52 protein-coding genes (1 of these 52 only partly in view) are annotated in these 57,671 nt (G+C 44.4%); 8 read left to right on the top strand and 44 right to left on the bottom strand.

What is annotated here, in order from left to right; all coding sequences use genetic code 11:
* Positions 1-580 precede the first annotated feature (580 nt).
* The 12 genes from BN3261_RS05160 to BN3261_RS05105 all read right to left on the bottom strand — a co-directional run bounded on the left by BN3261_RS05160 (position 581) and on the right by BN3261_RS05105 (position 15,292).
* Positions 581-1,858, bottom strand: coding sequence for an ATP-grasp domain-containing protein (locus BN3261_RS05160; RefSeq protein WP_059085630.1), 1,278 nt, complete (start codon positions 1,856-1,858; stop codon positions 581-583).
* Positions 1,842-2,798, bottom strand: coding sequence for a hypothetical protein (locus BN3261_RS05155; protein WP_059085629.1), 957 nt, complete (start codon positions 2,796-2,798; stop codon positions 1,842-1,844). Before BN3261_RS05155 ends, BN3261_RS05160 begins: the two co-directional genes overlap by 17 nt.
* A 15-nt stretch (positions 2,799-2,813) precedes the next feature.
* A complete protein-coding gene (locus BN3261_RS05150) occupies positions 2,814-4,007 on the bottom strand; it encodes an ATP-binding protein (RefSeq protein WP_059085628.1) in 1,194 nt (397 codons plus the stop codon).
* Positions 4,008-4,012: 5 nt separating this feature from the next.
* A complete protein-coding gene (locus tag BN3261_RS05145) occupies positions 4,013-5,116 on the bottom strand; it encodes a DegT/DnrJ/EryC1/StrS family aminotransferase (RefSeq protein WP_059085627.1) in 1,104 nt (367 codons plus the stop codon).
* A 45-nt stretch (positions 5,117-5,161) separates the two neighbouring features.
* Positions 5,162-6,601: a lipopolysaccharide biosynthesis protein gene (locus tag BN3261_RS05140; protein WP_059085626.1), complete on the bottom strand. Its 1,440-nt coding sequence runs from the start codon at positions 6,599-6,601 to the stop codon at positions 5,162-5,164.
* 144 nt (positions 6,602-6,745) lie between these two features.
* The gene (locus BN3261_RS05135; protein WP_059085625.1) at positions 6,746-7,690 is read right to left on the bottom strand and encodes a glycosyltransferase; all 945 of its coding nucleotides are present in this window, start codon (positions 7,688-7,690) and stop codon (positions 6,746-6,748) included.
* Positions 7,691-7,913: 223 nt separating this feature from the next.
* Positions 7,914-9,101 carry an EpsG family protein gene (locus BN3261_RS05130; RefSeq protein WP_059085624.1) on the bottom strand — a complete coding sequence of 396 codons (1,188 nt, stop codon included), beginning with the start codon at positions 9,099-9,101 and terminating at the stop codon, positions 7,914-7,916.
* A gap of 29 nt (positions 9,102-9,130) precedes the next feature.
* Complete coding sequence (locus BN3261_RS05125; RefSeq protein WP_059085623.1) at positions 9,131-10,036, bottom strand: glycosyltransferase; 906 nt, start codon at positions 10,034-10,036, stop codon at positions 9,131-9,133.
* 56 nt (positions 10,037-10,092) lie between these two features.
* Positions 10,093-11,052 carry a glycosyltransferase gene (locus BN3261_RS05120; protein WP_059085622.1) on the bottom strand — a complete coding sequence of 320 codons (960 nt, stop codon included), beginning with the start codon at positions 11,050-11,052 and terminating at the stop codon, positions 10,093-10,095.
* On the bottom strand, positions 11,052-12,134 hold the full coding sequence (locus BN3261_RS05115) for a glycosyltransferase (RefSeq protein WP_059085621.1): 1,083 nt from the start codon (positions 12,132-12,134) through the stop codon (positions 11,052-11,054). Before BN3261_RS05115 ends, BN3261_RS05120 begins: the two co-directional genes overlap by 1 nt.
* Positions 12,135-12,136: 2 nt before the next feature.
* Complete coding sequence (gene glf, locus BN3261_RS05110; protein WP_059085620.1) at positions 12,137-13,258, bottom strand: UDP-galactopyranose mutase; 1,122 nt, start codon at positions 13,256-13,258, stop codon at positions 12,137-12,139.
* A gap of 852 nt (positions 13,259-14,110) precedes the next feature.
* The gene (locus tag BN3261_RS05105; RefSeq protein ID WP_059085619.1) at positions 14,111-15,292 is read right to left on the bottom strand and encodes a zinc ribbon domain-containing protein; all 1,182 of its coding nucleotides are present in this window, start codon (positions 15,290-15,292) and stop codon (positions 14,111-14,113) included.
* Between the two features lie 562 nt (positions 15,293-15,854).
* Between BN3261_RS05105 and BN3261_RS05100 the strand changes: the two genes are divergently transcribed.
* A complete protein-coding gene (locus BN3261_RS05100; RefSeq protein WP_059085618.1) occupies positions 15,855-16,751 on the top strand; it encodes an RluA family pseudouridine synthase in 897 nt (298 codons plus the stop codon).
* A gap of 54 nt (positions 16,752-16,805) precedes the next feature.
* Here the strand turns inward: BN3261_RS05100 and BN3261_RS05095 are convergent, their stop codons facing one another.
* The 4 genes from BN3261_RS05095 to BN3261_RS05080 form a co-directional block, all read right to left on the bottom strand.
* Positions 16,806-17,570 carry a type III pantothenate kinase gene (locus BN3261_RS05095; protein ID WP_021651710.1) on the bottom strand — a complete coding sequence of 255 codons (765 nt, stop codon included), beginning with the start codon at positions 17,568-17,570 and terminating at the stop codon, positions 16,806-16,808.
* A 19-nt stretch (positions 17,571-17,589) separates the two neighbouring features.
* A complete protein-coding gene (locus BN3261_RS05090) occupies positions 17,590-18,228 on the bottom strand; it encodes an ECF transporter S component (RefSeq protein ID WP_059085617.1) in 639 nt (212 codons plus the stop codon).
* Positions 18,229-18,382: 154 nt separating this feature from the next.
* Positions 18,383-19,588 carry a bifunctional phosphopantothenoylcysteine decarboxylase/phosphopantothenate--cysteine ligase CoaBC gene (gene coaBC / locus BN3261_RS05085; protein ID WP_021651707.1) on the bottom strand — a complete coding sequence of 402 codons (1,206 nt, stop codon included), beginning with the start codon at positions 19,586-19,588 and terminating at the stop codon, positions 18,383-18,385.
* A 14-nt stretch (positions 19,589-19,602) separates the two neighbouring features.
* Positions 19,603-20,490 (bottom strand): peptidylprolyl isomerase, encoded by an 888-nt coding sequence (locus BN3261_RS05080; protein ID WP_059085616.1) that lies wholly within the window; start codon positions 20,488-20,490, stop codon positions 19,603-19,605.
* Positions 20,491-20,729: 239 nt separating this feature from the next.
* Here BN3261_RS05080 and BN3261_RS05075 point away from each other — a divergent pair, with 239 nt between their 5' ends.
* Positions 20,730-21,209, top strand: coding sequence for an S-ribosylhomocysteine lyase (locus BN3261_RS05075; RefSeq protein ID WP_015524777.1), 480 nt, complete (start codon positions 20,730-20,732; stop codon positions 21,207-21,209).
* Between the two features lie 196 nt (positions 21,210-21,405).
* On the opposite strand, the gene BN3261_RS05070 is transcribed toward BN3261_RS05075, so the two are convergent.
* From BN3261_RS05070 to BN3261_RS05060, 3 genes are all read right to left on the bottom strand, one after another.
* Positions 21,406-21,945, bottom strand: a complete 540-nt coding sequence (locus BN3261_RS05070) for an SH3 domain-containing protein (RefSeq protein ID WP_059085615.1) — start codon at positions 21,943-21,945, stop codon at positions 21,406-21,408.
* Positions 21,946-22,035: 90 nt separating this feature from the next.
* The gene (locus BN3261_RS05065; protein WP_059085614.1) at positions 22,036-23,040 is read right to left on the bottom strand and encodes an XdhC family protein; all 1,005 of its coding nucleotides are present in this window, start codon (positions 23,038-23,040) and stop codon (positions 22,036-22,038) included.
* 32 nt (positions 23,041-23,072) lie between these two features.
* Complete coding sequence (locus tag BN3261_RS05060; RefSeq protein WP_059085613.1) at positions 23,073-24,218, bottom strand: aminotransferase class V-fold PLP-dependent enzyme; 1,146 nt, start codon at positions 24,216-24,218, stop codon at positions 23,073-23,075.
* Between the two features lie 80 nt (positions 24,219-24,298).
* Between BN3261_RS05060 and BN3261_RS05055 the strand changes: the two genes are divergently transcribed.
* The 3 genes from BN3261_RS05055 (at position 24,299) to BN3261_RS05045 (ending at position 27,331) form a co-directional block, all read left to right on the top strand.
* The gene (locus BN3261_RS05055; RefSeq protein WP_059085612.1) at positions 24,299-25,513 is read left to right on the top strand and encodes a dicarboxylate/amino acid:cation symporter; all 1,215 of its coding nucleotides are present in this window, start codon (positions 24,299-24,301) and stop codon (positions 25,511-25,513) included.
* 68 nt (positions 25,514-25,581) lie between these two features.
* Positions 25,582-26,238 carry an IS607 family transposase gene (locus BN3261_RS05050; protein WP_173741318.1) on the top strand — a complete coding sequence of 219 codons (657 nt, stop codon included), beginning with the start codon at positions 25,582-25,584 and terminating at the stop codon, positions 26,236-26,238.
* Positions 26,168-27,331, top strand: coding sequence for an RNA-guided endonuclease InsQ/TnpB family protein (locus tag BN3261_RS05045; RefSeq protein ID WP_059085610.1), 1,164 nt, complete (start codon positions 26,168-26,170; stop codon positions 27,329-27,331). Before BN3261_RS05050 ends, BN3261_RS05045 begins: the two co-directional genes overlap by 71 nt.
* Positions 27,332-27,737: 406 nt before the next feature.
* Here the strand turns inward: BN3261_RS05045 and yedF are convergent, their stop codons facing one another.
* From yedF to BN3261_RS05020, 5 genes are all read right to left on the bottom strand, one after another.
* Positions 27,738-28,349, bottom strand: a complete 612-nt coding sequence (yedF, locus tag BN3261_RS05040; RefSeq protein ID WP_015524772.1) for a sulfurtransferase-like selenium metabolism protein YedF — start codon at positions 28,347-28,349, stop codon at positions 27,738-27,740.
* An 84-nt stretch (positions 28,350-28,433) separates the two neighbouring features.
* Positions 28,434-28,625 carry a hypothetical protein gene (locus BN3261_RS05035; RefSeq protein ID WP_015524771.1) on the bottom strand — a complete coding sequence of 64 codons (192 nt, stop codon included), beginning with the start codon at positions 28,623-28,625 and terminating at the stop codon, positions 28,434-28,436.
* A 2-nt stretch (positions 28,626-28,627) separates the two neighbouring features.
* Positions 28,628-29,272: a GTP pyrophosphokinase gene (locus BN3261_RS05030; protein WP_015524770.1), complete on the bottom strand. Its 645-nt coding sequence runs from the start codon at positions 29,270-29,272 to the stop codon at positions 28,628-28,630.
* Between the two features lie 124 nt (positions 29,273-29,396).
* Positions 29,397-30,644 carry a DUF1015 domain-containing protein gene (locus BN3261_RS05025; protein ID WP_059085609.1) on the bottom strand — a complete coding sequence of 416 codons (1,248 nt, stop codon included), beginning with the start codon at positions 30,642-30,644 and terminating at the stop codon, positions 29,397-29,399.
* Between the two features lie 130 nt (positions 30,645-30,774).
* Entirely contained in the window at positions 30,775-32,136 is a 1,362-nt protein-coding gene (locus tag BN3261_RS05020) for an MATE family efflux transporter (RefSeq protein WP_059085608.1), read from the bottom strand.
* 386 nt (positions 32,137-32,522) lie between these two features.
* Here BN3261_RS05020 and BN3261_RS05015 point away from each other — a divergent pair, with 386 nt between their 5' ends.
* Both BN3261_RS05015 and BN3261_RS05010 read left to right on the top strand, forming a co-directional pair.
* Positions 32,523-32,822, top strand: coding sequence for a BMC domain-containing protein (locus BN3261_RS05015; RefSeq protein ID WP_015524766.1), 300 nt, complete (start codon positions 32,523-32,525; stop codon positions 32,820-32,822).
* 16 nt (positions 32,823-32,838) lie between these two features.
* Positions 32,839-33,129 carry a BMC domain-containing protein gene (locus BN3261_RS05010; RefSeq protein ID WP_059085607.1) on the top strand — a complete coding sequence of 97 codons (291 nt, stop codon included), beginning with the start codon at positions 32,839-32,841 and terminating at the stop codon, positions 33,127-33,129.
* A gap of 736 nt (positions 33,130-33,865) precedes the next feature.
* Here the strand turns inward: BN3261_RS05010 and BN3261_RS05005 are convergent.
* From BN3261_RS05005 to BN3261_RS04940, 14 genes are all read right to left on the bottom strand, one after another.
* Complete coding sequence (locus tag BN3261_RS05005; protein ID WP_195635112.1) at positions 33,866-34,558, bottom strand: nucleotidyltransferase family protein; 693 nt, start codon at positions 34,556-34,558, stop codon at positions 33,866-33,868.
* Positions 34,559-34,636: 78 nt separating this feature from the next.
* Positions 34,637-35,329 (bottom strand): selenium cofactor biosynthesis protein YqeC, encoded by a 693-nt coding sequence (gene yqeC, locus BN3261_RS05000; RefSeq protein ID WP_059085605.1) that lies wholly within the window; start codon positions 35,327-35,329, stop codon positions 34,637-34,639.
* 54 nt (positions 35,330-35,383) lie between these two features.
* Positions 35,384-36,247 (bottom strand): selenium-dependent molybdenum cofactor biosynthesis protein YqeB, encoded by an 864-nt coding sequence (gene yqeB, locus BN3261_RS04995; protein ID WP_330383240.1) that lies wholly within the window; start codon positions 36,245-36,247, stop codon positions 35,384-35,386.
* On the bottom strand, positions 36,219-37,034 hold the full coding sequence (locus BN3261_RS04990; protein WP_110925751.1) for a DUF975 family protein: 816 nt from the start codon (positions 37,032-37,034) through the stop codon (positions 36,219-36,221). The genes yqeB and BN3261_RS04990 overlap by 29 nt, the downstream gene beginning before the upstream one ends.
* A 3-nt stretch (positions 37,035-37,037) precedes the next feature.
* The gene (locus BN3261_RS04985; protein ID WP_059085603.1) at positions 37,038-37,637 is read right to left on the bottom strand and encodes a histidine phosphatase family protein; all 600 of its coding nucleotides are present in this window, start codon (positions 37,635-37,637) and stop codon (positions 37,038-37,040) included.
* Complete coding sequence (locus BN3261_RS04980; RefSeq protein WP_059085602.1) at positions 37,630-38,010, bottom strand: bifunctional adenosylcobinamide kinase/adenosylcobinamide-phosphate guanylyltransferase; 381 nt, start codon at positions 38,008-38,010, stop codon at positions 37,630-37,632. Before BN3261_RS04980 ends, BN3261_RS04985 begins: the two co-directional genes overlap by 8 nt.
* Before the next feature lie 27 nt (positions 38,011-38,037).
* Complete coding sequence (locus tag BN3261_RS04975) at positions 38,038-38,814, bottom strand: adenosylcobinamide-GDP ribazoletransferase (protein WP_059085601.1); 777 nt, start codon at positions 38,812-38,814, stop codon at positions 38,038-38,040.
* Positions 38,811-39,338: a bifunctional adenosylcobinamide kinase/adenosylcobinamide-phosphate guanylyltransferase gene (locus BN3261_RS04970; protein WP_021650417.1), complete on the bottom strand. Its 528-nt coding sequence runs from the start codon at positions 39,336-39,338 to the stop codon at positions 38,811-38,813. Before BN3261_RS04970 ends, BN3261_RS04975 begins: the two co-directional genes overlap by 4 nt.
* A 1-nt stretch (position 39,339) precedes the next feature.
* Entirely contained in the window at positions 39,340-40,392 is a 1,053-nt protein-coding gene (gene cobT, locus BN3261_RS04965) for a nicotinate-nucleotide--dimethylbenzimidazole phosphoribosyltransferase (RefSeq protein WP_015524753.1), read from the bottom strand.
* The gene (locus tag BN3261_RS04960; RefSeq protein WP_015524752.1) at positions 40,392-40,820 is read right to left on the bottom strand and encodes a GtrA family protein; all 429 of its coding nucleotides are present in this window, start codon (positions 40,818-40,820) and stop codon (positions 40,392-40,394) included. Before BN3261_RS04960 ends, cobT begins: the two co-directional genes overlap by 1 nt.
* A complete protein-coding gene (locus BN3261_RS04955) occupies positions 40,801-41,748 on the bottom strand; it encodes a glycosyltransferase family 2 protein (protein WP_015524751.1) in 948 nt (315 codons plus the stop codon). Before BN3261_RS04955 ends, BN3261_RS04960 begins: the two co-directional genes overlap by 20 nt.
* On the bottom strand, positions 41,745-44,519 hold the full coding sequence (locus tag BN3261_RS04950; RefSeq protein WP_059085600.1) for a YfhO family protein: 2,775 nt from the start codon (positions 44,517-44,519) through the stop codon (positions 41,745-41,747). The genes BN3261_RS04955 and BN3261_RS04950 overlap by 4 nt, the downstream gene beginning before the upstream one ends.
* A 113-nt stretch (positions 44,520-44,632) precedes the next feature.
* A complete protein-coding gene (gene nifJ / locus BN3261_RS04945; RefSeq protein ID WP_059085599.1) occupies positions 44,633-48,178 on the bottom strand; it encodes a pyruvate:ferredoxin (flavodoxin) oxidoreductase in 3,546 nt (1,181 codons plus the stop codon).
* 244 nt (positions 48,179-48,422) lie between these two features.
* The gene (locus BN3261_RS04940; RefSeq protein ID WP_015524747.1) at positions 48,423-48,836 is read right to left on the bottom strand and encodes an RrF2 family transcriptional regulator; all 414 of its coding nucleotides are present in this window, start codon (positions 48,834-48,836) and stop codon (positions 48,423-48,425) included.
* A 341-nt stretch (positions 48,837-49,177) separates the two neighbouring features.
* Between BN3261_RS04940 and BN3261_RS04935 the strand changes: the two genes are divergently transcribed.
* Entirely contained in the window at positions 49,178-50,818 is a 1,641-nt protein-coding gene (locus BN3261_RS04935; RefSeq protein WP_015524746.1) for an ABC-F family ATP-binding cassette domain-containing protein, read from the top strand.
* An 85-nt stretch (positions 50,819-50,903) separates the two neighbouring features.
* Here BN3261_RS04935 and ybaK read toward each other — a convergent pair whose 3' ends face one another.
* From ybaK to BN3261_RS17650, 6 genes are all read right to left on the bottom strand, one after another.
* Positions 50,904-51,383: a Cys-tRNA(Pro) deacylase gene (gene ybaK / locus BN3261_RS04930; protein WP_022426473.1), complete on the bottom strand. Its 480-nt coding sequence runs from the start codon at positions 51,381-51,383 to the stop codon at positions 50,904-50,906.
* Between the two features lie 23 nt (positions 51,384-51,406).
* A complete protein-coding gene (locus BN3261_RS04925; protein WP_059085598.1) occupies positions 51,407-52,666 on the bottom strand; it encodes a DUF4203 domain-containing protein in 1,260 nt (419 codons plus the stop codon).
* A 49-nt stretch (positions 52,667-52,715) separates the two neighbouring features.
* The gene (locus tag BN3261_RS04920; protein ID WP_021650408.1) at positions 52,716-53,924 is read right to left on the bottom strand and encodes a transglutaminase domain-containing protein; all 1,209 of its coding nucleotides are present in this window, start codon (positions 53,922-53,924) and stop codon (positions 52,716-52,718) included.
* A gap of 85 nt (positions 53,925-54,009) precedes the next feature.
* Positions 54,010-56,022, bottom strand: a complete 2,013-nt coding sequence (locus tag BN3261_RS04915; protein WP_059085597.1) for a C40 family peptidase — start codon at positions 56,020-56,022, stop codon at positions 54,010-54,012.
* Between the two features lie 263 nt (positions 56,023-56,285).
* Entirely contained in the window at positions 56,286-56,882 is a 597-nt protein-coding gene (locus tag BN3261_RS04910; RefSeq protein WP_022426477.1) for a zinc dependent phospholipase C family protein, read from the bottom strand.
* 194 nt (positions 56,883-57,076) lie between these two features.
* Positions 57,077-57,671, bottom strand: the 3' portion of a protein-coding gene (locus BN3261_RS17650) for a hypothetical protein (RefSeq protein WP_173740492.1). The gene runs 26 nt beyond the window's last position; 595 of the gene's 621 nt are visible here — the last part of the coding sequence; its start codon lies off the right edge, out of view; it ends in the stop codon at positions 57,077-57,079.

Genomic DNA, 57,671 nt, shown 5'->3' with positions numbered 1-57,671 from the left:
CTATATAGTGGTTTTTAAAATATACCGTGTGTGCTTTAGTTCTGAAGGAGCATGTGTTTCACACACGGTAATTTTACAAGAAATACAGATTATTCTCAATTTTTATTTTGTAAGTGCCTGAACCCCCTGGGGGCACTAATCCTTCGTCCTCTGGATTCCCTGGTCGCATTTGCTTTTTTATAGTCGCTGATTGTCAAGGTAGTTGTCAGTAAAAATATATTTTTTTATTCGTGCAGGTCATCAGATATTGCTCTGTACCTGATCACCATCATTTTGAATGAATAGATTTTTATGAAACAGCCATCTGTTCATCAGCTTTTTCGGATTGTTCGTGTACCCTTTCCGGGTTCAGATATACAATATCCGGAAGACTCCAGTCACGGGTTGCACGTCCATTCCAGCGTTCTGGATGCTCCGCTTTAGCAGCTTCGTATACTTCTTTACGCTTAGACAGGGTAGTACAAATAAAGCTGCAGTTTCTGCAAGAGCCTTTTCTTCGCTGTAATTCTTTTTTAAGTTTTCTACATTCTTTCCCAGAACCCTTGAGTTCGCGGTTAAACCGGGAAAGGCTTCCGAATTTTTACCTCAGGTTGCCGTCACCCCACTTAAGAATTTCACTTGTAACAAGTCTATCATAAATCATATCATTTCCCATGTCATCTATTATCTGCAGCTTACTATAAGCTTCGTCCACATCATTTTTTAATTGCTCAACTGATTCACTACTGAAAGCAAATACACATATCTTATCTAGTATCGCTTTATCAGCCTTACATTGTTCTCCAACTCTTCCATGAAGCAATGCCAATGTACAATCGGGCATTTTTGCGATTTCTTCAAGACCTTGAATTTTTGCAATCGTACCTTCCTTCGCAAAAACATTGACCGTTACACACTTCATATTTTCATTAATTCCTATATGCGAAACATCATGTGTATTTCCACACAATGCATAGAAAATAAATATGTCCAGAAAATTAACAGGACCTCTCTTTTGTGTGTAATAATATTGATGTGCGCCCTCCAAGCGATAACCACACTCGAAAAACACAAAATTCTGATTCTTATCTATGAATCCTGAAAAGAAAATGCACCCATTTTCAATTTTCATTCCTCGAATCATGGCTTCAATATTATCTTTTACTTTCGAATTGTAAGAAGATTGATATTTTTCAGGATACAGCCATGCTGTTTGTACCACTCTAGATCCATCATTATTTTGCGCGTTAACTGTGTCACAAGAGGTGAGTAATGTAAGGTTTCCATTTTCAGCTAAATAATAGAAGTCAACTTTATCCTCATCTTGAATATACTTTTCAATAATGACTCGTTTTTCCACAGAAAGATCATATGCATACTGATATGCTTTTTCGAGTTCTTCAAAACTATGCGCAATACTTATCCCAATCGATCCAGCTCGGTCTGTCGGCTTAACAATTACAGGATATTCATTAACCTCATCAATAGAACTATATTCTTTTACGACCGGAACACCGTACTTTCGGCAACACTCTTTAAATTTAATCTTGTCGCGGGTAATCTCCAACTGTTCATTATTTATATAACATGGAAAGTTTAGCCGCTCACAAAGCTTTATCATATTTTCAACTCGGAATTCGCTATACCCTGCTAATATACCATCTACCCCACTCTCGCGAGATAATTTTTCCAAGGTGTCTATATCAGACCAACTAATATCCCACGCTTCATCAGCTACATTCTTCGCAGGTGCTAATGTATAATCCGTATGATTATCTGTGACAATAACATAAATCCCATATTTTTGGGCGCGCTTAACAAGTGAAATCTCCCCTGCAGTGGCGCCTAAGATAAGCAATTTCTTACCTGTCAAGTTCATCTCTTATCACCTCCACCAAATATTTCATGTCCTCTATTCCGTACCGTTGATCCACTGGAATCGGCAGAATATCTGCCGCATAATGATATTCCAAACTATTTTCTGGACACTCTTCTAACACATTAGGCCACAAAGTCGGTATATAGACTTTTTCTTTCTGCAATTTCTTTCGCACCCTAAAACCATTATGAATCAAAAGCGGATACATAAATGCTCCATTGACACTTTTGAGTTTTAGTATATTTATATCTCGAAATTCTATGTTCAAAAAATCGAAATTTTTCTGTCGTTTTTTTGCCACCATTTCATAGTCAATCCCATGCAGAAGATTATCTGTTAAACGGGACATTTTTTTAACTGATTCCATTGCAAATAATTTGTTATTAGCTATATACTCGCTATAAAATTCATTCGCACTTCGTTCAAAACGTCCCAACAAAAAATGCATTCGTTCAAAAGATTCATCTTGTGGAATCTCCCGCATCATCTTCGTATTAGTATACAAAAATGCGCCATCTGAAACACCAAAATATTTTCGACAGGTATAAATCGTGTCAACATTTTTCGCAGGCATCTGAAAATAACTCTGTGCATTATCAACAATTACATGATTGTATTTCTGTTTCCACTTATTCAAACAATCATTATCAAGCTGACCGTAAAAATTCACTATATAAAGCCATTCGTCCCCACTTAGTATCCGATCAAAAACCGGTTCAAATCTCTCATCGATGTGGTAAAACTCATAATCGACTTTAATCTTCTTGCAAAGATCTGCCACGGAAGAACAAAGAAAATACGGTAAATACAGTTTTTTTACTCTCTTTGCCTCGCAAAGATATGCCAATGCGTTTCTACCACAGTTTAATGCAATAGCTTCCTCATGGAGCATCTTGCCATGACAACATTCAAGTTCTATGTATCCTCCGTATTCTTTCATTTATTTTCTCCTATCTCACTGAAGTTCAACAGTGATTAGCTCATTGACATGTTCCAATATCTTCTTCATCGTGGTTTCATCTGGGAACTTAAAGAATACAATACCCAAACATTTTGCAGCATTATCAAAATATTCCACTTCATCACCTAACTTTTTATACAAGTATTTCCGATAAATATAAGGTTCAATTTCCGGTGAGAACAAAATATCTTTATAGATTCCGTTTTTATTACTATGCAAATTATGAGTAGCATAAAATCCATTTGGCTCATGGATATTGCCTTTAATTGCTGCTCCCATGGCCGCTTTTACAGACATTTCTGCAATATCTACGCCAAACATATCTCCCAGTAAATCGGGAATCATATTTCCACCACTACGGGGGCCAACGTCAATAGGCCAGACACGATTACTCTTATCTACAACAAGCTCAACATTCATAGAACCATTACTGATTCTAAGTTTTTCCACCATTGAAGATAATGTCTCTTTAACATGTTGGATATCCTCATCCTCCAGTTGCAACGGATAGCTTTTGCCTACCGGAACCAACGGATTAACACAATTGTCTCTGTGACAGTTCAGCAACCCCCAAAGAACAATTTTCCCATTCTCAATAAAAACATCGCCACCAATCAAATAAGGATGCTTTTTTTCGATAAAATGCTCAACAATAATTCGATGGCACCGTGAGAAAGAAAAAGCAAAATCCAACGCGTTCTTCAGACCATCCTCTGTTTGCAACACTGTTGCACCTTTACTTCCAGAAGAATCCACTGGTTTAATGATAATTGGAAATTCAAAATTCTCCTTTTCTTTCAATGCATCTTCTGCTGAAGCATACCCTTTAGCTTTTGGAGTAGAAAACCCATTTTCTATAAGAAATTTACGAAATTGATCCTTATTGCATAAGGTTTCAACTGAATGATAAGGGGCTCCCGACAGACCAAGTTTTTCTGCAATATAGGCTGCTGTAGGTGCTGCTGGATCGGAGGCATAGGCTAACACACCATCAACCTGTTCATTTCGAGCCACTTCCAAAACGGCATCTTTGTCAGTCGTACTCACTAGATAAAACTTATCTGCTTCATATTGTCCAGGATTATCTGGAAGATAATCGCAAAGAACCGTATAATATCCGAGTTTTTGAGCAGTTTTAATTGCTACAATCTGTTGTGCAGAACCGCCTAATAATAATATTTTTTTCATTCACTTTACCCCAAAATCACATCACAAATTCTATCAACATCCTTCAAAGACAAATCTGCATACAACGGAAGAGTTAAAACACGCAATGCTATATGCTGAGCAATAGGTGTTTTTTCAGCTCCTGCAGTTGGGTAATTACGGTAACATTCAAAACTGTTTGTTAACGGATAAAAATACTTCCGCGCGCCGATGCCAACCTCTACTAACTTCTCAAAGATCTCATTTCTGGTATACTTATACCCATCAAACACTACAGGAAAATAAGCATAGTTGCTTTCAACATCTTTCTGAATTATAGACAACTTAATTCCTTCTACGCCCTCAAGACGGCTTCTATAGTGTTCTACAACATGCTTTCTTTTTTCAATTTCTTCATCAAGATGTTTCAGGTTACAGATACCCATTGCAGCCTGGAATTCATTCATCTTTGCATTGGCACCAACAAACTGAACTGACTCAGGGCCATGGATACCAAAATTTTTCATATCATTCAAAAGCTGAATCCAAGAGTCATCTTTAAAGCAAACGCATCCACCCTCAATGGTATTAAATACCTTGGTAGCGTGGAAACTAAACATAGATGCATCACCAAAGCAAGCTGAAGATTCTCCCTTATACTTTACCGCAAAAGCATGTGCAGCATCATAGATAACTTTCAGTCCATACTTTTTTGAAATTCGATTGATTTCTTCCACATCACACATATTTCCATAAACATGCACTGGAACAATTGCAACTGTATTATCTGTAATCAGATTTTCAAGTTTTTGAGTATCGATTGTATAATCATCTTCTTTGATGTCACAGAAAACAGGAACTAGTCCATTTCTCACAATAGCGTGCGTGGTAGAAGCAAATGTAAATGGAGTTGTAATAACTTCACCTCCCTTTGGCAGATTCAATGCAGCAATTGCATTTTCTAATGCCAAATGACCGTTTGTGTATAGAACAACATGAGAAATACCTAGATAGTTTTCCAGTTCTTTTTGCAATTCCTTATGTTTTACTCCCATATTAGTTAACCAATGGCTATTCCAAATTTCTTTGATTTCTTCACAATACTCTTCAAAAGAAGGCATAGATGACCTTGTAACTAAGATATTTGACATAATTTTTACCTCTTTTCATCAAGACAATAAAACTATTTGTTAGCTTCATTTTTTGTGTATAAGTGTCTTTGAAATTTCCAGCAAATATTCAAACGAATCCAAATGTAATAGCTTAGAACCAAATATGTAGATAAGAGCACCTGTAGGTACTTTGATCAGTAATGTTAAAGCGCTGGAAAATTCAAAAAAATTAATAAACGAAATAGCAATCCCCATAACTACCGCTAAAGTAACGGATGGAAAAATATCTATCATTTGTTCTTTGAAACTATAATTTAAAAGTTGTCTGTTTGGCCACGAATTTATGATCATACTTGTTATCATACTTACTAATAAGCTATAAGCCATTGCCATAACACCAAACCACATTGTAGATAAGAGTAAAATCATACCCACAATCTTTTTTGCAATTTCTAGTTTTAAAAACAAATCACTTCTCCCCATTGCTTTAATCGCATTAAGATTAGCCGTATGGATTGGATAGAACATATAGGTGATGCAAAAAATCTGTAAAAATGGAACGCATGGTAACCATTTTTCTGTTAAAACTAAATCTACAACTGATGTTGCGCAAAATGCCAGTCCCATCATAAGAGGTGCCATTATATATGTACTAATCTTAATGGCCCTCCTCGTCATATTTTTTACTCGTTCTCTATCATCTTGTTGTTTGGCCAATGTTGGAAGAAGAACACTGTCTATAGAAGTATTAATATTATTCACAATAACACTTGGTAATTTATCTCCTTGATTATAAAAAGCTAAATCTGCGGATGAATACATTTTTCCAATAACCAAGCTACGAATATTTGTATATACCGTGTCTAATAAAGCTGAAACAAGTATCTTCCAACCAAATGAAAGTAATTTTTTAAGCCGTTTCCATGAAAACAATTTTTTTGGACGCCATTTAACTGTAATCCACAATATAAAGGTATCAATTGTAGTATTTGACAACTGTTGTGCGACAATTGCCCATACTCCGGCACCAGCATAAGCCAAATAAATTCCTAAAATAGCCGAAAAAATAGTACCCCCTAATGTAGAATAAAAAAACTTCTTAAAGAGCATGTTTTTTGATACATAGGATTGCTGAATTCCTTTTACGCCAGAAATAATAATCGTTAGACTGATTACTCGAACAATAGGTGTAAGTGAAATATCCTCATAAAATTTTGCAATAAAAGGTGCGACAAAAAACATCCCGGCATATAGAACTAAACATACAATGAAGTTAAAATAAAATACAGATGAAAAGTCTAAATCATCTGAATCCTTTTTTTGAATTAAAGCAGTACCCAACCCACTATCCACAAACACTTGTAAAATTGTAGTGAACACAGTAATTAAAGCTATTTTCCCGTAATCTTCGGGAGCTAAAAGGCGTGCTAAAACAATAGAAACAACAAAGGTTATTAATTGTGCTCCACATCTCTCTGCAAATCGCCACACCATATTTGAAAAAACACTATTTTTAGTATTCATATATTTTTTACCAATTTGCTCAAAAACTAATTCTTATTATTTTTACATATAATCAAATATATTCTCTACATGTTGCTTCAGAATTAATTTGAAAAATCCCCTTCACTTTTACATTTTCCTAAGAACTTAATGTGTTCGAAACCTTTATATATTATTTTTCTTCTTATAAATGACATATAGCGGTGATAATCTCCATTTGACAAATAGCTTAATTTTATCTATAAATGTATAATATTTTTTATAAAATTCAGTTTTAACTATTTGATCATATTTTTTAAATCTTACATAATGTGATATTATTTCTCGTTCTTTCAATAATTTTATATATGAAGTATATTTAAAATTTGTGTAATTATTATACAAATCAAAAAAAGTATTCATCTCTTCTACTAACTTTATACTTTTATTATAGTTATATAACTGTCCACCAAAAGAATTTGAATTGTTTACTCTATACACACACATCAAATCATCAATATATAATGCGGGGCCTTTATCAATCAAAAACATTCGTCTACTCCTGTCTCCTACAGGACACGGTAAGTCATAAACTGGATACTGATTTATATACTCTGTTCTCATTAACATTGAACAAGTTGCCGGCATCCCACCTGGCTCAATCAATACTTCTTCTATTGATAAAACTCCGGATTTTTTATACGGATGTCGTTTTTTCATTTTCCCAGTCTTATCATTTAATTCATAATTAGCATGTACACAAAATGAAGCTGACGGATTTTTCTCCATTAAGTCTACTTGTTTTTGCAGTTTATTATCATCACACCAATAATCATCCCCTTCACACAATGCAACATATTTACTTTTTGTTTCCATTATTACTTTTTGTGAAAAATAAGGAATTATATTCTTGCTATACTGATTTTCTTTTTCATAAATAATATTAAAATATCCAGGATATTTACGTTCATATTCATGTAGAATATTTGCTGTATTATCTGTCGAAGCATCGTCTCTTATTATGTATTCAACTGGAAATGTGGTTTTTTGTTTCAAAAAACCATTTAATGTTTTTTCTATATATTTTTCGTGATTGTATGTCAGACATATTACCGTAACTAAATATTTCATATTATGATCTCCATTTTAACTAAATATTTCATATTATGATCTCCATTTATTGAAAGAAAAGTTTAAAAGGATATGTTCCATGTGTTTGTAATACAACAAATAAAATAAACCAATTCATAAAAACTATTGTAAATGTAATCAAAATTCTTAATGAAATTTGTATAATGTTATCGTAATTAAGGACATTTCCATAGACATATTATTTCCTCATACTTATATTGGTTTAAAAAGAGAAGCAAAATGGAAGCGTTCCATGCCAGCCTAAAATCATATACCCACAAAACCAATATCCTAATATAGCCATAAACATACAAGCTGTATCTCTATGAACTACTCCAAACTTGACATTATTTTCTTGAAATTTCGAGTAGGACATTGGCAGCCAAACAATAAAGAAATATTCCATATACCAAGTAATTCGGACAGCATAACTCGTATGAAAAAAAACAAACAATACTGTATAAACTACAACAGACACCAGAAGAATGATATTAGCCGAGTTATACAAATTTGATTTTCTCTTACTGTACTTGCAACAGAAAAGAGGAATTAAATACAATATCCATCTAAAAATGAGCTCAATATAATTACTTTTAGTCAGCAAAAAATAATAGCTATTTTGATTCTGTCCTCCAATGAATATATTAATATATGTAATAAATCGTCTTGGAAGTATATTTACATCATTAATCGCCCACATCAAAATATTCTGCCAACCTTGCGAAGCAACAACTAAGAGTGTACATAAAATCGCAAATACTAATATTCTTAATTGCCTGCTCTGAATTCTATAAAACCATACTCCAAATAAAATAATTACAATTCCAATAAATGCAGTGTTATGAAACGATTGCGCTAAGAAAATCAATATGATGAATTTTAACCATTTCCTTTCGACTAACTCAAAGTAAGCAAGCAAAAGTAACGCAGCAGCAATTGACTGCCGCATAAAATTGAAGGAAGCAATATAAAATATCATATAATAGACAAGTACTGTCACCCACATAGGACAGTTCTTTCTATTCTTAATAGCAATAATATATATTGGGCATATAATTAAAGCCTCTGTAAAAAAAAGTACCGCAGTGAAATCTTTAAAAATTTTTGCGATGCAAAACACAAACACTTCATATCCTTTTTCTGCAGAGCCTTGTAGTAAAAAAGCCTGTAAATTACTTGAATTGAGTGCTCCCAGATAATACGGTTTTGCATATTGAAGAACATCCGTTCCTACTTTTTCTCCCCTAAACGCTGCAAATAAACACGGAATTATAAGTGCAAGTAAGGAAAGAAAAATAAACTTTCCTCTACTTTTAGTCTTATCAGCTTGATTCACAAAATAGAGTGATACTATAAACATCAGGCTGTATATAGCTACCCTCCCTATCAGTGCTGCCATTTCATTTATCATATCAATCATCCATTTCTAGCTATACTAAATTAAGGTTTAATAGTTGCACCAAGCCTTCCTTTTTTCCCATCTTGGTACCCCTTGAACAGCATCTTCATTACTTCCAACTTATTGCAGCTACATATCATACAACAGTACATTCTTTTAATTAAAAACAGTATTGCATCCTTCTTTTTCCCAAATTGTAAAAAAGAGAACGTATAATTTCTTACGGAATAATACTCTTTCCAAGCTGGTTCAATGTATACATACATTTCTTTTCCAAAGACTTTTTTCTTCTTATATCCCCCCAGCTTCGGATGAAAATACATTGAATCTACAATAGTAGCCACAAAAGCCCCTGCGCTCTGCGCTCTTCTTAAATAATCATTTTCATCTCCCTTAATGAAAAAGTCTCCATTAGGAACGCCAATTTTTTCAACTAGCCCACTAGAAATCCATGTTCCATTGAAGGGATTAATCATACCAACAACTTCATTTTCTGTAACAACAGAATTTAGTTCAGTTATTCTTTCTATATGTCCAAGTCCAAACGACAGTGTGTCATTATCACTCAGTACCAGAGAATTCAGAAGATACATTTTCTGTGAATCATATCCCTTTTTAACAATATGCTTCTTCATATTTTCAAAGCAATTTTTATCCATAGGACGTCCATCGTCGTCCATTAAAATGTACCAATCATATTTATCCTCAAAAGCTCGCTGCAATCCGTAAGAAAATCCACCGGCACCGCCACAATTACTTTTTGTTTTACAATACTTTATTACCGTCCCCTCATATTCTTTTACAAGCGATCGAGTTCCATCAGTACTACAATTATCAATCACATAATATGCATCAATCTTCAACTCTTGATTATGCAAAATTTCTATTATTTGTTTTTCAAGCAATTCTTTTCTATTATATGTCACTACTACAGCACAAATTTTCATATTATCTTAATAAGCTCAATCTTAAATGATTGACTTTCCTTTCAAAAAACTATCTACTATTTTATTAAATTTAAAACGGCTGTTGTGGTGCCGAATCCTAAATAACTTAATAAACATGCTCCCCTAACTCGAATTGAGGCAGATTTATCTCTTATGACATCATTTCTAACTTGTTTTATATTACTAACAATTAATTTCTTTTCCGGTATATTCTCTTTAATCTGCGCCAATATGTGGAAGTTAGCGGCTACATATCTACTCTTCGCAGCTTGCAACAATTCAGGATAATTAATCGTTATATCATCCAGCATCATCTGCGCAGTTTTTATGCAATCCATTTTTTTGATAGTAAATTTTTGATTTTCTATACTTTCTTTCCGAATCTGATATCGATATAACTTCCGCGTTGTGAAAGCTACTTTTGGGCATCTAAGCAACGCCTTATAGGTTGTAGGAATATCTTCGTGAATTAACCCATCAGGAAAAGAAATACCAATCAAAGTATCCTTATGGTACATTTTCCCCCATGCTGCAACATCAAAATCCTTTTGGTATAGCATATTCTTTATGGCGTCTGCCGCATCAAAGCACCGTTCGCTTATTTCTACATGACCACTGTTAAACGCCCCACCTTTTTCAAATGTGGAATTCTTGCAAATTGCAACTTGAGCATTATATTTATTAATTATCCTCAACATTTCTTCAACAAAATCATGTTCCAAAATGTCATCACTATCAACAAACGTAACATAATCACCTGTCATAATGCCCATTCCAGCATTTCGAGCTTGTGATAACCCCCCATTAATTTTATGAATAACCTTTATTCGGACATCATTTCTTGCAAATTCATCGCACATTTGTCCGCATTTATCTGGAGAACCGTCATCAACAAGAATAATCTCTAGATTTCTATAGGTCTGATTGCAAATACTCAGTACGCAATCAGACAAATCTTTTTCAACTTTGTATATAGGAACAATGACAGAAACTAAATAATTCATATTTTTTATCATCAGTATTTACCTGCCATAACGCCGTTATAGAATTCCACATATTTTTTCTTCATGGTATCTGTGTTATAAATCTCAAGGACATCCTGATAGGCTCTTTCAGGAAGTTCTTTAGGAAATTCCTTCATGGCCGCCTTTATATGTTCAGCATACTCCTCTGCTTTATCACACACATAGCCATTAACGCCATCATTGATAACACTCTTATTTCCCATTGTACTGCTGACGAGAATCAACTTTTTGATGTACATATTCTCAATAAGGCTCATTGCAATTGCTTCGCCAAGACTACACAAAATAAAAGCATCAGCACCTTTAGCCATTGCCAAAGCTTCCTTTCGAGGTTTCCATCCTGTAACTTCAATATTGGTGGCAGTCAACTCATTTTCAAGTTCACCATTGCCAATCCAAACAAATCTAGCATCTGGCACCAATTCAGCGATTCTGTTAAAAAGCTGTGGTTGTTTCTGGACGCAGGCTCGGCCAAGTGTAAATACTGTGAACTTATCATTTTTTACTGGCTTTATAACGTCAAGGGATGCTGAAAGATCTGCAAGGTTCACACCAGTCTCAACATATGCTGTTCTCTTGGAAAATTTCTTTGCCTCTTCGTCTTCACTTTCACAACAAGTAAGTGTAAGTGCTCGATTTCCAAGAACCTTTTCTGCAAACTTATAGACTTTGCTCTTCTTCCCCGGACCCATAAGAATATGTGCATATCCATGAGGTGTATACACAACAGTATTATTTTTTCCGTTATATGCAAGTCTACCTAAACCACCTGCAACCGAAGAATGCAGGTGAATCACATCTGGCTGAACATCTTTTTCAATTTGACGTAATTCCTTGATTGCCGCAACATCACTTTTTATATTTGCCAATCCCTTTACGCCAACATTTTTCATTTCAATCAAATGCACTCTCTGGTCCAGAAAATCTTTGTAATTCTTAGGGGTCTGAGGTCTGAGAGAATATGCAAGATAGACATCAAAATCATCCACCATATCGTTGCAGAGCTGAGATACGTAAGTGAATACGCCACCTCCAAAAGCTTCACAGACCATTAAAATCTTTTTCTTTGTCATTTTTACTCTCCCAGTTCCTTCTCACATTTATCCAATACAGCTGCAATTACCTGATCCATATCATAGTACTTATACTCGCCAAGACGACCGCCAAAGATTACATTGTGTTCTGCATCTGCCAGTTTTTTATACTCAGAATAAAGCAAGCTATTCTTAGCATCATTAACCGGATAATACGGCTCATCTCCCGGTTTCCACTCACTGCTATACTCACGGCTGATGATTGTTTTGGGCAGATCATTTTCATTTTCATCTTTACCAAATTCAAACCATTTGTGTTCAATGATACGAGTCCACGGAGTTTCACGGTCGGTATAGTTCACTGCTGCGTTGCCCTGGAAATTAGGCTTGTCCAATGTTTCCGTTTCAAAGCGAACCGAACGATATTCCAGCGTACCCAGCTTATAATCAAAGTAAGCATCAATCGGTCCAGTGTACACAACCTTGTCAGCCAATGCATCCAACTCAGTCTTATTCTCCAAATAGTCTGTGTTCAAACGAACCTCAATGCCGTCTAGCAAGTTAGAAATCATCTTGGTATAACCACCAACAGGAATACCCTGATAAAGTGCATTGAAGTAGTTGTTATCAAAAGTCAGACGAACCGGAAGACGCTTGATAATAAAAGTCGGCAACTCCTTACAATCGCGACCCCACTGCTTTTCAGTATAGCCCTTGATAAGTTTCTCATAGATATCGCGACCAACAAGAGAAATGGCCTGCTCTTCAAGATTCTGCGGCTCGCCAGTAATCTCCTTGCGCTGTTCCTCAATCTTGGCGACAGCCTCTTCCGGTGTCACGACACCCCACATCTTGTTGAAGGTATACATATTGAAAGGCAACGAATATAATTCACCCTTATAATTAGCCACCGGCGAGTTTGTAAAACGATTAAATTCCGCAAACTGTGTAATGTAGTTCCAGACTTGTTTGTTGTTAGTATGGAAAATGTGAGCACCATACTTATGGACATTGATGCCCTCAATATTCTCGGTGTAAATGTTGCCGGCAATATTCGGGCGCTTGTCTACTACCAAAACAGACTTGCCATGTGCTTTAACTTCATGTGCAAAAATCGACCCGTAAAGGCCAGAACCTACTACTAAATAATCAAATTTTTCCATAATGAATTCCTCCACCCCTCATCGGGCATATCCTCTAATTTTCTATGTACACATCCATATGGATGGTCTTTCTCTCTAATTTCCGCTGTGTGATAACCACACTCGGCTAAATGTTTTCTTATGCTGTCGTATCCAATTACCCCAGCAATCAATACTTTTCTCGATATTTCGTCTATTTTCCAACATATCTTTATCCAGACAGGTTCACTCAATAAAATCAGTTGCACCTTTCACTACTTTTCACTGGCGCATATTTATTCGCCACACTCTTTTCTCTCTACATCAAAGTGTTAATCTGTTGAGTAGACCCGTTTTTCTGCACCCATTTCCCAAATTTTCCTATCCTACCGTTTTTGTAACAATCATACAAACAATCCCATCACTCTTATTGCAACCTGCACAATGAATTATTCATTTTTTATGATATCTACGCGACAAAATATTAGTAATTTCCGTCCGTTACTCAACGCCACGCAGATAAATGCAGTTATCAGTATTAACGTCCTACTGCACAAAACATGATTTTCAGAGTAAAATACAGCGCATATTTATGCAAAAGCGCTTATATTTGTATGTATATTTAACTCCACCATAGACCATCAGACCTCAACTGATTTTGTTGAGTAGACATTTTTTATCCTCTATATATTGAACCCAGTTCCAACCCCGATTTCAGCAATTTCACCTTCTTATAACTTCGAATACACCCCGGCCTCCCAAAAAGGGCACAGTTCTTCGGCGACGCCTGCGTTGGGCCGCCTGGCGGTATTCAACCGGAAAGGAGGCGTCACTGGCGCTTCCTCTCTTGCTGATTGCTCAGCATTTATATATAAGAGGCATTTCTGCCGCTTATTAACTTGATTTGTTGTTTTTCCGGAAGCTTTCCTGGCATTTGCGGCCCAGGTTTCGGGCGCCGTTTAGGAAGCGGTTGACCTGATGGCCATTCTGGCAGATGAATACACTGCCTTGTTTTTTTCCGGTGGCTCCGCAGATGGAACATTGCTTTTCTGTTCCGTCGGCGCGCAGCTCAAGTACCAGGATTCCTTCTGCCCAGGCTTTGTATTTCAGATAATTCCGGATGCGGATACTTAAGTGAAGGGGCGAATAATTGCCGCTTCTGTACATGGATATCCTGGAAAAATCTTCATCATACTCCGGCAGTACCAGTATCCCGGTCTGATTTTCTTTGCAAAAATCCATAATCTCCTTGCTGACCTGATGTGCGTAATGTTCATTCAGGTGCTTGAGATGCATGTAATATTTCCTGTTTGGCTGACTGACGTTGTCTTTATCGGTAAATGCCCTGGATGCTTCTACTTTTTTCAGCAAAGCTTTGCAATGATGTCGGTATGCATTTCCGCCTCTGCAGTTTTTTACAGCCAGCTGCCTGGATCCTTCATCCAGAACTGTGCATACTGCAAAGCTGTCCGTATTGGTAAAGCGGACGCTGCATACTCTGGCGCCTTCCTGCATTCGTTCCTTTGCTGTCCGGGCATCGGAGTTTTCCTGCTTGACAGGGACATGGAACATGAGCCATTTTTCCTCATGGACCAGTGTAGGGGAAAGGATCGCTGCTTCCTTGGGGAAGGGGCGTCCTGTAAGTCCGCAGAGTACCCAGATCCATTTCTTTCCGTTCCAGAGCTTCAGCACTACGGAGGTGTCTGTCAGGTCTTTGTACATTCCCTTGAAAAAGGTGATGTTGGCATCGATCTTTTCGGGGAAGCTTTCTGCGCTTGCTGCGGTCTTTACTGCCATTGCAGCTTTGTTCATGGCAGATCTCCGAAAGTAAACGGGGAGCTTTCCGCCTGGCGGGATGTACTTTGGTTCTCTTCCGTCTCTTCCGGGAACAGTGAGTTTTTCCAGATGTCCCTGGATGGTCAGCAGATTTTCGGCCCAGAGCTCTTCGCTTTCTTTCAGGAGCTCATAGTAAAAAGCTACGGCTTCCCGATACAGGGCTTCGGTTGTTTCGATCATCTGCTTTTCTGGACAAAAGAGCCGCATTTTCCATGTTTTGATACTGTATCCTGTTTTCATGGCATCTCTTTCTGCTGTCAGGTATCGCTTAATATCTTCATTAGCGAAAAAGAGCTTGAAACACTGTTAAATGCTGCTTTTTTCGGCACAGTTGACCACGATTTTGACCACTAATAATTGAAAAGAAAAAAGAAAAAAGCTTGAAAAGTATTGATTTTACGCGGATTTACGCAAGAAAAAAGTGACCACTTTTTGTGACCACTAATGTTAGATTTCGATGATTATCAGACTGTTTATTCACTTTTTGATAGAAAATGACTGCATATGATGCTTAAAAAACGACATTATTAGCATGCTTCATGTCTTTGGCACGCCTTGACAAAGGAAAATATCAATGGTATCCTTACATATGGCTGTAAAATATATCTTTTTTGGTCTGTGACTAATGAAGATAATAAGCGACACAAATCCCATAATCCACGAGCTGTCCAAGTATATTTTCTCTTGTACCAGCTCTTTTTTTATGTCTAATCGACATTTCCATTCCCAAATGCTATACTATACCCGCAGGCCGCGCGATCTGGCTTTTGGCCTGCTAAATTTCAGAAAAGGATTTTTTTCTATGGAGAGAATTATTACCTATACGATCTCAACCGGGGAGTCCGGGGAAAATGTTCTTGGGTTTCTTCGGAAGAAGGGTTTTTCCAAACATATATTGACTACTATGAAGCGGGCGGAACAGGCGATCCTGCTGAACGAGCAGCCGGCTTTTGGCAGAACGGTCCTGAGGGAGGGGGATGTTCTCCGGATCTTTGTTCCGGAGGAGGCCGGGGACGGATCGGAGCCTTCCATTATTCCGGTGCCGCTGCCTTTGGATATCCTGTATGAGGATGAGGATATCCTTGTGCTGAACAAGCCTGCTGATATGCCTGTGCATCCCTCTGCCGGGAACTACGAGAATACGCTTGCCAACGGTGTTGCCTGGTATTATAAGCAGCAGAGGAAGGCTTTTGTCTACCGCTGCATCAACCGACTGGACAGGGATACCACCGGGGTGCTGGTGCTGGCTAAGAACCCTCTGAGCGGGGCTCTTCTCTCTGCCCAGATGAAGCAGCGCCAGATTCGACGTACCTATCTTGCACTTACTGACGGGATCCCGCCGGAAAGGGGGACGATTTCCGCTCCTGTTGCGAGAATGGATGCTTCTGTGATCACAAGGGAGGTTAATTTTGAGCGTGGGGAGGCTGCCGTGACTCATTTTGAGCGTCTTGCAGTCAGCAATGGATATGCTCTTGTGGAGCTGCATCTGGATACGGGGCGGACTCATCAGATCCGGGTGCATATGAAGTATATCGGCTGTCCGCTGCCGGGGGATTTTCTGTATCATCCGGTTTTTGACCGGATCGGACGCCAGGCCCTGCATTCCTTCCAATTGGAATTTGCCCACCCCATCACCGGGGAGCCTATGTGTTTCCTGGCACCTGTGCCTGAGGATTTCCGCAGAGCATTTGCGCAGTAAAAAAATCAGCTGTCCGGTAGGTGTTTCTTGCACCGGCAGCTGATTTTTTTGTTTTTATTTATTTTTTTTGTAGATCACAAGGAGTCCCTTGAGCAGAAGGTCCTCATCCAGAATGATTTCTTTCTTACAGTGAGAAATGATCTTTTTTGCAAGACCGCCGGTTGCGATCACGGTTGTTTTCTCACCAAGCTCTTCTTCCACCCGGTCAATGATCCCGTCGATGGCTGCTGCGTTGCTGTAGAGCACGCCGCTTTTCATGCATTCGATGGTATTGCGCCCGATCACATGCTTCGGGGCATCGATGCTGATCCCGCTGAGCTGGGATGCTCTGGCTGTCAGTGCATCCAGGGATATTCCGATGCCAGGAAGGATCATTCCGCCAATGTATTGCTTTTTGCTGTTGACAACCGAAACTGTAGTGGCGGTTCCCATATCGATCACAATAAACGGAACCGGATATTCATTTAATCCTGCCACAGCGTCTGCCACAAGATCCGCGCCCAGCTGTCCGGGGTTGTCCATCATGATGTTCAGACCTGTTTTTACTCCTGGTCCCAGGACCATGACTTCTTTTTTGAGGATCTTTTCTGCTGCCAGCTTGGCAATGTTGGTGATCTGCGGGACTACAGATGAAATGATACAGCCTTCTATGTCTGCCTTTTTGATGTGGTAGATTTCCAGTAAGGTTTTCAGGTCTACGGCATATTCCAGTTCTGTTTTTGTTCTTACGGTAGCAAGTCTCTCGATGAAGTATGTTTTTTGATCATCGATGCAGCCCACGACTATGTTGGTATTTCCAATATCAATTGCTAATATCATAATTTTATTTTCCCTGTCTTTATGCTTTTGTCTTCTCACGGCTGATCTGTGCGGATGGGATCAGATGTGCCTTGGAAAGTGCAGCTCCCACTGCTCCTGTGATCACTGTTGAGGAAATCATTTCGCATACTGCGTTGATCCCTACCATGAGACAGCAGCCGATGATGATGTTATGACCGCCCATCAGATTTTTTACATAATCGGTATTTCCGAACAGTCCTACAAGTGCTGCCATGAAGAACAGTGTATTCAGGAATGCGGAAAAGAATCCGGTTACTGCACATGCCACATAAGTATTGCTGACCTTTCGCATGCCTTTAAAAATATATCCGAGGCAGATACCGTCCAGAAGACGTGGGATGAAGCGCTGGATAAAGGCAAATACCGGATTGATACCGAAAAGCACAACTCCCATTGCGCTGGATCCGCCTACTCCTATGCACTGGAGAAAGCTGGTCAGGCCGAAGATCGCACCTGCCACGGCTCCTCCTACGGGTCCGAGGACGACTGCACTGATGGCTACCGGGATCACGTTAAAGGAAATGGCCAGTGGCCCGATGTTCAGATATCCCAGTGGTGTGTAGGCCATCAGCAGAAGGATCGCTGCCATCAGGCCGAGTAATGTAAGCTGTGCTGTTGTAAATCTGTTGTTTTTCATTTCTTCTCCTCCTTGTTACCGTTCCGCTCTATGAATATTTCCGGAAATACAGCATTTTCCGGCGTTTTCTGCGGATACAATACGGTGATGGAAAGCGGTGATCTTTTTGTTCCGCTTTTCGTTGTTAAAACCGGTTCCCTGACCGGTTCTGTAGCTATGCTTCTGCCTTTGTGGTAAGCAGAAGGATCTTATCCAGGATCTTTAACGCTGCATCCTCCTTGCTCATAAGCGGGAGTGACACTTCTTCGTCCTGTGTGATAAGAGTCAGGACGTTGGTATCTCCCTGGAATCCGGCGCCTTCTACCTTCAGGTTGTTGGCTGCCACCATATCCAGGTTTTTCTTCTCAAGCTTGGCTCTGGAATTACGGAGCATGTCTCTGGTCTCCATGGAAAATCCGCAGAGGAACTGGCCCTGCTTTTTGTGCTGGCCCAGATATTTCAGAATGTCGTCTGTCCTCTCGAGCTCTATGGAAGCCTGATCGTCTTTTTTCTTAACCTTGTCTTCGCTGACCTGCTTCGGACGGTAGTCTGCCACTGCGGCAGCCTTGATGATGATATCCTGTTCATCACTTAAACCGGTGACTGCCTCGAACATATCTCTGGCGGATGTCACAGGTACGACCTTCACAAAAAGGGGCGGCTCAATGGCAGTAGGTCCGCTTACCAGCGTAACCTCCGCTCCTCTGAGCATGGCCATTTTTGCAATGGCGTATCCCATCTTTCCGGATGAATGGTTGGTGAGACAGCGGACCGGGTCGATGGCCTCCTGGGTAGGTCCTGCCGTTACTAGGAGCTTTTTGCCGGCAAGGTCTTTCTGGAAGGCGGCTTCCTTCAGGATATATTCCAGAAGGGTTTCCGGCTCCGGCATTTTTCCGGCTCCGGTGTCCCCGCATGCCAGGTAGCCACTGGCCGGTGTGATCACCTCATATCCGTAGGTTTGCAGCTTCCGGATATTGTCCTGCACCACGGGATTCTCATACATGGCGGTATTCATGGCTGGTGCAAGGATCTTCTGACATCTGCAGGCCATTACCGTAGTAGTGAGCATATCGTCCGCAAGGCCGTTGGCCAGCTTTCCGATCACGTTTGCACTGGCCGGTGCGATCATCACAACATCTGCCTTCTTGGCAATGGATACGTGTTCTACCTGGAACTGAAAGTTCCGGTCAAAGGTATCCACCAGACATTTATTCCCGGTCAGTGTTTCAAATGTGATCGGATTGATAAAGTTCGTTGCATTCTCTGTCATCAGTACATGGACATCTGCATGAAGCTTATGTAATGCACTTGCCAGATATGCGATCTTGTATGCAGCAATACTTCCTGTGATGCCAAGAAGCACTGTTTTCCCTTTCAGCATCCTTCTCCCTCCTATCAGTCAACCATACGGATACTCTCGATCACCGGCTGCTGATCCTTTGCAATAGTTCCGTTGCCGTCTGTCGGCTTGGCATCCTTGCAGATCTGATCTACAATGTCCATCCCGGAGGTCACGTGTCCGAATGCAGCATAGTCGCCATCCAGATGTGTGGAATCGGACTGTACGATAAAGAACTGAGAGCTTGCGCTGTCCGGATCTGTGCTGCGGGCCATGGAAATGGTTCCTCTTACATGAGAAATATCGTTCTTCACTCCATTGCTGGAAAATTCGCCCTTGATGGTATCCTCTGCTCCGCCGGTTCCGTCTCCGTTTGGATCTCCGCCCTGGATCATAAATCCGTCAATGATCCGGTGGAAGGTCAGACCGTCATAAAAATTGTCCTGTACCAGCTTTACAAAATTTGTGACTGTGATGGGTGCGGTGTCTGCATCCAGCTCTACATCGATCTCGCCATAATCCTTTACGGTGATGGCAGCATGATGGGTTCCTGTCAGCTGCTGGCTGGTATCGATCACAGTTGTTCCTGCCATTTGTGCATCCTCGGAACCATCGGAAAATTCTCCGTCTGCGCTGTCTGTATCCTCTGTACTGTCTGCAGAAGCTTCGGTTTCATGTGAAGTGTCCTCTGCATCACCGGAAGCCTCCTGATCATCGGCGCTTTCTTCATGGTCTGAAAAGCCTGCCGCCTCAGCCTCCTCCTCGGATACTGCATTGGCTGCTGTCTCTTCATCTACGCCTGTCTGTCCTTCTGAGGTTTCTTCCTCCAGAGATTCTTCCTTCTGGTCTGCTTTGTCAGAAGTACTGTCTGTACTTCCGCAGCCGGAAAGCATTCCTGCGGTAAGAGCTGTCGCAAATAATACGGCTAAAACCTTACGTTTCATATTTATAAGTCCTCCTTATCAGATCCCGAAAACGCCTGTTCCGGCATTTTCAGGTGAGCTTTTCACTCTCCCCCTGTAAGCTTTTCTCAGTTTAACATCATCTTTTCATAAAGTCAACTTTGCACGGAACCAGGTGCAGGATTCCCTTTGTTTTGCCTTGTATCTCTTTCGGTTCTCTGCTAAAATCATGTATGGAGCTTATTATGGGCTCCGTACATATAAGAAAGTGAGGAATCAACATGGAAAAGATCACAAGTTTTACCATTGACCATATCAAGCTTCAGCCTGGCGTATACGTTTCACGTAAGGATCCGGTTGGAGATCAGGTGATCACTACCTTCGATATCCGTATGACTTCTCCCAATGAGGAGCCTGTTATGAACACAGCCGAGCTTCACGCCATGGAGCATCTGGCAGCTACCTTCCTGCGGAACCATAAGGAGTTTGGCCCGAAGGTCATTTACTGGGGTCCTATGGGCTGCCGTACCGGAAATTATCTTCTTCTTAACGGGGATTATGAATCCAGAGATATCGTTCCGCTGATGATCGAGATGTTTGAATTTATCCGCGATTTTGAGGGTGAGATCCCGGGAGCTTCTCCCAAGGACTGTGGAAATTATCTGGATATGAACCTTGGCATGGCAAAATATCTGGCAAAGAAATTCCTGAACGAAGTTCTCTACGATATCAAGCCGGACCGTCTTGTTTATCCGGAATGATCTGCGGGTACGATCCGCTGGCATGATCCTTGTGTTCTGAACGGACTATATGCCGAAACAAAAAAACAGGCTGCCTGTATCGATGTATTTCATCGGATACAGCTGCCTGTTTTTTATTGATCAACATTAATATCAATGGGATATCCGCAATGGAAGCAGGATTTCCCTGAGCCGCTCAAAGTCTGTAGTCTGTGCTCTACTGTGCTGCTTCTGCGGTAGTATCTGCTGCCACTGCGCCCACCGGCGGTGTTGTGCTGACATAATCACCGGATGCGTAGCAGGTCTGGCCATTATAATCCACACGGATCCATCCATTGTCACAGACACCGGTACACTTCAGGGATTCTCCGGAAAGGACACCTGCCACAAATTCTGCCTCTGCGTTGGCGTCAGAACGTAAATTCACACCCTCCACTGCATAGTAAGTGGCATCCTGTGCCTGTACGTTAATGCCGCTTGGGGTCTGCTCCGTAGCTGCTGTCTGTGCTGCGGGATCTGTTGCCGCTGCTGCTCCGTCTGCCGTGGAATCCGCTGCCGCTGCTGTTCCGTCTGCTGTGGAATCTGCTGCCGCTGCTTCTGGTGTAGGTGTTGCAGTTGCCTTCGGCTTCTCTGTGGGCTCCGGCGTCGGTGTGGAATCTACTACTGTTACCACTGCATCGGTTCCTTCCTCATATCCACAGCCCTGTGCAAGGAAAGCCGCGCCTATTATCAAAGCCATAATACATTTTTTTTTCATTTTACTGATTCCTCCTTATACGCCGGTAAAAAAATCTCTTTTCCCAATATACACGATTCTGCAATATTATGCAAGTCCTGTCCGGTTCTTTCACATATTTACCGGCTCAAAAAGCACCCGGACAGTTCCGCCGCAGATCATTCCCAGATCTCCTGCCCCCTGTCCCAGCTCATAAGCCTTCGTTTCCGTATTTCGGATATTTACTGCGTGTTTTCCGGCTTCAAACTCCACTTTTCCGCCGCCGATGCTTCCTGCCGTGCTTCCGTCCCGGAATACGAACATCTTGCTCCCAGTTCCTCTTGGTGAGGAGCCCTTCTTCTCGATGATCGTGACCATGGTTCCCGGTGTCCTGCGGCGTACTGCTGCCTCCACCTCCTCATCACAGTAGGTGCGGAAATGCCGGTTCTTTTCCTGCACGATCTCTGCCATGATGCTCACGGCGATCTCAGCCGGCATCTGTCCTCCGATGGGAAGTCCGATGGGGGCATGGATCTGATCCAGCTGTTCCTCCATAAAGCCCTCTTTCAGGAGCTTTTCCCTGGTGATTCGCACCTTTGTCCTGCTTCCGATCATTCCGAAATATGCAAAGGGTCTCTTAAGGATTGCTCTTGCACAGGCGGAATCTCCCAGATGGCCTCGTGTCACCACTACATAGTAGGCATTTTCATAGGGAGGGATCCTGTCGGACAGGGTATCAAACTCTCCAAAGATCCTCTCATCTGCCATGGGAAATCTTTCCTCCGTCACAAATTCCTCCCGGTCATCCATGACTGTTACATGAAAGCCCAGCATCCTGCCGATCTCTGCTACCGGAAGAGAAACATGGCCGCCACCCAGTATGATCAGCCTGGGATTCTTCTCGTAGGTTTCCACAAATATCTCCTGGTCTCCGCTTTTTACAACGCCGGTTTCCACAGCTGCTTCCACGGAAGCCTTCAGGAATTCTTCTGCTTCTTTATTTCTTTCTGCTCTCTTCGGATAAAAAAAGCTGCTTTCTTCCAAAAGATATTTCAGCCCGGCATCCTTTCCGTTCAGAAGGATCCCTGTTTTTACACGCCCTCTTTTTTCTACCACATCATATATTGTCTGATACATTCTCTGTGTCCTTTCTGTCCGTCTTTCGCTGTTTATTCCGCGGCAAGCTCCTTTACCGCCCCGACAGCAGTGTCCACCTCTTCTTCCGTATTAAAATAAGAAAAGCTGAAGCGGACGGCTCCTGTTTTTTCGGTTCCCAGTGCTTTGTGCATCAGCGGTGCACAGTGGCCGCCGGCTCTTACACTGATCCCGTACTCTTCATCAAGGACCATGGCCACCTCTGCCGAATCCATCTCTGCAATATTCAGCGTCACCACAGGGGAGCGTTCTTCCCTGGAAAAATCCCCGTACAGAGTGACTCCCGGAATTTCCTTTACCTGGTCATAAAAACGCCACATCAGCTGCTGCTCTCTTTTTCGGATCTGTTCTGTTCCGGTTTCCCTGATCCAGTCCATGGCTGCGCCAAGACCTGCGATCCCATGGCTGTTCAGGGTGCCTGCCTCCAGTGTCTCCGGCATATCCTGCGGATGCTCTCTCTGAAAGGTGAGGACGCCGCTTCCGCCTACCTTCAGAGGCTCCACAGATACCCCCGGCCGGACACAGATGGCTCCTGTGCCCTGGGGTCCCATAAGGCCCTTATGTCCGGAAAAGCAAAGAATATCTATATGATCTTTTTTCATGGAAATCGGAAATACTCCTGCTGTCTGGGCAGCATCCACAATAAAAAGCTTCTGGTGCTTCTGTGCGATCTCACCGATGGCATGGATATCATTGAGATTTCCTGTCAGATTGGAAGCGTGGGTACAGACGATCACCTTCGTCTCCGGACGGATGGCTGCTTCAAGCTCCGTAAGGGAGATCCGTCCCTTGCGGTCTGCCGGCAAGATCGTAAGCTTCATGCCCTTTTTTTCCAGGCGGTACAGCGGACGGAGCACACTGTTGTGATCCATCTCCGTACAGATCGCATGGATAGTTCCCTCCTCTGGATGAAGTGTTCCCTGCAGGGCGATATTGAGCGCTTCCGTGTCATTGGATGTAAAGGCCACACATTCCGGTCCCCATACGTCAAACATCTCTGCGATCTGGCATCTTGTATCAAAAATAAGCCTTGAGGCTGCCATTGCTTCGCCGCTGCTGCCCCTTCCGCTGTTTCCTGCATGCTGCATGGCTTCCACCACAGCACGCGGCACACAGTCCGGCTTATGAAAGCTTGTAGCCGCGTTATCCAGATAAATCATTTGACCCTCCTTGTGATTTTTATCAAATACCTTTATAATAAACTCTGGCTTTATTTTATACTATCCGAGGAGGTTTTCCAATGAAAAAAACATCTTTTTTCAACAGTCTGCCATTTAAGCTGCTGGTCGCCGTGATCCTGGGGATCATAGCCGGGCTTATCCTGAACCGGTACAGCACCAACGGGCTCTCCATGGCAGTTCTTAATATCACAGTTACTATCAAGTACATTCTGGGCCAGATCATTACCTTCTGCGTGCCGCTGATCGTGCTGGGATTTATCGCTCCGTCCATTACCAGGCTTGGCAAAAATGCTTCGCTGATGCTGGGTGTTGCGGTTGTCCTCGCTTACGGCTCCTCTGTTGGCGCAGCGCTTTTTTCCACAGCCTCTGGCTTTCTCATCATTCCACATCTGTCCATCCATTCCTATGCTGCAGGACTGAAGCGGCTGCCGGAGGTGATCTTTGAGCTGGAGATCCCGCAGATCATGTCCGTTATGAGTGCTCTTGTTTTTGCAATGATGCTGGGACTTGCCGCTACCTGGACAAAGGCGAAGCTGATCACTGGGCTCCTGGATGAATTTCAGAAAATCGTTCTTTCTCTGGTGGCTCGAATCATCATCCCCATTCTTCCGTTATTTATCGGCACTACCTTCTGTGGCCTTGCCTACGAGGGAACCATCACCAGACAGCTGCCTGTTTTTCTGAAGATCATCGTACTGGTGCTTGCCGGGCATTTTATCTGGATGGCTCTTCTTTACATCCTTGCAGGTATCTATTCCGGAGAAAATCCTCTGGAGGTTGTCCGCCATTATGGTCCTGCCTATCTGACTGCCGTAGGGACCATGTCCTCTGCAGCCACACTGGCCGTTGCACTGCAGTGCGCCTCCAAGGCAAAACCACTCCGTAAGGATCTGGTCAGCTTCGGGATTCCTCTTTTTGCAAACATCCATCTCTGTGGCTCCGTTCTGACAGAGGTTTTCTTCTGTATGGCGATTTCGAAGATCCTGTACGGTTCCGTTCCCACGCCGGGTACCATGGTTCTGTTCTGCCTTCTTCTGGGTATCTTTGCCATCGGAGCTCCCGGTGTTCCCGGCGGAACCGTCATGGCATCCCTTGGCATCATCACCGGAATACTGAAATTCGACAGCTCCGGCACTGCATTGATGCTTACCATCTTTGCACTGCAGGACAGCTTCGGTACCGCATGCAACGTGACCGGCGACGGTGCACTGACACTGATGCTTACCGGCTATGCAAAGCGCCATCATATTGAGGAGGATGATATAAGTAACTAAATATATTGCAGAAAGATATTAAATGTGTTTAAATATACTTATGGAGGTATATTATGGACACATCAAATATCACAAATTATAAACCAAAAGATTTTGCGGAATTATTAGGTGTTTCTGTAAAAACGCTTCAGAGATGGGACAGAGAGGGAATCTTAAAAGCAAACCGAACTCCAACAGACAGACGTTATTACACATATGACCAGTATCTTCAATTTAAAGGTATAAATATAGAACATGATAAACGAAAAGTTGTTATTTATGCAAGAGTATCTACCAAAAACCAAAGGGATGATCTTCAAGATCAGACAGCATTTCTGCGTCAGTTCTGTAATGCCAGAGGAATGATCGTAGACCAGTGCATTGAAGACTATGGAAGCGGACTTAATTATAACCGCAAGAAATGGAATGGATTACTGGACGAAGTCATGGAGCAGAAGGTCAAAACCATAGTGATCACGCATAAAGACAGATTTATCCGTTTTGGATACGACTGGTTTGAAAGATTCTGCATGAAATTCCACACAATGATACTGGTGGTGAACAATGAAGAACTGTCACCACAGGAAGAACTTGTACAGGATATTATTTCCATCCTTCATGTGTTTTCCTGTAGATTATATGGACTTCGTAAGTATAAAAAACAGATAGAAAAGGATGAGGAGATTGCTGAAGAGCTTCAAGACAGAGATCGATCCTACAGAAGAGCAGAAGATCAAAATACATAAGACAATCGGCACATGCAGATATATTTATAATTTCTACCTGTTTCATAATAAAGAACGTTATGATGCCGGTGAAAGATTTATGAGCGGCAAGTCGTTCAGTGTATGGCTGAACAATGAATACCTTCCAAGGCATCCGGAATATTTCTGGATCAGAGAAGTCAGTTCCAAATCGGTAAAGAATGCAATCGAAAATGCCTGTACCGCTTTTTCAAGATTTTTTCATCATCAGAGTAGTTTCCCGAGATATAAGAAAAAAGGAAGATCTGATGTAAAAATGTATTTTGTAAAGAATAATCCCAAAGACTGTCTCTGTGAACGTCACAGGATCAAGATCCCAACACTTGGCTGGATAAGGCTGAAAGAAAAAGGTTACATTCCGACCTCTAAGGATGGATATGTGATCCGAAGCGGGGCAGTTTCCATGAAAGCAGGCAGATATTATGTGTCTGCACTTGTCGATATACCTGCTCCGGAAGCAGATGGAAATTTCACTGATGGGATTGGAATTGATCTGGGGCTGAAAGACTTTGCAGTTGTATCAAATGGAACTGTATACAGAAATATCAATAAAACAGCACGGATTAGAAAACTTGAGAAACAATTAAGACGGGCACAGCGAAAGCTTTCCCGTAAATATGAGAACTTAAAGAAAGGGGAGACCACTCAAAGAGCAAATATATGCAAACAAAAGCTTAAAGTACAGAAACTTCATCATCGGATAGAAAATATCCGTACAGATCATATCAACAAGGTAATATCTGAGATAGTGAAAACCAAGCCGTCTCATATAACGATTGAGGATCTGAACATATCCGGGATGATGAAGAACCGGCATCTCTCAAAAGCAGTTGCGTCCCAGAAATTCTATGAATTCCGGACAAAATTGAAAACAAAATGTGCTGAATATGGAATCGAACTGAGAGTAGTTGACCGATGGTATCCATCTTCCAGGATCTGCCACTGCTGCAGCTGTATTAAAAAAGATCTGAAACTTTCAGACAGGATCTACAGATGCACATGTGGATATATTGAGGACAGAGATCTCAATGCAGCACGGAATCTGAGAGATGCAGAGACTTACGAAGTTGCATGATCCCGCAAACGTAAGTATGTACCGAAGGCTATTTCGGGAATTAACGACTGTGGAGTGTACTTAGGATCTGTGAGTAGAGATAACTCCGGTTACTCAAAAGCATACACAAAGAAACAGTAAGCGGTATTCGTGAGAATCCGCATTATCTCGATGTGAGTATGTTTAATCACATTTTGAGTGGCAGCAGCAGCTTGATGTGGAATTGTAAGTTCGGAGCTAAGTCAGGCGGATATTCCCGATCCGCTTCGTTGCTTGCTCATAACCGGATATCAACCAGATACCAACTGGATGTCAGAAATGCCGCAGGCTTCAAAATGGCTCTGCGGCATTTCTGTATATTTCTATTTGTTTCTGTCTGCTTCTGTAAGTTTCTATATGCTTTTGTTGTTTCTATATGTTTTTCTGTTTACGGGCGGATCACTTTTCCTGCTTTTGTGAGCTTTTCCGCTATGGTATACATATTTGTTACGGTTCCCACTGCCGGTTCCTTCAGTCCGTAGAAGTTCACGCAGGTTCCGCAGGTCAGAATCTCGGTTCCCTGCTCCTGTAAGGTCTTAAGGTCTTCGATACATGGTGAATCCTGTGCAGTAAGTCTGGCTCCGCCATTATAAAACAGCATAACTGACGGCGGTGTCTCCAGCTGTGTCAGCGCATACACAAATCCCTTGATCAGGATCCCGCCAAGCTCCGGATCTCCATCTCCCATCTTATCGGAAGTGATGGCAACGGTATAATCTCCCTGCGGAACAGCCGGTGTGCAGACGATCTCAGGCTCTGCCTGGCTTCTTGCAGCAGGATCAGATTTTACTGTCATATTGATCTCGTAACCACCTTCTGTTTTTCTGGATACGAAACTGCATCCGGTACTTCCGGCAAGTCTGCTCAAATTGTTTACTGCTGTTTCGTTGTCTACCAGGATCAAGATCTCGTCTCCCTGCTCTGCCTTGTCAAGGATCTTCTTGGTCATTACAACCGGGATCGGACACTGTTTCCCCATTGCATCTACTGTGTGCTTCATACTCACTCCTCCTGTATTCTGTGATTTTTTATAATTGCTGTTTTATCATTATTGCTTTTTCGCTGTTTTCTTTTCTTTGATCTTTTATTTCTGCTCCAGCTCATGGGCCTGTTTGAAGATCTCACAGGCGCCTGTGTTTACACATCTTTCATGCGCGCAGTCCATAAAGGTCAGCTTCCTGCTGCTGTCCTCCTGCCGTGTATACTCACAGCAGACGGTTTCGCCCCCGTTCATGGTACGGCAGAAACCGGATATAAATTCCTCTTCGATCTCCATTCCTATCCCTCCGTCGGATTCTCAGTAATCTGGGCAGGTGTGATCTCCTCCAGCATTCCTGTTTCATTGTAGGCTTCAAACTGTTCCTCGATCTTTCCAAGGATATCTGCATACTGACAGAAGGCCTCCGCCAGCTCATCCCTGTGTTCCGGAAGCTTCTTGTAACAGACACGGTGCTCCATGCTTGCCCAGAGATCCATGGTCATCGTCCTCAGCTGGATCTCCACCGGAAAATACTCCATGGTATCCAGATAATACACCGGAACTGCAATGATCACGTGAAAGCTGCGGTATCCGTTAGGCTTGGGATTCTGTATGTAATCCTTTTCCCTGATAAAGATCAGTTCACTCTGCCGCTTCAGCGCATTTACAAGATTGTATATATCATCAATAAAGTAGCAGATCACACGGATCCCAGCGATATCCCGGAGATGATCCTTGGCGTTCTGCACACTGTCCGAATGTCCCAGCTTCTCCAGCTTCTTTTCGATGCTCTTCTTGGATTTGATCCGTTCCTGGATATTGTGGATCGGAGATACGGAAGACTTCTGATACAGGCTTCCGTTGAGCACCTCAAGCTTGGCGCGCATGATCTGACATGCGTTCTGATATGGCTGGATGCAATCGTAATACTGTTCGTTTGTCATGAAAACCCCTCTTTCGCGTTTGCTCAGCATATACTTGTATCTTACCGGACAAATGTGAGCAATCTGTAGTGATTTCCTAAGATTTTCCTGACCATTTTATTAAAAATCTATAAAGCCTCCGGCATCAGTCTGAAAGCTTATGGATAAAAAGACCACTGCGGAGCTTCGGTTCAAACCAGGTGCTCTTTGGCGGCATAAGCTTACCCTCGTCTGCGATCGTCATCAGCTCCTCCATGGATGTAGGATACATGGCAAAGGCAGCTCCTCCTGTCTCATCTGCAGCTGCTGCCAGATCCTTCAGTCTGTGGTTTCCTCCCATAAAGCGGATCCTCTCATCGGTACGCGGGTCACTGATCCCCAGAACCGGACCCAGGACCTTATCCTGAAGAATAGACACATCCAGCTGACCTACGCTGTCTTTACCCGCATAGATATCCGGATATGCCTTCAGATGGAACCATTCTCCGTCTACATACAGCCCGAAGCAGTGTTTCTCCACCGGTTTACATGGAAATCCCGGCATTGCCATCAGCTCAAAATTAAACTTCATGCTTCCGATAAAGGCTTTGGGTTCCATACCCTTGATATCCTTTACGATCCTGTGATACGGAAGGATGGTCAGCTGGTCATACGGAAATACCACTGACAGGAAAAAGTTAAATTCTTCTTTTCCGGTGTAGTCCGGATGCTCCGCTCTTCTCTTCTGTCCAACCTTTACTGCGGAGGCTGCTCTGTGGTGACCATCAGCAATATAGATAGAGGAGATTCCGCCAAAAAGACTATGTATAGTCCGGATCTTTTCTTCCTCATCTACGACCCATACACGATGTGTGATCTCGTCATCGGAAGTAAAATCATACACAGGAACATGTGCATTTTTCCATTCTTCCATAAGAGTAAGAAGCTCTGCCGGATATCTGCACGCCAGAAAAATAGGGCCTGTGTTGGCATCACAGACATCCACATGACGGATGCGATCCTGCTCCTTATCCTCTCTTGTAAGCTCATGCTTTTTGATCACACCATTCATGTAATCATCAATGGAACTGACACCTACGATCCCGGTCTGGGATCTTCCCTTACGGATCAGTTCATACAGATAATAGTTCGGTTTCTCATCCTGGATCAGGATCCCTTCTTTCTGGAAACGATCCAGATTTTCCCTTGCCTTCTGATAAACCTTCGGATCATAAAGATCAGTTTCCGGGTCCAGATCCATCTCCGCACGGTCTATATGGAGAAAAGATTCCGGATTTTTTTCCCCGATCTCTCTCGCTTCTTCTCTGCTGACTACGTCATAGGGAAGTGCAGCCACCTTTTCTGCTTTTTCCGAAGCAGGTCTTACTGCCCGAAATGCCTGAAATAAAGCCATTATGTTTTCCTCTCATTCCTGCCCGGCCATACGCCGGCCCTTCTTAAGATTTCTGCTTAGTTTGCAGAAAAATCATCCTGTCCATTCTAACACATATCAAAATTTCCCGCAAACCTTTATCCGGCCCGTCTTATGCCTTACGTTTGTTCAGCTCCGGCAGTACCGTCGCCAGCATGGTGAAAAAGCATGCACAGCCGCCTACAAGGTTGGAAACCGGTTCCGCCCAGAACACGCCGTCTGTTCCCAGGCCATTCACAGAAGGCAGCAGGAGCGTCAGCGGTACTACGATCACTACCTTTCGGAGCAGAGAAAAAAAGGTGGCCTTTTTTGCCTTTCCCAGTGCCACGAACACGCTTTGTCCGGTAAACTGCAATGCCATAAAGCAGAAGCCGAAAAAGTAAATATGAAGGGCAGGAACTCCCTTTTCCAGAAGCCCGGGATCGCTGTTAAAGATCCGGATGAAAAATTCCGGAAGCAGCTTCAGGATTCCCCAGCCTGCCAGGGTATAGATCACACAGACAGCTGTAATAAATTTAATTGCTTTTTTGACTCTGTCGTATGCTTTTTCTCCATAATTGAAGCTCATGACCGGAGAAGCACCTGTAGTAAGCCCATGGACCGGCATGGCGAAAATGTCACGGACAGAATTTAAAACTGTCATGACACCAACGTAGATATCACCACCCCAGGTCTGGAGTGTGGCATTGCATACCACCTGCACAAGACTGTTTGTAAATGCCATAAAAAAACCGGACATACCCAGGCTTACGATACTGCCCACTCTTTTCCAGGAGATCCTCATGGCGCTTTTTTTCAGGTTCAGGATCGCCTTTTTTCCTGTAAGGAAGCGTAAGACCCAGATGGCGGAACAGAACTGGGAAATGATAGTCGCCAAAGCCGCTCCCCGGACTCCCATGTGCATCCCAAAGATAAACAGGGGATCCAGAAGAATGTTCAGTACAGCACCGATCAGTATCGTGAGCATCCCTGTGTTTCCAAAGCCCTGGCTGTTGATAAACGGGTTCATTCCCAGAGTGATCATCACAAACAGGGTTCCCAGAAGATAGATCCTTATGTAGTCTGACGCATAGGAAAAGGTTACATCACTGGCGCCAAAGGCATATAGGATCGGTCTGTAAAAGATAAGGCCAATGGCTGTCAGGATCACTCCTGTGCCGATCAGCATCACAAAGGTGTTTCCCATGAGCATTTCTGCTTCTTCCCGGTTTCCTCTTCCCCGTTCCATGGAGCAAAGCGGTGCTCCTCCATTTCCAAAAAGATAGGTAAATGCGGTGATCAGGGTGATAATAGGAAAACACAGTCCCACTCCTGTCAGTGCAGTGGCTCCGATCTCAGGAATCCTTCCGATATAGATCCGATCCACAATGTTGTAAAGGAGGTTCAGGATCTGTGCAATGATCATCGGCACAGCTACCTCCATAATGTTACGATAGACATTTCCTGTTGAAAAGTCTGTTTGATGTGTCTGCATTTCTTTACACCTTCCTGCTTTTTTACTATTGTAAATAATACTATATCTGATATGCAAAGTAAATATTTCCCTGTAAGGCTGCTGTGGAAATATCAGACGTTACTGTTTGTTCACTGTAATATCCCGCAAACTGTTTTTTGTGAGCGAAGATCACAGAAAACCCGAGACATACCGCGCGAACTTATGCGATCAGCATAAATTCTGTACATCGCGAAGCATGTTGCTGAAAACGGAATGGACAGTAACTATCTGATTATCCGTGTATTTATTTCTTGCTATTTTTGTCTAAAAAAGTTATAATAAAGCCATAAAAACGGTAATGATTCCACGTAAAATCGGTCGAAAAACCACATCACTGGGAATCTGTTCCGCATGGAGGTATTTTTATGGATAATAATTATAAGGGCATGGCTGTAGGTGTTTTTGAGCTTGATAACCTGGTTGCCTGTTTTGTTGCTCTTGATGCTGCTTCCAAAGCAGCCAATGTCAGGATCCAAAGTGTTGAGCGTAACCGTCTGAAGAGTGGCGCCTGTGTCAAGATGCGTGGTTCTGTTTCTGACGTTAATGCAGCTATGGAGGTTGCGCTGGAGGCAGCCAAACCTCTTGGTAAGGTTGTTTCTCATACTGTGATCGCTTCTCCTTCTGAGGATACTGAGATCGCACTGAAGATGACGATCAATAAATAAAGGGGGCGACGGATTTATGAATTATGGTGCTTTTGGTTTAGTTGAGGTTGTTGGCAGCAGTAATGCAATCCTGGTGATCGACCAGATGCTGAAGACTTCTGATGTTTCTTTTCTTACCTGGCAGACAAAGTGTGGTGGACATGCCACTGTTTTTCTGACCGGTGATGTTTCTGCCGTTACAGCTGCCATTGACAGTGTAAAGGGAAACCCGCCTTGTGAGATCGTAGCTTCAGCAGTGATCTCCAATCCTTCCGGTGAGACGGTTCGTCTGGCTGAGGAAGAAGCGGCTAAGAATCACTTTATGTAGGAAATATCTATATTATAATAATGAACGTACGCAGGGAACCGCCCTGGCGTAGCGGGAAGGGCTTCGTCGTCCGCTGGCTTCTAAGGTGCTGCGGCTTCTGCTAAAACCATTCCAAAAAGTTCTGAACTCGCGTCAAGCCGCTCAGACAGCAGAACTTTTTGGAATAACGCAGAAACCACACCACCTAAGAATCAGCAGGACTCCTGCAGAACATCCCACTACGCCAGGGCGGTTCCCTGCTGGCTTTTGTATGCGTGAAATTTCCTCAGACACGGTGCTTTCACCCTAGCTCACTCCAGCACATTCCCTATGCCACACGTCAACAGCTCTTTTCACTATATTCTTCAACCTCACGTCTCCAATATAGCCTTCCACTCCTTCGCACATCAACCGGTGCTTTCATCGTTGATGCTCTGCTTCTACAAACTTCACACTTTCACTCTAGCCTATCTCCCCTTTCGCATGTCAGCAACTCTTTTCGCTATATTCTTTAAACTCACGCCTTCACTCTAGCACTCCACTCCTTCGCACGTCAGCCGGCGAGGTAGCGTCTGGTTTGGGCTGGCTCTGCAGGAGGGGTGCGCTTCTTAGGCGGTGGGAATCTGCGTTGCTGGAAAAAATCCAGCTGTTTGAGCGACGCAGGAGCGAGTTCTGGATTTTTTTCAGCGGTTTTAGCAGATTTCCAGCGCCTTAGAAGCCAGCCCCCGACGAAGCCCAGCCCAAACCAGACGGTACCTCACCGGCGTCCGTCCGCAAAATCCACATCCACCATCTCCCTTCCATCCTCAACCTTCATCACAGCCACATCCCCCCGATGTGCCACAACCACTCTCTTCCCTCCGACATCACCGGAAAGCTCCATCAGCTCCCCATAATACTTCTTCGAAAAAACACAGGGATTCCCGGTCTTCCCATCATGCTCCACACAGGCGATTCCCTTCCCATCTCTCAAAAACACATCCACCAGTCCAAAAACCGTCTCCCACCGCAACCACGGCTGATCTGCCACCGTAAACAAACAAGCATCCATCTCCCGGTTGACCCGCAGCCCGATCTTCAATGAGGAAGATATCCCCTCATCCGGATGCAGATTATAAAGAAACCGCACGCCGAGCTTCTCTGCTTCCTGCGCAATCTCCTCATACTGTGTGACAACTGTGATCTCACACCTGTGCCCCTGTTCCTCCAGTGCTGCTTTCACTTTTTTCAGCTCCAGGAGAATATGCCTGTACATCGGCATTCCGTCTATCCCGTACAGTAGCTTATTGCTTCCAAACCGCCGGCTGTTTCCTGCTGCCAGCATGATCAGTCCCAGTTTCATATCACCGCTCCACTTCCTTTCGATTCTAGTACAGCGAAAATTAAGTAACCGCCATATTGACTTGCCTGATTTTTCATCTGCTGCGTTGTCGTCAATCGTCGTAGCCACCGCTACGCCTCATTCCTCCGCCTTGCAGATGAAGAAATCATCCTGCGTCAATATAGCAGAAACTTAATTTTCGCTGTACTAGCTGTTTACACTTCTCTGCAGGCTTCCGCAGATCACCATGATCCCAGACTCCTGACCTTGTGCCATAAGCTTCTCCGCCACACAAGGATCCTCCAGAGTATCTGCCTTGTTCAGATACGCAAGAAATCTTCGTCCGTCCACTCCTTTTTGCAATCCGTCTTCAGACCGGATGATCTTCCACACATCCATCCATGTCACAGGCTCATCTGTACGCTTTCCCAGAAATCCCGCCACATCATCCGGACGGTGTGCCGTATCACAGATCCTTTTGCCGATGCAGTCAAGACCGATCACTCCTACTACCACATCTGCAAAAGAAGGGATCACCGGCTCATGAACAGCCGGCACTTTAAGGGGTCGGCGCCTGGATCCGTCAGCTTCCACAAGAAGAAGATCACAAAAGCCGGGCAGCTTTTCCAGGATCTCCTTTTCGGGGCCGGAAATCTTTGGCTGCCCGGCCTTGTGATGAGCCGCGATGACGTATCCGTATTGTTCTATAAGCCGGCATGCTCCCGGAATGTCCTCTGCCTCCGCAAAAGGACGTTCCGGTTCCCATGCCATATGCGTGGTTGTGGTCACGATCACACGTTTTCCCTGTCCGGAAAATATTTCTGCCAGTCCAAAGATCAGACTGGTCTTTCCGCCGCCTCCTGTGAATGCCACAGTAAACGCTTTTTCATTTTTCTTCATGACACACTCCATTTATCTTCTAACTTCTTTCAGGGACACCAGACTCTGTATCGGTCACAGATTCTCATTCCTCACAGCTTTCTCTGTTCCCGGAAGCACTCCGCAGGAAAGCAGCACCTCCAGTACTCCCCCTGCGATACACCTCGCCTTGTCTGAAATCGTAAAACAGTTTTTCTTCTGTTCTGCCCTTGGGTCGATGTCCGCGATCTTCATTCCCTCAAAAACAGGGTAGCCGTCCCGGATCAGCCCCCGGATCACGCCGGAAATGGTAGCCTTCACCGGCGTATCACCTACCATGGCGATCACCTGGTCTTTTTCAACAAGATCTGCGATCTGACAGATGTTTTTCATGTTACCGGCTACCGGTGAATGGATCACACGTTCCTTTCCGATCCCTGCGATCAGTCCCGGCACTCCGGTATTCGGCAGGGCACTGCCTTTTTTTATGATCCTTCCCAGGTTATGGCCGCGCATGGTCTCGATCACGTAATCCACATCCTCCCCTGCGGTAAAGCCCGGGCCAAGTCCCACAGTCAGTGGTGCCATATCCCTGCTGGTCCCAAGATTCTTTTTTGCAAGGATGGCATCGATCACTGCCTCCGGCTCCAGTTCGCGGATATATTTTCCATGGGTATCTGTCAGAAGGGGGATCTCTCCCTGTACCCAGCATTTCCTGCACTGGGTCCGGATATCGTTCTCCGTGATCCTCCTGCACACAACGCCTTCTACCTCTGCAGTTCCGTCATAAACAGTTTCACAAAAGGCCACATGACGGCGGATGGCACTTGGACGGTCACATTCCAGGATCAGGACCTGATAGCCACTCTGATGAAGCTTGTGGATCACTCCTGTGGCCAGATCTCCACCACCTCTCACAAGGATCATTTTATCAGTAAATGCCGCTGCTTTCATCTTCATACACCTGCCGTCCGTTTCCCGGCATTCCTGCCGCAAGAGTATCATAAAGCTCCGCATAGGTTGCATCCTTATACGGGGATACATAAAAGAGTCCCGCGATCCCGGCCGTAATTGCCGAAAGGACAGACCAGGGAATAAAGGAAAGATCCAGGATAAAGGTATCCATCTTCTGTCCGTTCATCATCTCACGGCTTTTTGCAAATACTTCCTTTGTGCTCATATCCGGATATTCCGCAAGAAGATAAGGGATCATCTTATATTCGTAGGATTTTACCACTCCGGGAATAATAAAAAGCAGCGTCCACAATACAAGATACAGGTCCCGTAAAAACATGGTTTTTACGATATTACCGTAATTTCCGGAACGAAATACACTGAGGAGCTTTCCGGGCCCGGGTACAGAATAAAGGTTCTCAATGTAAAAATCTCTTCCGCCTACCTCCAGAACATTTCCCACAAAGAAATGGAAAAGGACCCCGATCAGAGCCACCGTTACCATGGCACTGGCACTCAGAAGCGCAAAAAGCACTGCCAGTGGGGAACGAAATACATGACTGGCATAAGAGGTAACACCATTGATATCCGTACCCAGATGATACGTTGTAACACCGTAGTCCGGACTTACCGCATTTCCGGCACTGCCTGTGGCCGCACCGCTTCCGCCGGTTGCCATCACAATAGCCAGCACCAGACTTACCAGAACGGCTGACCAGTAATTTTTTTTGAATGCCTGTTTTCCGCGCCATTTCAAGTCGCTGCGTTTCCAGCTGATCTTCTGTTCATTCATAACTTAACCCTCCATATATGCTTCACGGACACAGAGCTCTCTTCGTCCCTTCTGCCACAGCGCAGGCTCCAGCTCTGCCAGATAACCGCCGCCGTTTTTTACATGCCATTCATAAAAAGCCCTGGGTCTGTCCGCATATTCTTCCATAATGTTCATGATCGTACCGCCATGTATCACAAGAGCCGCTGTCTTTATGTTGTTACGGATACACTGTGTGACAGCCTTCTGAAATCCTGTAAGGCTCCGGCACTTAAACGCTTCTCGACTTTCTCCTCCCGGAAAAGGAAGCGTTCCATTGCTGTCGATCCACCTCTGATAATCCTGATTTCCGGAAAGCTCTTTATAATTTTTATTCTCAAACTCTCCAAAATCACACTCGGAAAGCTCTTCGATAATATGAAAGCTTTTTCCTGGAAAAAGGATCCCCGCAGTTTCCACACAACGGCAGAGCGGACTTACATAAAGGGCCTCCGGCATGGGATAGGTCAGCTTTTCCAGAAATTCCTTTCCCTCCGTGCTCAGCGGTTCATCCGTTGTTCCGATATAACGCTGAAGCTTATTTCCGGGTGTCTGTCCGTGTCGTATCAGATATAATCTAATCATCCTTCAGCACCGTCCCAATCCCGCATACCACTCTTGTGACCCTTCTGCTTTTTGCAGCCAGTGCAGTGCACACCCGGCCAACAGCTTCTCGGTACTGCCGTTCAAAAGCATCCGCCGGAACGATCCCGTAGCCTACCTCCTCACTGACAAGGATCACATCCGGATCCTGCTGTGCCAACTTTTCTGCCAGGCTGGTGAGATCTTCTCCTGCCTTCAGAGCTTTTCTTATGTATTCCTGAAATCCCAGAACACCCGCTGCCTTCAGAAGCTCCTCTTCTGTGATCTCTCCTCCGAATTTCCAGTCCACATCCGGGAACTGTGCTTTTGCATAGGCAGCTTTTCCCTGATATGCGCCTCCGATTATCATTTCCATATCTTCTTTACCTCATCCAAATCTTCATTACAGATTAAACGTGCCACCAAGAGCAAGCACCAGTGCCATCACAACCTCGCAGATGCAAAGGAAAAATCCGGAAAGATCACCTGTGGTCCCTCCAAAATATTTCAAAGCCATATGGTGATACCACCAGAATACCAGAAGTGCGCTGACAGCTGCCAGAACACCCAGGACCGGATCTACCCATATCATCAGCGCTGCAAGGATCACAAACATCGTGATAAGAACATTTCGCACTGCGATCTCTGACGCATTTCTGGAAAATTCTGCCACAGTCCCGTCTGTCCTTGCCTTGGGAAATGTGATCACACCGATCCCGGAAAGACACCTGGACATCATAAAGCCCAGGCTCATGATACAGATCCCGTTATAATTTCCAAGGAGCTGATCCCAGGCTCCCAGCCAGAGGATAAAATATACACAGGCTGTGATAATGGCAAATGCACCTGCATGGGAATCCTTCAGGATCTCCAGCCTCCTTGTGCGTTCCTGCCAGGAGCTTAATGCATCCGATGTGTCCAGAAGCCCGTCTACATGAATGCCGCCGGTAACAAATACCGGGATCACAGTAAGGATCACAGCGAGAAAAAATGGCTCCAGAGCTACGTGTACACCGAGGGCCCCTCCTGCAAACCAGGTCAGGATGCCGATGGCAGTACCCACAAAGGGGAAAAAGCACATCATATATTTTATGTTTTCCTTCTTCCAGTCCACCATGGGCATGGGGATCTTTGAAAACATGGCAAAGGCTGCCTTAAAACTGTTCCATAAGCTTTTCATGTTTCCTTTCCTCCTTTATGCCATACAGGGATCCCGTATACGACTTCCACAACCTCTTCTGCCATCTCTGCCAGCTTCTGGTTGATCTGTCCCAGTTCTTTTTTGTACTGTTCTGATTCTTCCTCGTAGAGGATCCCGTCTGAAAAGATCTCGTTGGTGACGATCACCACATGCTTTGCCTGGGAAAGAAGATTTTTCACTCCTTCTGTGATCTTTTCTGCCACCTCCGGGTGGAAGCCGCCTTCCCGGAACATCTCATTTGCAACCAGATTGGACATGCACTCCAGAAGGACCACGCAGTCCTTCGGGATGAGCAGCTCATCCAGCTCTGTATATCTTTCTATTGTCTCGAAGCCTTTTCCTGCACGCATGTGCCGGTGTCTGCGGATGCGCCTGTGGCTTTCTTCGTCAAAAGCCTGCATGGTGGCGATATAGATCCTTCTGGCTTCGCCAAGGGAAAGTACGGTTTCTTCCGCAAAAGCAGATTTTCCGCTTCCGCTGCCTCCTGTTACAACAACCAGCATATTATTTCAGCTCCTCGTACTGTTCTACATTGATATCACCAAAGGTACTCATGGAATTATATACTGCACAGGACAGATCCATCATCGGAAACAGTGCCACAGCTCCGGTTCCCTCGCCCAGGCACATGCCTGCGTGGATGATCGCTTCCTTGCCAAGCTCCTTCAGGATCAGCTGTGCTGCAGGCTCTTTGGATACATGAGACGCAAGGATATGATCACTTACCTGCGGGCAGATCTTTATTGCGATCAGTGCAGATACGCAGGAAATAAATCCGTCCATGACAACCGGCATTCCAAGTGCTGCTCCTCCAATGAATACTCCTGCCATTCCTGCAATATCCAGTCCACCTACCTTTGCCAGGACGTCAATGGCATCTGAACGATCCGGATTATTCAGGGCGATCGCCTTTTTGATCGCATTGATCTTCCGTACAAGCCCTTCACTGGTCAATCCGGCACCACGTCCGGTCATATCTTCCACCGGTTTTCCGAGAAGCACAGCTGCTACCGCACTGCTGGTGGTGGTATTTCCAATGCCCATCTCGCCGGTTGCAAGAACCTGATAGCCTTTTTCCTTCAGCTCCTCTGCCATGGCAATTCCGGCTTCGATGCCACGGATCGCCTGATCTCTTGTCATCGCCGGCTCTCTGGTCATATTTCTGGTCCCATAAGCAACCTTAAGATCTGTACGGACCTTTGTATCTGTGACCATTCCCACATCTACAGGAAAAAGCTCTGCTCCACACTGACGGCACATCACACAGCAGGTAGTAGTCCCTTCCAGAAAATTCTCAGCCACAACAGCCGTCACTTCCTGTCCGGTCTGGGTCACACCCTCTTCTACAACTCCGTTATCCGCGCACATGGCAACCACTGCTTTTTTCTCCACACGTACCTCCGGTGTACCTGTGATACCGGCGATCTGTGTCAGCATATTCTCCAGCTCTCCCAGAGAATGCAGGGGCTTTGCAATACTGTCCCATCTCTTTCTCGCCCCCTCCATAGCCTTTTCATCCAGAGGGCGGACTTTCTTCACTGCCTCATCCAAAGTCATCATTTGCTACCTCCAATCCTTTTACCTGTGGTAAAAATAATAAATTTACTAAAGATATAATTCAACGCCAGCACGATAAATTGTGTGCAGAATTTTGCAAACATATCCCGGAATCCCAGGATCTCCGCCAGAAGCCATACGCCACCTACCTCAATGACCATGGTCACCAGACGGGCACTTATAAATTTCAGAAAGGGCCGTATATGATCCCTCCATGTTTCACAGCGGTCATGAAATACAAATCTGGAATTCACAACATAGGCAAACAGGATCGCCAGGATGATCGATATGATGTTGGCACTCATCAGCGGGATTCCCATTGCCCTCATGATATAAAAGCTTAACAGATTTACGAGAGTCGTACAACCACCCCAGAAAATATAACGGATCACATCATTTTCATAGAATTTAAGGATCCACTTTTTCATTGGTATCTCCTCCTCGTATGATCTTTGATACGATATATCTTGGACGACGTTTTACTTCCTCATAGATCCTGGCGATATAATATCCGATGATCCCAAGGCTCATCATCACAGCACTTCCGATAAAGAGCATCACGATCAGAAGTGTGGTATAGCCTTCCACCGCATGCCCGGAAAAATACCGGACCAGAGAATAGACCAGAAGGAGCAGGGAGCACCCAAAGCAACCCACAGCACCGGCTGTTACAAACTGCAGCGGAAGTGTTGTAAATGCCACGATATTCCGAAACGCATAGCTGATCAGCGTTCCTGCAGACCATTTGGATTCTCCGGCCTCACGCTCCTGCACCTCAAAAGGTACGGAGATGCTTTTGAAGCCTATCCAGGATGATGCCGCCCGGAAAAACATGCTGCGCTCAGGCATGGCGAGAACACTCTCCACCGCTTTCCTGTCCAGCAGCTTGAAGTCGGAAGCGTTTTCCATATCAAAGCCGGTGGCACGGGACATGATCCGATAGAAAAATCCGGCACTTTTTCTGTGAAAAAGAGTTTCTTTTCCCCGGTTTTTCTTGATGCCCTCCACAACCTCGTAGCCCTGCTTCCAGAGCCGGTACATTTCCAAGAGGATTTCCGGCGGATGCTGCAGGTCACAGTCCATCACTGCCACCGCATCTCCGCATGCCTGTGCAAGGCCGGCCACGATTGCTGCTTCTTTTCCGAAATTTCTGGAAAAATGCACACCTGTCACATTTTTATCTTCCCTGGATACTTTTTCTATGGCTGCCCAGGTCCCGTCAGAGGAACCGTCATCTACCAGGACCAGTTCATAACGGATCCCGGCCTGCCCCAGGAGCTCTCTGAGAGTCCGGCAGGTTTTCTCCACCATCGGTTCCTCGTTACAGGCAGGCAAAACTACCGATAATCGGCTCATTTCTCCTGTTTTCCCCTTTCTTTTTGTTTTCCCTGGCGCCGGTAAGATATTACGATCCCGGCAAACAGGATCAGGCCAAGCACCGTCAGTATCATTCCGGGCACAATATACGGTGTACAATATCTGAGTGCGATCGTATGCCTGCCTTTTTTTAATTCCAGTCCCATATACATACTGTTTGCCTGCACAAGTTCTGTTTTTTCTCCATCTACATAGGCGGTAAAGCCTGCGCTGTATGGAATGGAAAATACCAGGATCTTATCGGAAGTGGTTGTGATATCTCCACGAATGCAATTTGTCTCCGTTTTGATATTCTGAAGACTTTCTTTTCCAAGCTCCTCTGTCTGTTCTTCAACAGAAGCCATGGGCTGACATGCCACATACAGATCATCAAAGGTATATTCTCCCGGCATGGAGAATGTCAGTGTCATAGTTCCTGCAGAATAGTTTTTATATCCCATATTCAGAAGAAAATTATGTCTTCCGCTGTAGCCGTTGTATTTATCTGTAAAGATCCGGATAGTCTTGTCCACGGAGCCCAGCGAAACATCCACTGCTGATTCCTTGCTTTCTTTCCAGTAGCGCCAGTTATTGTCTTCATAACGCACGGTATTCTTCTCATATTCTGTCATGGAATCCCATTTTTTATCACTGACCACTGCACGTGGAGAATAGGCATTAAAATCCAGATTTTTTGCCACAAGATAAACCTCTGCCTCCGGCTCTCCCTGATATCCGATCTGTACGGTTGCTCCTTCTTTGGCCACAATGATCTTTCCGTCTTTGATCTTACAGCCTTTTCCTGCTTCCAGTGTAAAATCTGCTTTCTTATCGTCAAAGATGAGGTCTGTCTCAGAAAGACTGCTGTCCTCCAGAACTGCCCCCTGCAGGAGTGCCTGCTGCTTTTCGGTCACGGAAAGCTTTTCATACTTTTCTCTGGGGATCCAGGAATCATAGGTATAACCAAGAGGAAGGGAATCCTCGTCTTCGTAGATCCTGTATTTTTTTGTGACTGCTGCTTCACTGTCATAGCCGTATGGCAGATACCCATATCCGCTTTTTTTGATGGCAAAATATTTCACCGAGGCAAGACGATCTAGGATACTCCGTCCGTCTAGGCTGCTGTAATGATAATCCCAGGGGGTATTCAGATACATCTCATCAAAGAAACGGCTGATATTTCCATTGGCCACACTGAAATAATAGGAAGTACTGTTGGTTCCCATATACATGGCAGTGTTTACATAAGAGCCCGTTTTGTACTGGTCATATCTGGTAACCGCTGAATCGTCCATTGACCGGATCGCTTTGTCCGGTCCGGACTGAAGCTTCTCCAGCGCCTGATCCTTTTCCTCAAATTCTGACAGATAATCTTTTTCGTAAGAATACTGGTATGAAACATTCAGAAGGATGCTTGTCACAAGCACGGCCACGATCATTCCACAGAGATATTTTCCCTGTGTAAATACGTTTCCGTAGGAAACCACTGTAAACACAACCAGGACCAGCATCATCAGTGCCATGATATTGCGTTCCGTACGAGCGGATTCTGAAAACAGTGCCAGCACGCCATATATCAGCAGCATCACAAATATCCGTCGTTTTTCCCTGATGCCCAGCGTAAACAGTTCCGGATATGCCTGTACCAAGATATATGCGATCAGCATTCCATACGCCCAGATCCATCGGTTGGACACGTATGAAAATCCATTCAGTACATGACCTGCAAAGGGGATCAGCAAAAACAGATTCAGAAGCACAAAGCCCAGCTTCAGTCCCGTATATTTTTTCTTTTTGGAAAAGATCACAAACACGCCTGCCATTGCAACTGCGGAATATCCAGCAACTCCCCACTGGATCATATTTTCGCCGATCAGGCAGCCGAGATATTTTTCGTAGTAAATGCGGTCATATAACAGCGGCACATAATTCTGCGCCTGAAAGCGCTCTGTTCCAAACAGAGTCATGACCACAGGTAAAAAGATCAGTGCAGCGATCATAAGTGCGACCAGATAAAAGCCAGCAAATTTCAGGAACCACTGAAATACATCTTTTACTGAACGCTTACGGAATATTCCAAAATACCGGAAAGCTGCATACAGCACCATAAAGATACTGATCATATAAAAGAAATAAAAATTAGACATTGCCGCTACAGCCGTCGCACAGATAAAAAGGTATGGCTTTTCTTTTTTGTAAATCTTTTCAATTCCCATAAGGACCAGCGGCAGATAGATCATGGGATTGGAAAAATATGGATGCTTCATGGACGCATAAATGGTCCATCCTGCAAAAATATAAACAAGGCTTCCAAGAAATGTAGCCTGTTTGGGATTCTTGCGGTAAAAGCAGTAAATGCTGAATGTGATACCCGCCAGATAAATGCGGAGAAAGATCAGAAGCTCATATAAGATCTCTGTGTCTTTTTCCGGTACAAAAACGGACAGTAAGGTCAGCGGATCACCGATCGCATAATAATGAAGTGTTGTAAGGATATCGGAACCGTATCCGATATGCATATCCCACATAGGAAGGGAAAGCTTATGCTCCGTCACCAGCGTCTGCAGAACATTCCGCAGATATTTTCCATAATAGGCCAATGCATTGATGTGCTGCGGAACACCGTCATGACTCCAGATCAGGGATTTTCCATTGAAATAAAAACAACTGTAAATAAACAGCGAGATCGCCGCAAAAACAATCGTATACAGAATATAAAAATCTGCTTTTTTCTCTTTCCGGGATTTCTCCTTCGAAAAAATTCTCTTCATGTATATCTCTCCTGTATATGAAAAAAGGCCTGCGGTGCGCTAAACACCGCAGGCCTGTCACCTAATGCTTAATCAGCAAGCACACTGTATAAACAGTAACTATTGATCAATAATTAGTCTTCTTTCTTATCTGCTCCGTAAAGAGTGATAAGTTTCTGCAGATACTCATATCTAGCCTGAGCCTCAGACTCGTTCTTAGCAAACAGTCTTGCAGCTTTCTCAGGATTCTGACGCTGCAGAGAATTGTAACGAACCTCACCGTTCAGGAAGTCCATATAGTTCTCCATATCCGGTGTCTTGGAATCAAGGCTGAACTTGTTCTCAGCAGCCGGGTTGAATCTGAAGTTGTGCCAGTATCCGCACTTAACTGCCAGCTCTTCCTCTGTCTGAGCTTTGCTCATACCTTTCTTGATACCATGGTTGATACATGGAGCGTAAGCGATGATCAGGGATGGTCCCGGATATGCCTCTGCCTCTGCGATTGCTTTTACAGTCTGGTTGAAGTCAGCACCCATGGAAATCTGTGCTACATATACATAGCCATAGCTCATTGCGATAGATGCCATATCTTTCTTCTTAGTCTCTTTTCCGCCTGCTGCGAACTGAGCGATCGCACCTGTCGGTGTAGATTTGGAAGACTGTCCGCCTGTGTTGGAGTAAACCTCTGTATCGAATACCATAACGTTGATGTCACGTCCGCTTGCAAGAACGTGGTCAACACCACCGAATCCGATATCGTAAGCCCATCCGTCACCACCGAAGATCCACTGGGATTTCTTGGAGAGGAAGTCTTTCTGTGCAAGGATCTCGTTAGCCTTGTCACATCCGCAAGCCTCAAGAGCTGCAACGAGTTTCTCTGTAGCTGCACCATTTGTTGCGCCTACAGCATAAGTATCCAGCCATTCCTGACCAGCTGCCTTAACATCCTCGTTTGTTCCGTTAGCTACAAGGTCTTCGATCTTCTCTTTCAGACCGCCACGGATCGCACGCTGTGCAAGAAGCATACCATAACCGAACTCTGCGTTATCCTCGAACAGAGAGTTTGACCATGCAGGTCCCTGTCCCTTAGCGTTTGTTGTGTATGGTGTAGATGGTGAAGAGTTACCCCAGATAGAGGAACATCCTGTAGCATTTGCAATGTACATTCTGTCACCAAAGAGCTGTGTGATCAGCTTAGCGTATGGTGTCTCACCACAACCTGCACAAGCGCCGGAGAACTCAAGGAGCGGCTGTTTGAACTGGCTGCCTTTTACAGTTGTCTCTTTATATTTAGCGATAACGTCTTCCTTCTGAGGAAGTGTTACACCGTAATCGAAGAATTTCTGCTCTTCTGTGTTAGCTTCAAGCGGAGCCATCTCAAGAGCTTTGTTGCCTTTCTTTCCTGGGCAGACATTTGCGCAGGAACCACATCCTGTACAGTCAAGAGCGGATACAGTCATTGTGAATGTATAGTCTTTCATTCCTGTAAGTGGAAGTGTCTTGATTCCCTCTGGAGCGTTAGCTGTCTCATCTGCTGTCATAGCAACCGGACGGATTGCAGCATGCGGGCAGACGTATGCACAGCGGTTACACTGGATACAGTTGTCCGGAACCCATACAGGAACGTTAACTGCGATACCACGTTTCTCATATGCAGCTGTTCCGGATGGTGTTGTACCATCTACATAATCCTTGAATGCAGATACTGGGAGGCTGTTACCTTCCTGAGCATTGATCTTGCACTGGATGTTGTTTACGAAGTCCTGAGCTTCCTGAGCACCGTGGGATGCGTGAGACATGAAGAGTCCCTCGTCCTCAGCGTTCTTCCAGCTCTCCGGAACCTGAACCTCTACGACCTGTTTAGCACCGGCATCGATAGCTGCCCAGTTCTTCTTAACAACGTCATCACCTTTACGTCCGTAAGTAGCTTTAGCAGCAGCTTTCATAAGCTCGATAGCCTGCTCCTCAGGAATGATTCCTGTAAGTTTGAAGAATGCGGACTGAAGAATTGTGTTGATACGTGTTGGTCCCATGCCAGTCTCAATACCAATCTTAACACCATCGATGGTGTAGAATTTGATATTGTGGTTAGCGATGAAAGCTTTAACCTGTCCTGGAAGATGTTTCTCAAGTCCTTCCATATCCCAAGCACAGTTCAGAAGGAATGTACCTCCGTCAACAAGCTCCTGTACCATGTTATATTTGTTAACATAGGACGGATTATGACATGCAACGAAGTTTGCTTTGTGGATCAGGTATGTGGATTTGATCGGTTTCTTACCGAAACGAAGGTGAGACATTGTAACACCGCCGGACTTCTTGGAGTCATAATCGAAGTAAGCCTGAGCGTACATGTCTGTGTTATCACCGATGATCTTGATGGAGTTCTTGTTAGCACCTACAGTACCATCAGCTCCAAGTCCCCAGAACTTGCAGTTTGTTGTTCCCTCTGGTGTTGTAACAAGTGGTGCGCCTGTCTCAAGAGAAAGGTTTGTAACATCATCAACGATACCGATTGTGAATTTCTCTTTCTCAGTGTTCTCATATACTGCTACGATCTGTGCAGGTGTTGTATCTTTGGAACCAAGTCCGTAACGTCCTGTAAAGATCTTAACATCGCTGAACTTGCTGTCGCGAAGAGCTGCAACAACATCAAGATACAGAGGCTCGCCAAGAGCTCCTGGCTCTTTTGTTCTGTCAAGAACAGAGATCTGCTTAACTGTATCCGGGATTGCATCGATAAGAGCCTGTGCACAGAATGGTCTGTAAAGACGAACTTTAACAACACCGACTTTCTTGCCAGCTGCCATAAGGTAATCGATTGTCTCCTCGATGGTATCGTTTACGGAACCCATAGCTACGATGATGTGCTCAGCGTCAGCAGCTCCGTAGTAGTTGAACAGTTTGTAGTCTGTTCCGATCTTCTCGTTAACTTTGTCCATGTACTCCTGAACAACTGCCGGAAGAGCGTCATAATATGGATTACATGCCTCTCTTGCCTGGAAGAAGATATCCGGGTTCTGAGCGGAACCTCTCTGACATGGATGGTTCGGGTTCAGAGCACGGTTACGGAACTCTGCGATTGCGTCCATATCTGCCATATCTTTCAGATCTTCATAGTCCCATGTCTCGATCTTCTGGATCTCATGAGATGTACGGAATCCGTCGAAGAAGTTGATGAACGGAACTTTTCCTTTGATTGCTGCAAGATGAGCAACCGGTGTAAGGTCCATAACCTCCTGTACAGAAGACTCACAAAGCATTGCACATCCAGTCTGACGACAGGCCATAACGTCGGAATGGTCACCGAAAATACAAAGTGCGTGGGAAGCAAGTGCACGGGCAGATACGTTGATAACTCCCGGAAGCTGCTCACCAGCGATCTTGTAAAGGTTCGGGATCATAAGCAGAAGACCCTGGGAAGCTGTGTAAGTTGTAGTCAGGGCACCTGCTGCCAGAGAACCGTGAACGGCACCTGCTGCACCTGCCTCAGACTGCATCTCTGTAACCTGTACTTCCTGTCCAAAGATGTTCTTTCTTCCCTGAGTTGCCCACTCGTCTGTAGCCTCAGCCATTACAGATGAAGGGGTAATCGGGTAAATAGCAGCTACATCAGAAAAAGCATATGATGCATGAGCGGCTGCATGGTTACCATCCATGGTTTTCATCTTTCTTGCCATTGTTTTTTCCTCCTTAAAGGTTTGTTAAAAAATATATTATTTAGGCTTATGAAGGCCTAAAATTCCATTGGTTATTATATCATAGATTCCCAGTTATGTCCATTTTCTTTCATTGTTTTTTGTATATTATCCTGTACAAACGCCGTTATCTTTTTCACAAATAAAAAAGAGCTGTTCGGAATTTTTCCTCTCCAAACTGCTCTCCTTATCATCTCATACGCTTATCCCAACTCACATCCGGGAATCACTTCTCCTCTTTTCCGAAAAGATCCTTCATGGATTTCCGACGGAGCATTGTCCACAGCTGATCCTGGATCTCCTGAAGCTCATCATGTGCATGGCAGGGAACTCCGTCCTGTCCGTTCCTTGGACACTGATATGTGCCGTTCAGGCACTCAATGATGGACATATCCGGATCGATCGCACTGTATATCTCATATAATGACAGTTCTTCCGGATCTCTCTTCAGCGCGTAACCGCCATGAACTCCGCGGTATCCTTCCACGAGCCCTGCATTCTGAAGCTTCTTCAGTATCTTGTATGCAAAGGGTGCTGTGATCGATTCCCTCTCACAGATCTCGCTGACGCTCAAACGCGGCTCCCACATCAATGCGCGGATAACCCGCATCGCATAATCGCTTTCTCTGGTGATAAACATTTTTAACCTCTCTTCTGTTCAACTAAGCTGCTGATTTATGATAGTTTCCGCATTCCATCCGATCTGCCACGTTCCTGGGTGTTTCTGATGTGCCAGAGAGCCGGATATCCATATCCCCGGAATACTTCATTACCACATACGACAGTATAACCCATTTTTTTATATAATAAAAGGTTATTATTTTCCTGTGATTCATAGTAATCCCCTGTTTTTCCTTTATTTAGCCGAAAAAAGGAAAATACAGCTTGCAAATTTTTCAGTTTACGGTACAATAGGAAACGATTGTAATGCTTTCGTATGTAATTGAAACGATATTTATTTAATGAAAAAAGAGGTATGATATGATTTCAGCAAATAACATCACACTGCGCGTTGGAAAAAAAGCGCTGTTTGAAGACGTTAACATCAAATTTACAGAGGGTAACTGTTATGGATTGATCGGCGCCAACGGCGCAGGAAAATCTACATTCCTCAAAATCCTTTCCGGTCAGCTTGAGCCTACCAAGGGCGACATTGTGATCACCCCCGGTCAGAGACTTTCTTTCCTACAGCAGGATCACTTCAAATATGATGCTTATCCGGTTCTGGATACTGTCATCATGGGTAATGAAAGACTCTATCAGATCATGAAAGAGAAAGAAGCCATTTACGCAAAGGAAGATTTCACAGACGAAGATGGCATCCGTGCCAGCGAGCTTGAGGGTGAGTTTGCAGAGATGAACGGATGGGAAGCAGAGTCCGATGCTGCTACTCTTCTCAACGGTCTCGGAGTCGACACTGAGTTCCACTATACACAGATGGCAGACCTTACCGGTAGTATGAAGGTCAAGGTTCTTCTTGCACAGGCTCTTTTCGGAAATCCTGATATCCTTCTTCTTGATGAGCCGACCAACCACCTGGATCTTCCTGCTATCGAATGGCTGGAGGAGTTCCTGATCAATTTTGACAATACGGTTATCGTAGTATCCCATGACCGTTATTTCCTGAACAAGGTCTGCACACATACTGCTGATATCGATTATGGCAAGATCCAGCTTTATGCCGGAAACTATGACTTCTGGTTTGAATCCAGCCAGCTTCTGATCAAGCAGATGAAAGAGGCCAACAAAAAGAAAGAGGAGAAGATCAAAGAGCTCCAGGAGTTCATCTCCCGTTTCAGCGCCAATGCTTCCAAATCCAAGCAGGCGACTTCCAGAAAGCGTGCCCTGGAAAAGATCCAGCTGGATGACATGCGTCCTTCCAGCCGTAAATATCCATACATCGACTTCCGCCCGAACCGTGAGATCGGAAACGAGGTCCTCATGGTGGAAAATCTGTCCAAGACCATTGATGGAGTAAAGGTTCTGGACGACATTTCCTTCACTCTTGGTCGTGAAGATAAGGTTGCCTTTGTGGGCGCCAACGAGCAGGCCATCACAACCTTCTTCAAGATCCTTACAGGTGAAATGGAGCCGGATGAAGGAAATTACAAATGGGGCGTTACCACTTCCCAGGCATATTTCCCGAAGGATAACACACAGGAATTCGATAACGACCTTACTATCACCGACTGGCTGACACAGTACTCCGAGATCAAGGACGCAACCTACGTCCGTGGATTCCTTGGCCGTATGCTTTTCCCTGGTGAGGATGGTGTAAAACGTGTCCGTGTTCTTTCCGGTGGTGAAAAAGTTCGCTGTCTTCTTTCCAAGATGATGATCTCCGGTGCCAATATCCTGATCCTGGATGAGCCAACCAACCATCTGGATATGGAGTCTATCACAGCACTGAACAACGGACTGATCAAATTCCCGGGAGTGATCCTTTTCACCTCACACGATCACCAGTTTGTACAGACAACTGCAAACCGCATCATGGAGATCCTTCCTAACGGCAAGCTGGTAGACAAGATCACCACTTACGACGAGTATCTTGCCAGCGACGAAATGGCCAAGAAGCGTCACGTATTCCAGGTTAACGAAGAGGACGCACAGGATAACTAAATCCCATGCTTCTGTAACAAAAAATCTCCCCTGCTTCCGCCTTTACAGGCAGTCAGGGGAGTTTTTTTATCTGTTTTATATGCGCTTACTCCATGGTGATCGGAGCAAGCTTGCCCTGTGTTACATCCAGAAGATCTTTAAGCGGTACCTTCAGGGTAAGGCCTACTCTTCCACCACTTACATAGATCTCATCAAAGTTTTCGGCAGACTGGTCAAACACCACCGGATAATTTTTTTTCATTCCAAGAGGGCTGCAGCCTCCGCGGATATAGCCCGTGATCTTTGTAAGATCCTTTACATGGATCATATCTACTGTTTTTTCGCCTACAGACTTTGCGGCTGCCTTACGGTCCACCTCTTTCTCGATCGGAACTACAAACACATAGTAGCCGCCGCTTTTCCCTTCCATGACCAGGGTCTTAAAGGACTGATCATGAGGGGCTCCTGTGATGTCTGCACAGTGGATCCCATCTATGAACTCTCCACAGTCATATGCGATTGCTTCATATTTTACTTTTTTTCGATCCAGCATTCTCATCGCGTTTGTTTTGGCTTCTTTTCCCATTTCTGTCACTCCTCGGATTTTTCTCAGTTGTCTTTCCACTCATCAAGCTCATCCAGATCCTCATCATTCATCAGATCCGGGTCATTCCTGTAATTTCCATATTCTTCCTGCTCATCAAAATCCGCCATATTTTCAATATCCATCCGGCGTCTTTTCTGCTGCAGTTTTTCAAAATCTTCATAGCTGTCCCTGTTTTCCGACTCATCAAAACGATCATAGTCTTCATGATCCTCCGGATCTGCATAGCGGGATCTGCTTCCCGTTCCTGCATTCCTTCGTTCCCTGGTGCTGCTGCTCTGGCTGTATCTGCGGCCTCTTCTGTCATCCGAAGCATAATTTCTGTCGGAGGTTCTGTTTCTGCCGGAGGTTCCGGAAGTGCTTCTTCTTTCAGTGGAACTGCCTTTGCTGTTTCTTTCGCTTCCGGATCTTTTTCGGCTGTCTGCATAATTTCTTTCTCGTCTGTCAGAGTTGCGTCCTTCTCTGTCAGATGGTCTGCGGGAACGTCTTTCACCCCGGCTTTCCCGGTCATCGTTTGCCCGGTTTTCGTATGTATATCTGTGATCGTCCCTGTTACGGTCAGAGGTGTATTCACGACTGTTTCCTCTACGGTCCCTTCCTGCCGGCTTCCTGGTCTCCTCCGGCAGAGTTCCATCGTCGTCATCCTCTTCTTCGTCATCTTCCTCATCGTATCGGTCTTTGTTGATGGCGAACTGGATCAGCATACCAAGGATCGCAATTCCCGCTGCCATACCGACGCCATATGGAAACTGCGCCAGCCCTGCGATCTTTGCAATGGATAATCCTGCCAGAACACCACCCAGTATACTGGTTCCGACAATGATCACTCCTTTCGCATAACGCATAGCAAGTACTCCCAGTCCCACGCCGATAAGGATGCACAGGAAAAAAGAAAAAGAACTGGTCGGATGGACCAGATAGATACTCAATGTTATTCCGATACCAAATCCCAGTACAAAGATTCCTGCCCTGTAGATCAGAAACGAAACAACAGCCAGTACGATCCCCAGTCCCGCCATGGCACCTGCGATCACCATTTTATCCTGAACACCGGACATATAGGTTACACCAAAGCCGGCGCCTGCTCCGATGATAAATCCAAAGATCATCATCCAGAACCGGAGGATACGATATCCCAGGATACAGTTCAAAAGCCCGAAAACGCAGAGCACTCCATATACGATCACCATCAGCTGGCTGATCTGTTCCATACCTCCTGCTCTCTGCAGTATGTCAAATCCTCTTGACAACATATCCATATTCATAACTTACTCCTCTCTTTCCAAAACCTCCGGAAATCTTCCCGAAGATGTTTCAGAAAATAAAATATATGGTATAAAAATTATCCATCACTCCATAATGATACTCCACCTGACCAAGTCCGTGAAGTTTCATATAATACTGTGCCACATTCTGTACCACGCCATCATCCAGCAGTTCCTGACAGGCTTCGGAAAAAGCTTCCTGACTGCCAAACTTGAAACGCACTACAGCCGCACCATTATCCAGTCTCATCTTACAATAATCATATATGTCCTGCCAGCTGTAATCTTCAAAGTACCCCTGGTTCAGCACATAAAAATCCAGATCCTTCGCAGTACATGCCGGAACTGTCAGTTCTTCCGATGGTGTATAGGTTTTTTCATATTCTTCCGGGAAAGGGCAGAGATAATCGTAAATGATCGTCTTATGTTCTTCCAGCTGTGCGGCATCTCCATTTAAAAAATCCGGCTGATCCCCATTGGTAGCATCTACATAATAATACTCCTGGCCTATTTTTACAATATCCCATGCATGACCCTCTGTACTTCCTTTTGTGCTTCCGTCCACATAAATACAGGGAATATCCAGCCTTTCCAGAAGATACTGGACAGCTCCTGCATATCCGGCACAGACTGCGGATTTTTTCCAGAAAACACCTGCTATGCTCTGATCATCCTCCCCGGTCTGATACTGGGTATGGTCAATAACATACGTATAAACAATGCGTACCTTCTCGTAGTCACCGGCATCCTCCGGGATCAGGGCTCTGACCTCCTGAAAGCTCTGCTCCATGGCCGTCTGTATCTCATCGATCTCGCTGTCTGTATAAGTATAGCCCGGAGTAAAAACGCAGTAATCACTGTCTGAATACGTAGTTTTGTAGATTTTTTCACGATTGTGGACCCAGAATATCTCCGGGTGGTCTTTCAATACTGCATGATAGCTTCTGTCAATACTGTCATCATCGGAGATCGTCAGATAAAACTCCTTTTCCCGGGCACGGATTCCTTTCAGCAGCTCCCGATATACTCTCTGCTCTTCTTCCGTAAGCTGTTTGAAATAATATTCCTGATGCCCTTCTTCGCTCTGGGCAACCTCCATCTGACGCAATTCCTCTACTTCCTTTGGTTCGCCTGAAATAATGCTCTTTGCTATGGAGCGGATCTGACCCAGTGCCCCTGCCGAAGTGCTAAAGGGCTGAAGGATCACTGCAGCTGTAAGCACTGCGGCTGCCATGGGGCAGAAATTTCTTTTTTTCATAATATCATGTCCTATGTCTGAAGCAGCGATTGTAAGAAAGGGCAGCCTCCCGTGGGAGACTGCCCTTATCTTCAATCGCTGTCCCTTAGTTTTCCATTTCCAGTGTTTCTACATCATCATCAAATGTATCCACTGCATCGTCCATGGTCTCCTGATCCAGAGTCAGCGTCTCAACTTCATCTTCTTCCTCATCCTCCTGCAAAGCCTTATTCTTAAAATCTGCAAGAAGGTCACTGGAAACAGTATCACCGGATGCCAGTGCATCCTTCAGTGCATCAGATCTAACCACATCCGTGAGGAGCTTTTCTGCACTCTCCTCTGTCAGAACATCATTCTCTGTAGCTGTGGTCTTATTTTCCTCCGCTGTTGTATCCTGATAGAAGGATGGCTTTCTGATATAACGGAAGCTTGCACTGTATGCCTCACCAACCGTTACACCATTCTTGCTTGAGGAACAATGTACTGCGATCCAGTCGCCGGAATCCGTCTTTCCGCACAGGATACCAACGTGGTTGTTGCTTCCTGCTTCCGGTCCTCTCTGGAATACCAGATCTCCTGGCTGTGCATCTGCTTCGCTGACAACACCGGCCTTCTCCCACTGGTCAGAGGTTCCGTCTCCAACTGCTGCCTGCATTCCCTGATCCTTATATCCATTGATCACTGCCCAGGTAACAAAGCCGCTGCAGTCCAGACCATATGCACGGAGCGTACCGGAGCTTCTGCTACCGTCTGCTGATACCTTCTCAACGGAGCCCCAGCTTGGATCTTCTCCAATCACCGTAGATTTGCCGCCCCAGAAATATCCGACCTTGCCAACCAGTGAATACGCTGCGGTGATAACATCTACACGATCCTCAGAAACATTGTCTCCCACGCTTTCACGGACAAAGCCTTTGGATGCGGTAACTACCGCACAGAGAAGCTTACAGTCTGTTTCCACATATTTCTTAAGGACGCTTCTGTCTTCCTTTGCAATATTGTTCTTCTTGATGTAGTAGTTGATCTTACGATTTCCGTAGGATATCTTGGTAATATCCTGCTTGTCCCTGACGATGGGGTTCATCTCCGCAAAGATCCTTGCCAGATCATCCTTGCAGGATGCATCCAATGTAAATGACGTTGCTCCTGCTTTGCTCTTTTCGTAAATATAAACAGCAAGGATATCCTGCCAGTTTCTTACCAGAAGTGTATTCTCCGTATCGGTAAGCTTGTTCTTCTCTTTATATTCTCTTTCGATCTCTTCCATTACAGAAGCAAAATCATCAGAGAAGGACAGATGATAATTGCTCTTAAGACTATCCAGATAAAAATCCTTGCCCGCATGGAGATTGGATACCATATTTGTCACATAAACAGGATCTCCGATCTGTGTTGCTGTGGCGTTATTTCCATCTGTGATCTCTGTATTCTTGTTATCTTCCGTGCTGCTATCATCTTTTTTGTTGCCTTTTTTGTTATCACTGTCGTTCTTGTCGACAGCTGCAAGCTTGGCTTCTGCCTCAGTCAGGATCTTATAATTCGTAACCTTGGCCTTTTCTGTATTAGACAGTGCCTCATAAGCTGCACGTACGCTATCTATCTCCGCTTTATCTGCTGCTGTGATCGTTCTGCCTGCCAGTGCTTTGATCTTCCGGATCACCGCTTGTACCTTTGCAGAGTCATCCCTGGCCGGTGTTTCCGTCGGTGCAGGTGTTGCGGTTGGCTCCGGCGTTGCCGTTGGTGCAGGTGTCGCTGTCGGTTCCGGTGTTGCCGTTGGTGCAGGTGTCGCTGTCGGCTCCGGTGTTCCCGTCGGCGCAGGTGTTGCAGTTGGCTCCGGTGTTTCCGTCGGCGCAGGTGTCGGTGTATCTGTTGGCTCCGGCGCTGTAGTTGGTTCCGGGTCAGGTGCAGCAGTTATTTCCGGTTCCGGTGCAGCTGTCGGCTCCGGTTCTGCCGGAACTTCTGGTTCCGGTTCACTTACCTCACTCCCGTCTCCTGAAACACCTTCCTCAGCAACAACATTATCTGCTTCCTCGGCGGCTTTTACTCCGGTTGGAATTGCCAGTACCATAGCTGATAACATCGTGATGCAAAAAAACTTATTCAGGTACTTGTTCTTCATATTTATTAAGATGCTCCCTTCTTTCCTTGAACATCCCTTTACTTCCCCTATAATAAAGGTCTGCCTTAAACCGTTTGATAACTTAAAGTTTAATTCAATTTATTTTAGCATACGAAAATCGTGAAATCAACTGTTCTGGTAGGATATCTCCTTCAATTCATCTATTTTTCACTTTTTATTCACATTTTTGTAAGATTTTTTAGAGTTTACCATAACGTAAAAAAGCCACAGTGCTCTCACACACTGCGGCTTTTTATATACTGTCAGACAGTCACTGCCGGCTGTCCGCCCATATGAAACTGTTTTCTGACACAGAGCTGAAAAATTCCCTGTACAACCTGATAGCACACCCGAAGGATAAAACGGATGTCATCGGCAATGCACCGCGGGCTTTCCAGATAATATGCATGACGCTCACGGATATATTCCACAAGTTCCTCAAAGCTTTCAAACTGCTTCGCTTCTTCCAGCTGGCTGTCTGCTGCGCCGCTGAGGATGCATTCTCTCAGGCGGTTTTTCAGCTCAGCTTCATAAGAATTATGTGCTGCAAGATTTCCTTTGTATGTTTTGTTATGAGGAAAAGTAAAATAATCAGCCATATAATGCATGACCTCACCGAATCTTCTCCAGTATACTCTGGCATTCTCTTCCTCCGGGTTCTTCTCGACAAGCGCCCTCATCTTATTCTGGAGGTGATCGAATGTTCCGAAAAACTCATGTCTGGTGGTGAGAAACGATGGTTTCAGATCAGGCATGATATTACCCAGGCAAAACGCTTTTCTGTGCTGCTGGAGACTGTACACCTCAGACATCTGGTCAGCCAGGTATCTGCCTAACAGTATATGTGATTTTTTACGCAATTTTTTCCCTCTTCCTTCTTTCCTGATCCAGATCCTGACCGGTCAACAGTAATTTGGTTCCGCCCGGTCCTCTTCTGGGATCCATAAATCATCCGTTTACCGGAACCAACTTTACTATAGCACTGTTTTTTCAAATAATCAAATAAAGATTATGTAAATTTTAATCCAGATCAAAAAGCTGCCGCTGCTTCAGATCAATAGATGCCCAGACGGTACTTGTCTTCGGTTCTCCGTAAAGATAAACCGTGCTGGAAACCAAGCAGCATATATAATTCACTTTTTGTTCCAATCCCTCCATCAAGTCCAACACTGTTGTGCGCAGCTTCAACCAGGGTCTTTGCCCTATCTTCAGTAACTCCTCTGCCACGCATCTTTTTATCATGCCAGATCTTTCGGATCCCATTTACTCCAAGCGCGATCACATCTTTTGGCAATGGTGCTTTTTCAAGCACTGCCAGGCCGCTTATTGCATCAAATCGTGTGTATAATCCCAGATATTCCGGGAAATGTATTGCAAGCCATCTCTGAATCCTGTTTGCAGATATGTTGTGCTGCTTCATGATCCCGTCACGGCTGTATACCAGGTCTCTTATCAGAACTGCAATCTTTTTATTCTCAGTCTTAAGTGTCTCTGCCCAAAGGCTGAAAGAATTGAACCCTTCCAGATCGTTATGAAAAGAAAAAATACGTTTTGTAAGTTCGCGTCCTCTGTTATCAAAAGCTCTTGCATAATGTATCTGGCTTCCGATATCAACTCCGACAACCATTGTTGAATCTGTTACTTGCTCA

It is taken from the genome of Blautia massiliensis (ex Durand et al. 2017), assembly GCF_001487165.1.
GTDB lineage: Bacteria > Bacillota > Clostridia > Lachnospirales > Lachnospiraceae > Blautia_A > Blautia_A fusiformis.
This window is presented reverse-complemented; position numbering and strand designations above follow the sequence as displayed.

Bases quoted from the DNA above. Each gene is read 5' to 3' on its own strand.
- BN3261_RS05030 (WP_015524770.1), bottom strand. From the start codon at position 29,272: ATGACAAACGAACAGTATTACGATTGCATCCAGCCATATCAGAACGCA.
- BN3261_RS05135 (WP_059085625.1), bottom strand. From the start codon at position 7,690: ATGAAATATTTAGTTACGGTAATATGTCTGACATACAATCACGAAAAA.
- BN3261_RS05055 (WP_059085612.1), top strand. From the start codon at position 24,299: ATGAAAAAAACATCTTTTTTCAACAGTCTGCCATTTAAGCTGCTGGTC.
- BN3261_RS05120 (WP_059085622.1), bottom strand. From the start codon at position 11,052: ATGATAAAAAATATGAATTATTTAGTTTCTGTCATTGTTCCTATATAC.
- BN3261_RS05015 (WP_015524766.1), top strand. From the start codon at position 32,523: ATGGATAATAATTATAAGGGCATGGCTGTAGGTGTTTTTGAGCTTGAT.
- BN3261_RS05100 (WP_059085618.1), top strand. From the start codon at position 15,855: ATGGAGAGAATTATTACCTATACGATCTCAACCGGGGAGTCCGGGGAA.
- BN3261_RS05130 (WP_059085624.1), bottom strand. From the start codon at position 9,101: ATGATAAATGAAATGGCAGCACTGATAGGGAGGGTAGCTATATACAGC.
- BN3261_RS04925 (WP_059085598.1), bottom strand. From the start codon at position 52,666: ATGAATATGGATATGTTGTCAAGAGGATTTGACATACTGCAGAGAGCA.
- BN3261_RS05115 (WP_059085621.1), bottom strand. From the start codon at position 12,134: ATGACAAAGAAAAAGATTTTAATGGTCTGTGAAGCTTTTGGAGGTGGC.
- ybaK (WP_022426473.1), bottom strand. From the start codon at position 51,383: ATGGGAAAAGAAGCCAAAACAAACGCGATGAGAATGCTGGATCGAAAA.
- BN3261_RS05125 (WP_059085623.1), bottom strand. From the start codon at position 10,036: ATGAAAATTTGTGCTGTAGTAGTGACATATAATAGAAAAGAATTGCTT.
- BN3261_RS04955 (WP_015524751.1), bottom strand. From the start codon at position 41,748: ATGAGCCGATTATCGGTAGTTTTGCCTGCCTGTAACGAGGAACCGATG.
- BN3261_RS05095 (WP_021651710.1), bottom strand. From the start codon at position 17,570: ATGATATTAGCAATTGATATTGGAAATACCAACATAGTCGTGGGCTGC.
- BN3261_RS04950 (WP_059085600.1), bottom strand. From the start codon at position 44,519: ATGAAGAGAATTTTTTCGAAGGAGAAATCCCGGAAAGAGAAAAAAGCA.
- BN3261_RS05020 (WP_059085608.1), bottom strand. From the start codon at position 32,136: ATGCAGACACATCAAACAGACTTTTCAACAGGAAATGTCTATCGTAAC.
- yedF (WP_015524772.1), bottom strand. From the start codon at position 28,349: ATGAAGCACACAGTAGATGCAATGGGGAAACAGTGTCCGATCCCGGTT.
- glf (WP_059085620.1), bottom strand. From the start codon at position 13,258: ATGGAAAAATTTGATTATTTAGTAGTAGGTTCTGGCCTTTACGGGTCG.
- BN3261_RS04985 (WP_059085603.1), bottom strand. From the start codon at position 37,637: ATGATTAGATTATATCTGATACGACACGGACAGACACCCGGAAATAAG.
- BN3261_RS04920 (WP_021650408.1), bottom strand. From the start codon at position 53,924: ATGAAAAAAAGAAATTTCTGCCCCATGGCAGCCGCAGTGCTTACAGCT.
- BN3261_RS05045 (WP_059085610.1), top strand. From the start codon at position 26,168: ATGAGGAGATTGCTGAAGAGCTTCAAGACAGAGATCGATCCTACAGAA.
- BN3261_RS05035 (WP_015524771.1), bottom strand. From the start codon at position 28,625: ATGGAGATCGAAGAGGAATTTATATCCGGTTTCTGCCGTACCATGAAC.
- BN3261_RS05090 (WP_059085617.1), bottom strand. From the start codon at position 18,228: ATGAAAAACAACAGATTTACAACAGCACAGCTTACATTACTCGGCCTG.
- coaBC (WP_021651707.1), bottom strand. From the start codon at position 19,588: ATGCTGAAAGGGAAAACAGTGCTTCTTGGCATCACAGGAAGTATTGCT.
- BN3261_RS04975 (WP_059085601.1), bottom strand. From the start codon at position 38,814: ATGAAAAGCTTATGGAACAGTTTTAAGGCAGCCTTTGCCATGTTTTCA.
- BN3261_RS04940 (WP_015524747.1), bottom strand. From the start codon at position 48,836: ATGTTTATCACCAGAGAAAGCGATTATGCGATGCGGGTTATCCGCGCA.
- yqeC (WP_059085605.1), bottom strand. From the start codon at position 35,329: ATGAAGAAAAATGAAAAAGCGTTTACTGTGGCATTCACAGGAGGCGGC.
- BN3261_RS05080 (WP_059085616.1), bottom strand. From the start codon at position 20,490: ATGAAACGTAAGGTTTTAGCCGTATTATTTGCGACAGCTCTTACCGCA.
- BN3261_RS05070 (WP_059085615.1), bottom strand. From the start codon at position 21,945: ATGAAAAAAAAATGTATTATGGCTTTGATAATAGGCGCGGCTTTCCTT.
- BN3261_RS05150 (WP_059085628.1), bottom strand. From the start codon at position 4,007: ATGAAAAAAATATTATTATTAGGCGGTTCTGCACAACAGATTGTAGCA.
- BN3261_RS05065 (WP_059085614.1), bottom strand. From the start codon at position 23,040: ATGTATCAGACAATATATGATGTGGTAGAAAAAAGAGGGCGTGTAAAA.
- BN3261_RS04980 (WP_059085602.1), bottom strand. From the start codon at position 38,010: ATGGAAATGATAATCGGAGGCGCATATCAGGGAAAAGCTGCCTATGCA.
- BN3261_RS05105 (WP_059085619.1), bottom strand. From the start codon at position 15,292: ATGAAAACAGGATACAGTATCAAAACATGGAAAATGCGGCTCTTTTGT.
- BN3261_RS04970 (WP_021650417.1), bottom strand. From the start codon at position 39,338: ATGCTGGTTGTTGTAACAGGAGGCAGCGGAAGCGGAAAATCTGCTTTT.
- yqeB (WP_330383240.1), bottom strand. From the start codon at position 36,247: ATGAAGATGAAAGCAGCGGCATTTACTGATAAAATGATCCTTGTGAGA.
- BN3261_RS04915 (WP_059085597.1), bottom strand. From the start codon at position 56,022: ATGAAGAACAAGTACCTGAATAAGTTTTTTTGCATCACGATGTTATCA.
- BN3261_RS05010 (WP_059085607.1), top strand. From the start codon at position 32,839: ATGAATTATGGTGCTTTTGGTTTAGTTGAGGTTGTTGGCAGCAGTAAT.
- BN3261_RS05025 (WP_059085609.1), bottom strand. From the start codon at position 30,644: ATGGCTTTATTTCAGGCATTTCGGGCAGTAAGACCTGCTTCGGAAAAA.
- cobT (WP_015524753.1), bottom strand. From the start codon at position 40,392: ATGACTTTGGATGAGGCAGTGAAGAAAGTCCGCCCTCTGGATGAAAAG.
- BN3261_RS04990 (WP_110925751.1), bottom strand. From the start codon at position 37,034: ATGAATGAACAGAAGATCAGCTGGAAACGCAGCGACTTGAAATGGCGC.
- BN3261_RS05140 (WP_059085626.1), bottom strand. From the start codon at position 6,601: ATGAATACTAAAAATAGTGTTTTTTCAAATATGGTGTGGCGATTTGCA.
- BN3261_RS05155 (WP_059085629.1), bottom strand. From the start codon at position 2,798: ATGAAAGAATACGGAGGATACATAGAACTTGAATGTTGTCATGGCAAG.
- BN3261_RS04960 (WP_015524752.1), bottom strand. From the start codon at position 40,820: ATGAAAAAGTGGATCCTTAAATTCTATGAAAATGATGTGATCCGTTAT.
- BN3261_RS04935 (WP_015524746.1), top strand. From the start codon at position 49,178: ATGATTTCAGCAAATAACATCACACTGCGCGTTGGAAAAAAAGCGCTG.
- BN3261_RS05145 (WP_059085627.1), bottom strand. From the start codon at position 5,116: ATGTCAAATATCTTAGTTACAAGGTCATCTATGCCTTCTTTTGAAGAG.
- BN3261_RS05075 (WP_015524777.1), top strand. From the start codon at position 20,730: ATGGAAAAGATCACAAGTTTTACCATTGACCATATCAAGCTTCAGCCT.
- BN3261_RS05160 (WP_059085630.1), bottom strand. From the start codon at position 1,858: ATGAACTTGACAGGTAAGAAATTGCTTATCTTAGGCGCCACTGCAGGG.
- nifJ (WP_059085599.1), bottom strand. From the start codon at position 48,178: ATGGCAAGAAAGATGAAAACCATGGATGGTAACCATGCAGCCGCTCAT.
- BN3261_RS05060 (WP_059085613.1), bottom strand. From the start codon at position 24,218: ATGATTTATCTGGATAACGCGGCTACAAGCTTTCATAAGCCGGACTGT.